The organism is Streptomyces sp. NPDC051677, from assembly GCF_044453465.1.
Classification (GTDB): domain Bacteria; phylum Actinomycetota; class Actinomycetes; order Streptomycetales; family Streptomycetaceae; genus Streptomyces.
In genome coordinates this window covers 90,723-138,208 of sequence record NZ_JBITCT010000030.1, presented here as the reverse complement: position 1 = coordinate 138,208, position 47,486 = coordinate 90,723, and the positions used below count along the sequence as shown (strand labels likewise).

At 71.7% G+C, this 47,486-nt stretch carries 40 protein-coding genes and 1 pseudogene; 17 read left to right on the top strand and 24 right to left on the bottom strand.

Translation table 11 applies throughout. The features are described from left to right. Positions 1-94: 94 nt before the first annotated feature. Positions 95-595: pseudogene (locus ACIBAF_RS30645) on the bottom strand (response regulator transcription factor); the annotation flags it as partial. 140 nt (positions 596-735) lie between these two features. On the opposite strand from ACIBAF_RS30645, the gene ACIBAF_RS30640 reads away from it, so the two are divergent. Further along, entirely contained in the window at positions 736-1,695 is a 960-nt protein-coding gene (locus tag ACIBAF_RS30640; RefSeq protein ID WP_399467358.1) for a DUF3152 domain-containing protein, read from the top strand. A 51-nt stretch (positions 1,696-1,746) separates the two neighbouring features. Here the strand turns inward: ACIBAF_RS30640 and ACIBAF_RS30635 are convergent, their stop codons facing one another. From ACIBAF_RS30635 to ACIBAF_RS30625, 3 genes are read right to left on the bottom strand one after another with little or no spacing between them, the layout of a single operon-like run. Further along, positions 1,747-3,024, bottom strand: coding sequence for an ABC transporter substrate-binding protein (locus tag ACIBAF_RS30635; RefSeq protein WP_399467356.1), 1,278 nt, complete (start codon positions 3,022-3,024; stop codon positions 1,747-1,749). Beyond that, entirely contained in the window at positions 3,024-3,857 is an 834-nt protein-coding gene (locus tag ACIBAF_RS30630) for a carbohydrate ABC transporter permease (protein WP_399467355.1), read from the bottom strand. The genes ACIBAF_RS30635 and ACIBAF_RS30630 overlap by 1 nt, the downstream gene beginning before the upstream one ends. Continuing rightward, the gene (locus tag ACIBAF_RS30625; RefSeq protein ID WP_399467365.1) at positions 3,854-4,759 is read right to left on the bottom strand and encodes a carbohydrate ABC transporter permease; all 906 of its coding nucleotides are present in this window, start codon (positions 4,757-4,759) and stop codon (positions 3,854-3,856) included. Before ACIBAF_RS30625 ends, ACIBAF_RS30630 begins: the two co-directional genes overlap by 4 nt. Before the next feature lie 215 nt (positions 4,760-4,974). Between ACIBAF_RS30625 and ACIBAF_RS30620 the strand changes: the two genes are divergently transcribed. Beyond that, entirely contained in the window at positions 4,975-5,838 is an 864-nt protein-coding gene (locus ACIBAF_RS30620; RefSeq protein ID WP_399467353.1) for a phosphotransferase enzyme family protein, read from the top strand. 36 nt (positions 5,839-5,874) lie between these two features. Here ACIBAF_RS30620 and ACIBAF_RS30615 read toward each other — a convergent pair whose 3' ends face one another. The 5 genes from ACIBAF_RS30615 to ACIBAF_RS30595 all read right to left on the bottom strand — a co-directional run bounded on the left by ACIBAF_RS30615 (position 5,875) and on the right by ACIBAF_RS30595 (position 10,447). Further along, a complete protein-coding gene (locus ACIBAF_RS30615) occupies positions 5,875-6,036 on the bottom strand; it encodes a hypothetical protein (RefSeq protein ID WP_399467352.1) in 162 nt (53 codons plus the stop codon). A gap of 24 nt (positions 6,037-6,060) precedes the next feature. Next, a complete protein-coding gene (locus tag ACIBAF_RS30610) occupies positions 6,061-6,783 on the bottom strand; it encodes a 3'-5' exonuclease (RefSeq protein ID WP_399467351.1) in 723 nt (240 codons plus the stop codon). 108 nt (positions 6,784-6,891) lie between these two features. Beyond that, positions 6,892-8,130, bottom strand: a complete 1,239-nt coding sequence (locus ACIBAF_RS30605) for an SAV2148 family HEPN domain-containing protein (RefSeq protein WP_399467349.1) — start codon at positions 8,128-8,130, stop codon at positions 6,892-6,894. Positions 8,131-8,232: 102 nt separating this feature from the next. Further along, a complete protein-coding gene (locus ACIBAF_RS30600) occupies positions 8,233-9,552 on the bottom strand; it encodes a copper amine oxidase (RefSeq protein ID WP_399467348.1) in 1,320 nt (439 codons plus the stop codon). A 73-nt stretch (positions 9,553-9,625) separates the two neighbouring features. Then, positions 9,626-10,447 (bottom strand): Tat pathway signal sequence domain protein, encoded by an 822-nt coding sequence (locus ACIBAF_RS30595; protein ID WP_399467347.1) that lies wholly within the window; start codon positions 10,445-10,447, stop codon positions 9,626-9,628. A 219-nt stretch (positions 10,448-10,666) separates the two neighbouring features. Here ACIBAF_RS30595 and glgX point away from each other — a divergent pair, with 219 nt between their 5' ends. The 3 genes from glgX (at position 10,667) to ACIBAF_RS30580 (ending at position 16,772) form a co-directional block, all read left to right on the top strand. Further along, positions 10,667-12,868, top strand: a complete 2,202-nt coding sequence (gene glgX / locus ACIBAF_RS30590) for a glycogen debranching protein GlgX (protein WP_399467345.1) — start codon at positions 10,667-10,669, stop codon at positions 12,866-12,868. Positions 12,869-12,975: 107 nt separating this feature from the next. Further along, the gene (treY, locus tag ACIBAF_RS30585) at positions 12,976-15,375 is read left to right on the top strand and encodes a malto-oligosyltrehalose synthase (RefSeq protein WP_399467344.1); all 2,400 of its coding nucleotides are present in this window, start codon (positions 12,976-12,978) and stop codon (positions 15,373-15,375) included. Positions 15,376-15,521: 146 nt separating this feature from the next. Further along, positions 15,522-16,772: a M14 family zinc carboxypeptidase gene (locus ACIBAF_RS30580; RefSeq protein WP_399467343.1), complete on the top strand. Its 1,251-nt coding sequence runs from the start codon at positions 15,522-15,524 to the stop codon at positions 16,770-16,772. 79 nt (positions 16,773-16,851) lie between these two features. Here the strand turns inward: ACIBAF_RS30580 and ACIBAF_RS30575 are convergent, their stop codons facing one another. From ACIBAF_RS30575 to ACIBAF_RS30565, 3 genes are all read right to left on the bottom strand, one after another. After that, positions 16,852-17,316, bottom strand: coding sequence for an SSI family serine proteinase inhibitor (locus ACIBAF_RS30575; RefSeq protein ID WP_399467342.1), 465 nt, complete (start codon positions 17,314-17,316; stop codon positions 16,852-16,854). Continuing rightward, positions 17,313-18,641: a M14 family zinc carboxypeptidase gene (locus ACIBAF_RS30570; protein WP_399467340.1), complete on the bottom strand. Its 1,329-nt coding sequence runs from the start codon at positions 18,639-18,641 to the stop codon at positions 17,313-17,315. The genes ACIBAF_RS30575 and ACIBAF_RS30570 overlap by 4 nt, the downstream gene beginning before the upstream one ends. 141 nt (positions 18,642-18,782) lie before the next feature. Further along, a complete protein-coding gene (locus ACIBAF_RS30565) occupies positions 18,783-19,334 on the bottom strand; it encodes an FHA domain-containing protein (protein WP_399467339.1) in 552 nt (183 codons plus the stop codon). Between the two features lie 132 nt (positions 19,335-19,466). Here ACIBAF_RS30565 and treZ point away from each other — a divergent pair, with 132 nt between their 5' ends. Then, positions 19,467-21,212 carry a malto-oligosyltrehalose trehalohydrolase gene (gene treZ / locus ACIBAF_RS30560; protein ID WP_399467337.1) on the top strand — a complete coding sequence of 582 codons (1,746 nt, stop codon included), beginning with the start codon at positions 19,467-19,469 and terminating at the stop codon, positions 21,210-21,212. Positions 21,213-21,218: 6 nt separating this feature from the next. On the opposite strand, the gene ACIBAF_RS30555 is transcribed toward treZ, so the two are convergent. The 9 genes from ACIBAF_RS30555 to ACIBAF_RS30515 form a co-directional block, all read right to left on the bottom strand. Further along, positions 21,219-22,202, bottom strand: a complete 984-nt coding sequence (locus ACIBAF_RS30555; RefSeq protein ID WP_399467336.1) for a phosphotransferase family protein — start codon at positions 22,200-22,202, stop codon at positions 21,219-21,221. A gap of 50 nt (positions 22,203-22,252) precedes the next feature. Then, positions 22,253-23,380, bottom strand: coding sequence for a M24 family metallopeptidase (locus ACIBAF_RS30550; protein ID WP_399467334.1), 1,128 nt, complete (start codon positions 23,378-23,380; stop codon positions 22,253-22,255). Positions 23,381-23,523: 143 nt separating this feature from the next. Further along, the gene (locus ACIBAF_RS30545) at positions 23,524-24,153 is read right to left on the bottom strand and encodes a LysE family translocator (protein ID WP_399467333.1); all 630 of its coding nucleotides are present in this window, start codon (positions 24,151-24,153) and stop codon (positions 23,524-23,526) included. A 57-nt stretch (positions 24,154-24,210) separates the two neighbouring features. Continuing rightward, positions 24,211-24,828: a PDZ domain-containing protein gene (locus ACIBAF_RS30540; protein ID WP_399467331.1), complete on the bottom strand. Its 618-nt coding sequence runs from the start codon at positions 24,826-24,828 to the stop codon at positions 24,211-24,213. A 91-nt stretch (positions 24,829-24,919) separates the two neighbouring features. After that, a complete protein-coding gene (cyc2, locus tag ACIBAF_RS30535; protein WP_399467329.1) occupies positions 24,920-27,094 on the bottom strand; it encodes a germacradienol/geosmin synthase Cyc2 in 2,175 nt (724 codons plus the stop codon). Positions 27,095-27,204: 110 nt separating this feature from the next. Further along, the gene (locus tag ACIBAF_RS30530) at positions 27,205-27,606 is read right to left on the bottom strand and encodes an ATP-binding cassette domain-containing protein (RefSeq protein WP_399467328.1); all 402 of its coding nucleotides are present in this window, start codon (positions 27,604-27,606) and stop codon (positions 27,205-27,207) included. Between the two features lie 124 nt (positions 27,607-27,730). Then, positions 27,731-29,029, bottom strand: coding sequence for a damage-control phosphatase ARMT1 family protein (locus ACIBAF_RS30525; protein WP_399467326.1), 1,299 nt, complete (start codon positions 29,027-29,029; stop codon positions 27,731-27,733). Between the two features lie 211 nt (positions 29,030-29,240). After that, positions 29,241-29,891, bottom strand: a complete 651-nt coding sequence (locus tag ACIBAF_RS30520; RefSeq protein ID WP_399467325.1) for a ScbR family autoregulator-binding transcription factor — start codon at positions 29,889-29,891, stop codon at positions 29,241-29,243. A gap of 479 nt (positions 29,892-30,370) precedes the next feature. Next, positions 30,371-32,179 carry a S8 family peptidase gene (locus tag ACIBAF_RS30515; RefSeq protein WP_399467324.1) on the bottom strand — a complete coding sequence of 603 codons (1,809 nt, stop codon included), beginning with the start codon at positions 32,177-32,179 and terminating at the stop codon, positions 30,371-30,373. Positions 32,180-32,581: 402 nt separating this feature from the next. Here ACIBAF_RS30515 and ACIBAF_RS30510 point away from each other — a divergent pair, with 402 nt between their 5' ends. Further along, on the top strand, positions 32,582-33,526 hold the full coding sequence (locus ACIBAF_RS30510; protein ID WP_399467323.1) for a lytic polysaccharide monooxygenase: 945 nt from the start codon (positions 32,582-32,584) through the stop codon (positions 33,524-33,526). Between the two features lie 90 nt (positions 33,527-33,616). Here ACIBAF_RS30510 and ACIBAF_RS30505 read toward each other — a convergent pair whose 3' ends face one another. Next, complete coding sequence (locus ACIBAF_RS30505) at positions 33,617-34,258, bottom strand: Tat pathway signal sequence domain protein (RefSeq protein WP_399467320.1); 642 nt, start codon at positions 34,256-34,258, stop codon at positions 33,617-33,619. A 706-nt stretch (positions 34,259-34,964) separates the two neighbouring features. Here ACIBAF_RS30505 and ACIBAF_RS30500 point away from each other — a divergent pair. The 9 genes from ACIBAF_RS30500 to ACIBAF_RS30460 all read left to right on the top strand — a co-directional run bounded on the left by ACIBAF_RS30500 (position 34,965) and on the right by ACIBAF_RS30460 (position 44,008). Continuing rightward, a complete protein-coding gene (locus ACIBAF_RS30500) occupies positions 34,965-35,630 on the top strand; it encodes a DUF6230 family protein (RefSeq protein WP_319673313.1) in 666 nt (221 codons plus the stop codon). Continuing rightward, a complete protein-coding gene (locus tag ACIBAF_RS30495) occupies positions 35,630-36,091 on the top strand; it encodes a DUF6114 domain-containing protein (protein ID WP_399467319.1) in 462 nt (153 codons plus the stop codon). Before ACIBAF_RS30500 ends, ACIBAF_RS30495 begins: the two co-directional genes overlap by 1 nt. Before the next feature lie 348 nt (positions 36,092-36,439). Next, positions 36,440-37,453: a sporulation protein gene (locus tag ACIBAF_RS30490; protein ID WP_399467318.1), complete on the top strand. Its 1,014-nt coding sequence runs from the start codon at positions 36,440-36,442 to the stop codon at positions 37,451-37,453. Between the two features lie 278 nt (positions 37,454-37,731). After that, complete coding sequence (locus ACIBAF_RS30485; RefSeq protein WP_399467317.1) at positions 37,732-38,541, top strand: SAM-dependent methyltransferase; 810 nt, start codon at positions 37,732-37,734, stop codon at positions 38,539-38,541. 252 nt (positions 38,542-38,793) lie between these two features. Further along, complete coding sequence (locus tag ACIBAF_RS30480) at positions 38,794-39,807, top strand: substrate-binding domain-containing protein (protein WP_399467316.1); 1,014 nt, start codon at positions 38,794-38,796, stop codon at positions 39,805-39,807. A gap of 81 nt (positions 39,808-39,888) precedes the next feature. Next, entirely contained in the window at positions 39,889-42,576 is a 2,688-nt protein-coding gene (locus tag ACIBAF_RS30475; protein WP_399467314.1) for a nitrate- and nitrite sensing domain-containing protein, read from the top strand. A gap of 11 nt (positions 42,577-42,587) precedes the next feature. Next, on the top strand, positions 42,588-43,022 hold the full coding sequence (locus ACIBAF_RS30470) for a roadblock/LC7 domain-containing protein (RefSeq protein ID WP_079664699.1): 435 nt from the start codon (positions 42,588-42,590) through the stop codon (positions 43,020-43,022). A 1-nt stretch (position 43,023) separates the two neighbouring features. Continuing rightward, positions 43,024-43,380, top strand: a complete 357-nt coding sequence (locus tag ACIBAF_RS30465) for a DUF742 domain-containing protein (protein WP_399467313.1) — start codon at positions 43,024-43,026, stop codon at positions 43,378-43,380. Beyond that, positions 43,367-44,008, top strand: coding sequence for a GTP-binding protein (locus ACIBAF_RS30460; RefSeq protein WP_399467311.1), 642 nt, complete (start codon positions 43,367-43,369; stop codon positions 44,006-44,008). The genes ACIBAF_RS30465 and ACIBAF_RS30460 overlap by 14 nt, the downstream gene beginning before the upstream one ends. 41 nt (positions 44,009-44,049) lie before the next feature. Here the strand turns inward: ACIBAF_RS30460 and ACIBAF_RS30455 are convergent, their stop codons facing one another. Continuing rightward, the gene (locus ACIBAF_RS30455; RefSeq protein ID WP_399467310.1) at positions 44,050-44,466 is read right to left on the bottom strand and encodes an ankyrin repeat domain-containing protein; all 417 of its coding nucleotides are present in this window, start codon (positions 44,464-44,466) and stop codon (positions 44,050-44,052) included. Positions 44,467-44,686: 220 nt separating this feature from the next. Between ACIBAF_RS30455 and ACIBAF_RS30450 the strand changes: the two genes are divergently transcribed. Beyond that, positions 44,687-46,057: a glycoside hydrolase family 43 protein gene (locus tag ACIBAF_RS30450; protein ID WP_399467308.1), complete on the top strand. Its 1,371-nt coding sequence runs from the start codon at positions 44,687-44,689 to the stop codon at positions 46,055-46,057. Positions 46,058-46,059: 2 nt separating this feature from the next. Here ACIBAF_RS30450 and ACIBAF_RS30445 read toward each other — a convergent pair whose 3' ends face one another. Next, complete coding sequence (locus tag ACIBAF_RS30445; RefSeq protein WP_399467307.1) at positions 46,060-47,013, bottom strand: aromatic amino acid lyase; 954 nt, start codon at positions 47,011-47,013, stop codon at positions 46,060-46,062. Positions 47,014-47,486: the final 473 nt, after the last annotated feature.

Here is a 47,486-nt window from a genome sequence, read left to right as displayed (position 1 = left end):
GCCGAACAGGCGACGGCCGAACCAACGAATCTGAACACCCATCAACCCCTGCTGACCAGCTGATCAGCACATCCCGCATGACGGGGGAACCTCAGGTCAGCAACAGCCGCAGTTCGGAGGGGGCGAGGGCGACCGGCGTTCCCTGCCAGGTGACGGACAGTCCGGCACGGTCGATGGCGAGGTCGCCGTAGGTGTCGATCTTCGGGATGCCGCCGTCGGCGGGCGCGCCGCCGCCCGCCCGGCGCAGTACGGCGCGGATACGGGCCTGGAGCACCTGGGCCTGCACGGGCTTGACCACGTAGTCGTCGGCGCCCGCCTCCAGACCGACAACGATGTCCTCGTCGTCGCCCCGCGCGGTCGCCATGATGATCGGCAGCGTCTGGTCCAGGCCGCGCATCCGCCGGCACACGTCCAGGCCGGTCATGCCGGGCAGCATCAGGTCCAGCACCACCACGTCCGGCCGGAAGGAGCGCAGCCGGTTCAGGCCGTCCTCCCCGGTCTCGGCGGCGGCGACCTCATGGCCCTGACGGCGCAACGCGAGGACGACGCCGTCCCGCACGGCACGGTCGTCCTCGATCAGCAGAACTCGTGGCATGAGCACAGTATCGGTAGCCGGTCGACCGCCCCGGGCCACTGTTACGGGATGATCACATAAACCCACAACGGTCGGGTCGTTACCTTTTCGTTATCGCTTGAGCCAGGTCCGATCACATACCGATCACAATCTGAACAACCATGAGCGTGCACCGAGCAGATTCCGCCCCCTCCCGTCGTCGTCGGAGCGGCCCCGCGCACTCCGCCGGGCGCGGGCGGAGAAGACCGCTGTGGGGCGGGCTGGCCGCGCTGGTCCTCCTGGGGGCGGCCGGTTTCGCGGCCGTGGGATGGACCTCCGCAGGGGCGGGCGGCACGTCGGCCGAGGGCCGGTCGACCGCGTCCGCCGGGCCCGGCGCGTCCGGCACGTCCGGTGGGGCGGCGAACTCGGGCCCGGCGGCCCCGCGGACGGGGACGCCCAGCTCGTCGGCCTCGTCCCGCACATCCGCCAGTCCGTCGGCCGGGTCGTCCGCGGGTTCGTCGACGGGTTCGTCGGCCGGCTCAGGCGGTAAGTCCGCAGGCACGTCCCAGACCGACATCCCGGCCTCGGGGCCGGGCACGTTCACGACCGCGGCCGGTTCGAGCGCCAAGGTGGGCAAGGGCACCGCCCTGCGCTACCGGGTGGACATCGAGAACGGCATCGATCTGTCCGCCGCGGACGTGGCCCGGCAGGTGGAGCAGATCCTGGCCGACCGGCGCGGCTGGACGGCGGACGGTCACTCGGCGTTCCGGCGGGTCTCCGTCGGAGCCGTCGACTTCGTCGTACGGGTCGCGACGCCCGGCACCGTGGACAAGATCTGCGGTCAGTACGGGCTGGAAACCGGCGGCGAGGTCAACTGCAACGTCGACGACAACGTCATGGTGAACCTCAAGCGCTGGCTGCTGGCCACCCCCGTCTACGCCAAGGACGTCACCGCCTACCGCGCGCTGATCATCAATCACGAGGTCGGCCACTTCCTCCATCACAACCACGTCGGCTGCCCCGGTCCCGGCCGACCGGCCCCGGCGATGATGCAGCAGATCAAGGGCATGAACGGCTGTGTCCCCAACGTCTGGCCGTACGACGGGCAGGGACGGTTCATCACCGGACCCTCCGTCCCCTGAGCGGCCACCGCCGGCCGCGGCGGCCGCTCAGCGCTGGTGGACCGTCGCCGCTCAGCGCTGGTAACGGGCCAGGACGAGGTTTCCGTCCTTCTCCAGACGGGTGCGCAGTTCGCCGAGGTCGATGGCCCCGCTGTAGTACTCCTGGAAGGCGGGGGTCGCGACCTTGTCCTTCCACTCGGGATAGCCCCGCACGGACTGGGCGGGCGCCGGGCGCAGGTACGCGGCGAGAGCGGTGCCGGTCGCCCAGTCGTCCTTCTTGGTGTGCAGGGCGGGGTCGGCGAGCGCCTGGGCGCCGGTCGGCAGCATCCAGTCGCCCAGCGCGAGGCGCACCATGTTCTTCGGCCGCAGCAGGAAGTCGAGGAAGGCGACGGCCTCCTTCTTGTAGGGGCTGTCCTCGGCGACGGACAGGGTCTGCGGGCTGACCCCCTGGGCGAGCCCGTCGGCGCCCGCAGGGGCGGGCAGCACCTGCCAGTCGAAGCCCTTCGGCGCCTGCTGCACGATCTGCTGGCGGTAGGAGAAGCCGAGCGGGACCATCGCGTACCTGCCGCCGAAGAAGCCGGGCAGGGTGTCCGAGCCGCCGCTGCCCAGGGTGGTCGGCGAGGCGCTGTGGTCGGCGGCGACCTGGTCGTGGACGGTGCGCGGGACGACCTCGTCCCCGGCCTCGAAGCGGACGGTGACACGGCCGTCCGCGCCCCGGTGGAACAGCTGCCCGCCCGCCGACAGGGAGAGGTTGAGGGTGGCGGAGACGGGTTCCTTCAGCGGCCAGGCCACGCCGTATGTGCCGGGGCCCCCGAGCCTCTTGGTGATCTGCCGGAACTCCGCCCAGCTCCAGGGGTGTTCGGGGGTCGGGATCCGCTCGCCGGACCGCTTCAGCCAGGTCGCGTTGGCGACGAGGACGCGCGGCTCCTGGAGGAAGGGCACACCGTAGACGCCGTCGCCGAAGGTCGTCGTCTCCCAACTGCGCTGCGGAATGTCCGACTTGAGGCGGGCCGGGAGCAGGTCGGTCAGGTCGGCGAGGTAGCCGCCGTAGGCGAAGTCGGCCAGGTCGTCGGAGGCGTCGTGGATGATGTCGGGGGCCTCGCCGCCCTCGAAGGAGGTGAGGAGCTGGTCGTGGACGCTCTCCCAACTCCCCTGCACATACTCGACCTTGATGTCCGCGTGGGTGGCGTTCCACTCCTTCACCAGTTCCCTGTTGGCCGTGACGGACTCCTCCTGCCAGGCCAGGGACTGGAAGCGGAGGGTGACCGGACCGTCGTCGTCCGAGCCTCCTCCCGACGAGCAGCCCGCGAGGAGCAGCAGCACCACCAGGGCCAGGAGTCTCGTCCGCATCAGCTCTTCACCGCCCCGGCGAGCATGCCGCCCGTGATCCGTCGCTGGATGAGCGCGAAGACGGCCAGCGAGGGAAGGGTGGCGAGGAACGCGGCGGCGGCCAGCGGCCCCAGGTCGGCCACGCCCTCCGCTCCGAGGAAGTGGGTCAGGACGACGGGCAGCGTCTGTTTCTCGGGCGTTTTCAGCAACACCAGCGCGAAGAAGAACTCGTTCCACGCGGTGATGAACGCGAACAGCGCCGTCGCGACGATGCCCGGCGCAAGGAGCGGCGCCGTCACCGAGACAAGCGTCCGCAGCCGCCCGGCCCCGTCGACCGCCGCCGCCTCCTCCAGTTCGACGGGGACGGCCCGGACGTAGCCGACGAGCATCCACAGCGCGAACGGCAGGGCCCACACCACGTACACCGTCACCAGCCCCGGCACCGAGTCGATCAGCCGCAGGTTCTTCAGCACCAGGAACAGCGGGATGATCACCAGGACGAACGGGAAGGCCTGGCTGACCACCACCCACCCGGACGCGGCGCGCGCGAGCCGGGTGCGCTGCCGGGCCATGACGTACGCCATCGGCGTGGCGAGGGCGACGGCGATCACGGCGGCGCCCGTCGCGGCGAGCAGGGAGTTGAACGCGGCGTGCACCAAGGGCTGTTCGTCGAAGGCCTGGCGGAAGTTGGCGAGGGTGGGGTGCTTCGGGATCCAGGTGGGGTGCAGGCTGCCCAGTTCGCGGGGCGGCTTGAACGCGACGGACAAGAGCCACAGGAAGGGGAAGGCGAGGAAGACGAGGTACGCGAGCAGGGCCGTGTACTGGCCGGCGCGGGCCGCGGGACGGGTCCTCAACGGTCGTCGCCTCCCTTGATGCGGCCCACCAGGAAGAGGGCCAGACACACGGAGATCACCGCGACCATCACACAGCCCATGGCCGCCGCGTATCCGAACTGGCCGTAGCGGAAGGCCTCTTCGTAGGCGAAGAGCATGGGCAGCCGGGTGCGGCCGCCGGGTCCGCCGTTGGTCAGCACATAGACCAGGGCGAAACTGTTGAAGTTCCAGATGAAGTTGAGGGCGGTGACGGCGAGGGCGATGGGCCTGAGGGCGGGCCAGGTGACCGTGCGGAAGCGGCGCCAGGCGCCCGCGCCGTCCACCGCGGCCGCCTCGTGCAGTTCGCGCGGGGTGTTCTGCAGGCCGGCGAGGAGGGTGACGGTCGTCTGCGGCATGCCCGCCCACACGCCCACGACGATGACCGCGGGCAGGGCGCTCGCCAGCCCGCTGAGCCAGTCCCGCCCGTCGCCCAGGCCCAGGTCGCGCAGCGTCTCGTTGAGGATGCCTGCGTCCGGGTTGTAGACGAGTCGCCACATGACGCCGACCACGACCTCGGGCATCGCCCAGGGGATGATCGCGAGTGCGCGGGCCAGCCAGCGCAGCCGCAGGTCCTCGTCGAGGAGCAGGGCGAGGCCGAGGGCGAGCAGGAACTGCGGGACGGTCACCCCGACCGCCCAGACCAGGCCGATCCGGAACGACTCCCAGAACAGGGTGTCGTGCAGCAGGTCGGAGAAGTTGAGGGCGCCGATCCACCGGGTGGGCGCGGTGCGGCCCGACTGGGCGTCGGTGAACGCGAGCAGGATCCCGTACAGCAGCGGGCCGACGCTCAGGACCAGGATGGGGATCAGGGCGGGGAGGACGAGGAACCACGCGCCACGGCCGGCGGTGGTGCGCGGCGGGCCGGTGGCGGTCGCACGGCGCACCGTCCCTGTCTTCTCGGTCGCCAACGACACCGAAGCGTCCCCCTTCCCGCGGCTGTGACGGGCCCCGCCATGGTCGTGAAGGTGCTGTACGCCGTCAAGACACCATGCGCATGCGTCGATCTGTGCGAATGCGACACTGGCCGTCGGATGGCCGGATCCCGACGCCGTCCGGTGGGGCCGGGCGGACAACGCGCAGAACGACACGGAGGCGGGCGATGGACGAGGCACGGGCGCGGGACGTACTGGCCGCGGCGGGGGCGCTGCCCGGTCCGGCGGCGGACGCGCGGCTGCTCGCCCTGGGCGAGAACGCGGTGTTCGCCGCCGGTGACCTGGTGGTGAAGGTGGGCCGGGACGCCGAGCTCCTGGATCGGGCCCGGCGTGAGCTGGACGTCGCGGCCTGGCTCGCCGACGCGGGCGTCCCGGCGGTGCGGGCGGCCGAGCCGAAGCCGCTGTTGGTCGAGGGACACCCGGTGACCGTGTGGCAGCGGCTGCCCGACCCGGTACGGCCTGCGACGCCGCGGGATCTGGCCGAACTCCTGCGCCTCGTGCACGCCCTGCCCACCCCCTCCTTCGGGCTGCCCCCGCGCGATCTGCTGTCGGGAGTGGAACGCTGGCTGCGGCTCGCGGGCGACGCGATCGACCCGGCGGACGCGGCGTTTCTGCGCGAGCGCCGCGACGGCTTCGCCGCGGCCGCCGCCGCGCTCACCCCGCACCTGCCCACCGGCCCGATCCACGGCGACGCGCTGCCCCGCAATGTGCACATAGGCCCCGACGGTCCGGTCCTGGTCGACCTGGAGACCGTCTCCGCCGATCTGCGCGAGCACGACCTGGTGGTCATGGCGCTCTCCCGCGACCGCTACGGCCTGCCCGCCGACGCGTACGACTCCTTCACCGGGGCGTACGGCTGGGACGTGCGGGAGTGGGCGGGCTGCGCGGTCCTGCGGGGCGCCCGCGAGACCGCGAGCTGTGCGTGGGTCGCCCAGCACGCCCCCACCAGTGCGCCCGCGCTGGCGGAGTTCCGGCGCCGGGTGGCGTCGCTGCGGGACGGGGACGAGGAGGTGCGGTGGTATCCGTTCTGATCCGGCTGCTGCGGGCATGGCGGTCCGAGGCCCGGCTCAGGCGAGACGCCGACGCGTCCCCCGGGCGGTGAAGCCGACGGGCGCGGCGCCCCGGCCGATGACGACGAGCGGGTGAATGCGGGGAAAGAGCGAGTCGCCCGCGGCGGCGGCGAGCCTCGTCAGGCCCAGTTCCTCAAGGCCGGGGCGGACGGGCGCCATTCCGACGTCTCACCCACAAGAACGTCAGACGGTCTCCCCCGCCACCTCTCGTACGGGCCAGGCCCCGTCGACCACCGCGTCCGTCTCTCCCTTGCGGCGCAGGAAGTTCTGGAAGTCCGCCGCCCACTCGGCGTACCACTCGATCTGGCGGCGGTGCAGCTCCGCCGGGCCGAGGGCCGCGACCTTGGGGTGGCGGGCGGCTATCGCGCAGGCCAGCCGGGCCGCGGCGAGGGCGTCGGCGGAGGCGTCGTGGGCGGCGTCGAGCGGGACGCCGTACTCGGCGCAGACCGCTTCGAGGTTGCGCTTGCCGCGCCGGTAGCGGTCGACCGAGCGGTCGATGGTGTACGGGTCGACGACCGGCGACGGCTCCGAGCCGCCCAGGCGCTCACGCAGGGACGGCAGGCCGTGGCGGCGCAGTTCGGCGGAGAGGAGAGTGAGATCGAACGCGGCGTTGTAGGCGACGACCGGGACGCCGGTGCGCCAGTACCCCACGAGGACCTCGGCGATGGCGTCCGCGACCCGGTCGGCGGGGGCGCCCTCGGCGGCCGCCCGCTCGTTGCTGATCCCGTGGACCGCCACCGCGTCCGCGGGGATCTCCACGCCCGGGTCCGCCAGCCACTCGCGGTGGCCCAGGACCTGCCCGTCCCTGACCTCGATCACGGCTCCCGTGACGATGCGCGCCTCGCGCGGGTCCGTCCCGGTCGTCTCCAGGTCGAAGCCGATCAGCAGCTCCCGGTACCAGGCCATGATGGCCCCCCTTCTTGGCGGTGCTTCCCCCAGTGGTCTCCACCCTCGCATGCGCCACTGACAATCAGAGGGCCGCGTTCCGCTTCCCGGCGGGCGCAAAGGGATCATTCAGGACACGGGACGTGAATCCGCCCAGGCCAGCTCGAACTCCTCGCGGTAGGCCGGGAAAAGTCCGCCTTCGTCCAACTCGCCCGACTTGACCACCCGGTTGCCGCCCCGCAGCACCAGCACCGGCGCCTCCATGCCGCGCATGCGCCGCAGATAGGACTGGATCACCGCGATGCCGTCGGTGCCGTCGCCGTCGACGAGGTAGGCGGTGAAGCGGGGCGTCTCGTCGTACACCTGGATCTGGAAGGCGCCGGAGTCGCGCAGCCGGGCGCGGACCCGGCGCATGTGCAGGATGTTCATCTCCACCGCCCGGCTCAACTCGCCCCGCTTCATGCCGAGTTCGCGCTCGCGGCGCTTGACGGCGCTGGAGGCCGGGTTGAGGAACAGCAGCCGGACGCGGGCCCCGGCCTCGGCGAGGCGGACCAGCCGGCGGCCGGAGAAGTTCTGCACGAGCAGGTTGAGGCCGATGCCGATGGCGTCGAGGCGGCGCGCGCCGTCGAAGATGTCCTCGGCGGGGAACTGGCGCAGCAGCCGCACCCGGTCGGTGTGGACGGCGACCACGTCCGCGTACCGGTCGCCGACGAGGTCCTCGACGGCGTCGACGGGCAGCCGGCGTGCGGAAGGGACGTCGCCGCCGGTGCCGAGCATCTCCAGCAGGCGGGCGGAGGCCCGTTCGGCCTGGTTCAGGACGGCCTCGGACAGGGCCCGGTTGCGGGAGACGACATTGCGGGTCACCTCCAGCTCGTCCAGGGCGAGTTCGACGTCCCGGCGGTCGTCGAAGTACGGCTCGAAGCAGGGCCAGTGCTGCACCATCAGCTCACGCAGCTGCGGCAGCGTGAGGAAGGAGATCACGTTGTCGTCGGCCGGGTCGAGGAGATAGCCCTTGCGGCGGCTGACCTCGCGTACGGCGACCGCGCGCTGCACCCACTCCTGTCCGGCGGGTCCGGCCGCGGCGACCGCCCACTCGTCGCCGTGGACGGGCTCGTAGATGGGCCTCAGCACGGCGGCCACCACGGCGCGCAGCCGCTGCTCGACGAGGTTCAGCCAGATGTAGGCCCGGCCGGCCCGCTGGGCACGGGTGCGCACCTCCCGCCAGGCGTCGGCGTCCCAGTCCAGCTCCGGTCCGATGGCGTTCGTCTCCATCGGCCGGGCCAGGGACACCGTGCCGGGCGGGACGTCTGCGGAGCCCCCCTCGTGACCCTCGTCACCAGGGGGCAGCTCCAGCCCTCCCGAGCCCACCCAAGCACCGCCTTCCGCTCCCCCGAGCACTCCCCGTCCCAACGATCAAGGAAGGGTACTCCGGGAGCGGCGGGCGGTGCAGCCGGATGGACAGGTCGTTTCTCAACTACCGCTGTTCGTCTGTCCGTTCTCCCCCGCGAGGGCGGGCGGAGTGAGCGGATTCATAGCGGTGACGTCCCGGGGGGCGAGGGAGAAGCCCTGCCAGTGGACCGGCATGGGCTGCTGGTCCTCGTCCCGGGCGATGTGGTGGAAGCCCACGTTCACCCAGGCCACGGGGTGCGTGAGGGTCTGACCGTTCACCCACTTGTCGACCGACGTGCCGTGCAGCGGACTGCCGCAAATGCGCACGTTGTTGCTGGCGTACTGCTCGCACTTGTTGTACTCCGTGAAGTACACGTCGTGCTGGGTGAAGGGGCGCCCCGCGTACTTGGTGGTGGCGCCGGGGACGAACTCGTAGGAGCGCGCGTGGCCGTCCTTGTTCTTGCCGGTGGCGCTGACCACCCGCCACCAGCGCATGTTCTTGGCGTCCGCCGCGAGTTCCTTGGTCACGGGAGTGCGGGTGGTCTTGGCGGTCGGGCCCTGCTCTCCGCCGGCGGGCGGGCTGACCACCGAGTCGTACTGCTCCACCTTGGTGTTCGAGGAGCCGTCGAGGCCGAAGTCGAGCCGCCAGAAGACGTTGTGGCTGTGGCTGGTGGCGTAGGACTTGGCGCCCTTGCCTATCGGCCAGCCACGGCCGTCGCCGGCGTCGTAGTCGAAGGGCGAGAGGCTGCCGGTGGCGCCGACGTTCATGTTGATCGCGCCGTCGTCGGAGAAGCGCCACTCGGTGATGTACTCGTACCAGCCGACCTTGTTGACGGTGTAGATCAGCAGGTCCTTGCCCTGGGTCTGGAAGACCTTGTCGCCGTCGGCCTGCATGCGGTAGGCGTGACCTCGCGCGCGGGTCGTGGTGCACAGGCCCTTGACGTTCGGGGACTCGGAGGTGAACGGGTCGGGGACCTTCACCGCCTTGATGGTGCCGCCGGGGCACTCGGCGGGCGCCAGGTCGACCAGGCCCGAGCCGAAGTTGTAGTCGGTGATGTCGTTGTACTCGTTCTTGCCGTCGTCGTACGGCACATGGATCTGGGCGATCTTGGCGCTGTTGAGGACCCTGATCGGCTTGGCCTCGCCGGGCGGCTGGTAGGAGACCTTCTCCAGGACGAGCCCGGACTTCGCCTCGAAACGCCAGCACATGCGCCAGGTCGTGCCCGTGGAGAGCTTCTGTTCGATGCGGTAGGCGGCGCTGCAGTCGGCGGCCGGCGCGGGGGCCGCCTCGGGCCGGGCGACGGCCGGACCGGCGCCTGCGGTCACGCCGGCGGCCAGCGCGGCCACGGAGAGACCGAGGACCGCCCCCTTGCGGGCCCGGCTGTTTCTGTTCACGCGCATGAGGACATGACTCCCTTGGCGTCCCCCCACGGGGGGTGGGTCGGAAAAACGGACTGACGGTCTGACGGACGGCTCAGCCGGCGAGCCGGGCGACCTTGCGGGTGCTGAGGTCGATGACCAGGGACCGGGCGTCGATCCATGGACCGTTCTTGGCCTTCGGCAGCAGCCGTGCGCAGCGGTGTTCGCCGCACTTGTCGAGGACGGTCGGCTCGGCGCCCGGCACCGCCCGGTAGACCATGGCGGCGAGCTGCAGCTGGTCCGGGGAGGTGAGCTCCTTGCCGGTGGCGTCCTTGAAGTCGGCCTTCAGGCCCGCGCCCAGCGGGTCGGCGATCAGTATCCGGGCCGCCTCGGTCTGCTCGGCGGCGCCGAGCGGCGGCTGGACGCCGTGCTCGGTGCCGGTGGCCTCGACCTTGCCGGTGTCGAGGTTGACGGTCTTGGTGACGAGCGAGTCGGTCTTGTAGTCGTAGAACGACACCTCCGCGCGGCGGGGCGCGTCGGGATCGTCCACCTCGTCGGCCTCCGGCTCGGCGAGGTCCACGCCGAGGCGCTGCGGGCCGCGGTCGCCGTCCACGTCCTGACCGGCGGTGAGCAGCTGCCGGTTGAGCGCGATCTTCTCGACGCGCTTGATCTCGTCGTCGGTCAGCGGGTCGCGGCCCTGGCCCTTCTCGCCCTCGGCGGGCGCCTCCTCGACGACGCCGGGCTGCACGGCCGCCGCGGTGTCGCCCTGCTGCTGTCCGGCCGCCTGCCCGGCACTCCGGCCGCCCTTGCCGCCTGACGTGTCGTCGGCCCCTGCCGTGCCCGGCAGGGTGATCCCCACCATCACGGCCGTCGCGGCCACCGCGATGGCCGTACCCGCCACCACCTTGCCCAGGTGGCGGCGCACTGTCGTGCGCACAATCTCCCCCTGCTCCCCCTGTTGACGGGAGTACGTGTCTGCCCCACCGGTTCGGCATACGACGTACTGCGACGTACTGCGAGGTACCACTGCAGATGCCGTCGTATGCGCTGGTCGAAGGGTAAGAGGGACGTAAGTCACTGGTGGTTCCCTCACTTTCCGGGAGACTCGACGCCAAGGCGCCCCCGGCAGGGCGGCACACCTGAAAGAGTCGGGTCCATGCAGGTCTGGCCTGGAGAGGCGTATCCCCTCGGTGCCACGTACGACGGCGCCGGCACGAACTTCGCGGTCTTCACGGAGGCCGCGGACCGAGTAGAGCTGTGTCTGCTGCACGACGACGGCTCGGAGACGGCGGTGGAACTGCGGGAGAGCGACGCGTTCGTGCGGCACGCGTACGTGCCGGGCATCATGCCGGGGCAGCGCTACGGCTTCCGGATGCACGGCCCGTACGATCCCGCGCGCGGGCTGCGCTGCAACTCGGCGAAGCTGCTGCTCGACCCGTACGCGAAGGCGATCAGCGGTGCGATCCGGTGGGGCGAGGAGGTGTACGGCTACCACTTCGACGCCCCCGAGCGGCGCAACGACCTCGACTCGGCGCCGCACACGATGACGTCGGTCGTGGTCAACCCCTACTTCGACTGGGGCGACGACCGCAGGCCACGCACCGAATACCACCACACGGTGATCTACGAGGCCCATGTGAAGGGCCTGACGATGCGCCACCCGGGGCTGCCGGAGGAGCTGCGCGGCACCTACGCGGCGCTGGCGCACCCGGCGCTGATCGAGCATCTGACGGAGCTCGGGGTGACGGCCCTGGAGCTGATGCCGGTGCACCAGTTCGTCAACGACCACCGGCTGGTCGACATGGGTCTGAACAACTACTGGGGCTACAACACGATCGGTTTCTTCGCCCCGCACAACGCCTACGCCTCCTGGGGCGACCGCGGTCAGCAGGTGCTGGAGTTCAAGTCGGCGGTGCGGGCGCTGCACGAGGCGGGCATCGAGGTCATCCTCGACGTCGTCTACAACCACACCGCCGAGGGCAACCACCTGGGCCCGACGCTGTCCTTCCGGGGGATCGACAACCAGTCGTACTACCGGCTGGCGAACGACCCGCGCTACTACATGGACACCACGGGGACCGGGAACTCGCTGCTGATGCGTTCCCCGCACGTCCTACAGATGATCATGGACTCGTTGCGGTACTGGGTTCTGGAGATGCACGTCGACGGGTTCCGTTTCGACCTCGCGGCGACGCTGGCCCGTCAGTTCCACGAGGTGGACCGGCTGTCGTCGTTCTTCGACCTGGTCCAGCAGGACCCGGTGGTGTCCCAGGTGAAGCTGATCGCGGAGCCGTGGGACGTCGGCGAGGGCGGCTACCAGGTGGGGAACTTCCCGCCGCTGTGGACCGAGTGGAACGGCAAGTACCGCGACACCGTGCGGGACGTGTGGCGGGGCGAGCCGCGCGCGGTCGGCGAGTTCGCCTCCCGGCTGACCGGCTCCTCCGACCTCTACCAGGACGACGGCCGTCGGCCGCTGGCCTCCATCAACTTCGTGACCTGCCACGACGGGTTCACCCTGCACGACCTGGTCTCCTACGACACCAAGCACAACCAGGCCAACGGGGAGGACAACCGGGACGGCGAGAGCCACAACCGGTCGTGGAACTGCGGCGCGGAGGGCGAGAGCGACGACCCGGAGGTGCTGCGGCTGCGGGCGCGGCAGATGCGCAATTTCATCGCCACGCTGATGCTGTCCCAGGGCGTGCCCATGATCAGCCATGGGGATGAGTTCGGACGCACCCAGAGGGGCAACAACAACGCCTACTGCCAGGACAGCGAGCTGGCCTGGGTCGAGTGGCCCGACGCGGAGGCGGCCGGAGCCGGGGAGACCGGAGCCGAGGAGACCGGATCCGAGGAGACCGGATCCGAGGGAACGGGAGCCGAGGGAACGGGATCGGAGCTGCTGGAGTTCACGCGCGCGTTGGTGTGGCTGCGCAAGGAGCACCCCGTCTTCCGGCGGCGCCGCTTCTTCCACGGCCGGCCCGTGGAGGGCACCCATGACGAGCTGTCGGACATCGCCTGGTTCACCCCCCAGGGGACGGAGATGACACCGCGGGACTGGGACCGGGCGCAGGCGTCCGCGCTGTCGGTGTTCCTCAACGGCAACGCGATCTCCGAGCCGGGCGCGCGCGGCGAGCGGATCACCGACGACTCCTTCCTGCTGATGTTCAACGCCTCGGCCAAACCGCTGGAGTTCGTGGTGCCGGTCGACCACGGCCGGCAGTGGCAGGTGGTCGTGGACACGGCGAATCCGGAGGCGGTGGCGCAGGGCGCCGGCACGAAGGTGCAGGCCGGGGCCCGGTTGACGCTGGTGGACCGCAGCATGACGGTGCTGCAACGACCGACCCGACCCCTCTGAAGGGATCTGCGGGAAGGGATCCGAAGGGAGCATTCCGAAGGGAGGCCACCCGGCCCGCCCGGAGGGGGTGTGACAGGAAACGCGGCGGGGCGGGTACGTAGGTGGTCATGACCCCTGAGCGACGCCCCGCCCCTGTTCCCGTGCCGCCCACGGCGACCTACCGGCTGCAGCTGCAGCCCGCGTTCCCGTTCCGGGCCGCCGCGGCGGCCGTGCCGTACCTGGCCTCGCTCGGCGTCTCGCATCTGCACCTGTCCCCCGTCCTGGAGGCCGTGCCCGGCTCCCTGCACGGCTACGACGTCGTCGACCCCACGCGCGTGCGTGCCGAACTGGGCGGCGAGGAGGGGCTGCGGGAGCTGGCGCGCACCGCGCGCGAGCACGGGCTCGGCCTGGTGGTGGACATCGTGCCCAACCACATGGCGATGGCCCCGCGCCACAACCACGCCCTGTGGGAGGTGCTGCGCGAGGGCCCGAACTCGCCGTACGCGCGCTGGTTCGACATCGACTGGGAGGCACAGGGCGGCCGGCTGCTGCTGCCGGTCCTGGGCGGTCCGGTGGGGGCGGAGCTGGCGCACCTGCGGGTGGACGGCGACGTCCTGCGCTACCACGACCACGTCTTCCCGCTGCGCGAGGGCACCGGCGACCTGCCGCTGCCGCGGCTGCTGGACGCCCAGTGGTACCGGCCGGCGTGGTGGCGGCTGGCCCGCACCGAGCTGAACTACCGGCGCTTCTTCAGCATCTCGGAGCTCATCGGGGTGCGGGTGGAGGACCCGGAGGTGTTCGAGGCCACCCACGGCACGATCCTGCGGCTGCTGCACGAGGGCGTGGTGGACGGGCTGCGCGTCGACCACCCCGACGGCCTCGCCGACCCCGACGGCTACCTGGAGCGGCTGCACGGAGCGAGCGGCGGCCGTTGGACGGTCGTCGAGAAGATCCTGGCCGACGGGGAGCGGCTGCCGGACTCCTGGCCGGTCGCCGGCACCACCGGCTACGACGCCCTGCGCCAGGTCGACGGCCTCTTCACCGACCCCGCGGGCGCCGGGGACCTCCTGGCCCGCTACCGGCGCTTCGCGGCCCCGCAGACGGACCGGGGCGGCGACTGGGCGGCGACGGTGCGTCGGGCGGCGTACGGGGTGCTCGGCCACGAGCTGGCGGCGGAGACCGAGCGGCTGACCCGGGTGGCGTCCCGGGTGTGCGCCACGTCGGCCGACCCCGCGCTGCGGGACCGGGCGCCCTGGGCGCTGCGCACGGCCCTGGAGGAGCTGCTCGTCCGTCTGGAGGTGTACCGGCCGTACACCTCGGGCGACCCGGCGGCCGTCGTCACCGAGGAGGCCGCAGCACAGGCCCGGCAGGCGTTCACGGTGCCGCAGGAGGCGGGCGCGGTCGACGTGGTGCGGGGCCTGGTGCTGGGCGGGGAGGGGCCCTCGGGGGCGGAGTTCCGGGCGCGGTTCGCGCAGACGTCGTCCGCGCTGCGGGCCAAGTCGGTGGAGGACACGGCGTTCTACCGGTACGTGCCGCTGCTGTCGGCGAACGAGGTGGGCGGCGACCCGGGCGCCCCGGGGGTGTCGCCGGCCGACTTCCACGCGTACTGCGCGCGCGTGCAGCGCGACTGGCCGGCCACCGGGACGGTCGTGTCGACGCACGACACCAAGCGCAGTGCCGACGTGCGCGCCGCGCTCGCCGTGCTCACCGAGTGCCCGCAGCGCTGGGCGGACGTCCTGGAGCAGGCCGTGCGCGCGCAGGAGGGCGCCACGGACGGCATGGCGGACGGCGCGACGGACGGCGTGGCGGACGGGCAGCTGGCGTGGGCGGCCTGGCAGACGGTCTTCGGGCTGGGGCCGGCGGCCCCGGAGCGCGTCCAGGAGGCGCTGCTCAAGCACGTGCGCGAGGCGGGGCTGTACACGAGCTGGACGGAACAGGAGCCGCCGTACGAGGAGGCGGTGGCCGCATTCGTCGCGGCGGGGCCGTGCGGGGCGCCGGGCGAGCGGGTGGCCGCGCTGCGCGCCGCCCTGGAGCCGTACGTCCGGGCGAACGTGCTCGGCACGGCGCTGGTGCATCTGACGATGCCGGGGGTGCCGGACCTCTACCAGGGCACGGAGAGCGAGTACCGGGCGCTGGTGGACCCGGACAACCGGCGGCCGGCGCGGTTCCCTCCGACGGATCCCGGCGTCAAGGACGCGGTCACGGCGGCCGCGCTGGGGCTGCGCCGGCGGCGGCCGGACGTCTTCGGGGAGACGGCTGCGTACGAACCGCTGCCGGCCGAGGGAGCGGCCGCGGAGCACTGTCTGGCGTTCGCGCGCTCCGGCCGGGTCGTCACGGCCGTGACGCGGCTGTCGCTGCGGCTGGCAGAGGCCGGCGGCTGGGGCGAGACCCGGCTGACGCTGCCGCCGGGGCGGTGGGTCGACGTCCTGGCCGAGGAGCGGGAGCCCGCCCGCGCGTTCACGGGGCACGCGCGCGTGGCGGACCTTTTCGAGCGGCTGCCGGTGGCGCTGCTGGAGCGGGCGGACTGAGCGGGCGGACTGAGCGGGCGGACTGAGCGGGCGCGCGCATCCGAGCGCCCCCCGGAGCCTCCCGAAGCCTCCCCCCGGGCGTTCTTGACAGTTCACAGCGACCGTGGGGTACTGCGGATGCGAAGGCCGGGCGGACGAATACGGGGGTGAGTCTCCTGCCGGAGCTGCGTTACCCCACGGTGACCGAACTGACCACTTTTGCCCGGATGTTGGCCACACACCAACCCGGCATGTGCGCGCTGCGACAGGTGGGGGTCTCCCGGGCGGGCCGGCCGCTGCACCTGTTGTCCGTGGGGCATGCCCGGCAGGCCGTGCTCGTCGTCGCGGGCGCCCACGCCAACGAGCCGACGGGCGGTTCGACACTGCTGGCGCTCGCCGAACGGGTGCTGTACGAGCGGGAGTTGCGGGATGGGACGTCCTGGCACTTTCTGCTGTGCGCGGACCCCGACGGGGCGAGTCTGCATGTGACCCCGGCGCCGCGCAGCCTGCTGGAGTACCACCTCGGCTTCTTCCGGCCCGCCGGTCCGGAACAGCCGGAGTGGTCCCCCGCCGTGCTGCCGCCGGACCGGCTGCCGCCCGAGACGCGCGCGTTGACCCGGGTCATCGACGAGCTGCGGCCCTACCTCCAGGTGACCCTGCACGGCACCGATCTGGGCGGCAGCTGGGTGCAGTTGACGAAGGACATCCCCGGACTCGCCGAGCCCTTCGCCAAGTCCGCGGCCCAACTGCACATCCCGGTGGAGACGGGCGCCTCCGACGCGGCGGGCTGGCCGGCGTCCGGGCCTGGCGTGCATGTGATGCCGGCCGCCGGGGCGGACGCGGCGTACCCGAGCATGCCGGACGACGCACGGCACAGCACCTGGTACCACGCCCACCGCTACGGCGGCCTGACCGCGGTGGTGGAGGTGCCGATGTGGGCGAGCGACATGGTGGACGACCCCGCTCCGCATCCTGCCCCGGCCGCGGCGATCCGGCGGCTGGCGCGGCGGCTGCTGCGGGACACGACGGAGGTCGAGCGGGTCCTCGTCGAGGCGCTGCCGCGGCTGGAGGGCGTCGACGGGCCCCTGCTGCGGGCGGCCAGATGGGCGCTGGAGCTGGTGCCGGGGCTGGCCGCGGACTGGACGGACACACCGCCCGCAGCCACGACGATGGCGTACGTCGGCAGCGTCGACGCCTTCGCCCGCCGACTGCCCCTGCGGGCGGCGGCGATGCTGTGGCGGGTCCTGCAGGAGAGCGACGACCGTGCGGCCCCGCGCCTGGAGCAGCTCGTCCAGACGTGGAGCGGCGCCTTCGCCGACCGTTTCCGGGCCCGCTGGGTGCCCTTGGAGCACCAGGTCGAGCATCAGTCCCGCACGGTCGTCGCGGCGGCCCTGCACGCCCGGGAGCGGGCGGCGTAGGACCGGCCCGGCGCGAGCGAGCCGGAAGGGGACGGCTGCGGGCGCGCACGGGCGCCCGCAGCCACCGGGCCGGTCCTGGTCAGACCTCGGGGACCTGCTCGTCGTCCAGGGCGAACACGGCTCCCGTCATGGCCTCCCGCTCGCAGTCGTTGCCGAAGGTGCGGCGGTAGTCGACGGGGTGGCCGTTCCACCGCCCCTGCGCGCGGACGGTCACCGGGGCGTACACGAGCGCGCAGACGCGGCTGCTGTCCGCGGCGACGGCGTTCACGTCCCCGCCCGCCCGGGCCAGGACGTCGCAGGCCTCGGTGGCGCGGGAGTGGCCCTGGGGCGGGTCGCACAGCAGCAGGGTGCCGCGGGTGTCGCTGGAGCGGGAGTCGCCCCGGGTGACGGTGAGCTCGAGCCAGTTGCCCGGCAGGGAGTCGTGGGCGTCGCGGGAGGCCGCCAGGGCGGGCGCGGCGCCGACGGCGAGGAGGAGGGCGGCCGCGGCAGGCAGGGCGCGCCGGACGGCTTTCACCGGCCGAAGAACGTTGAGGAAGTGCGTCATTCCCGGTGCATCGGCACGGCGGGCCGGCTCCCCCAGTCCGACTCACCCGAACGGGCCGGGGCGGGTTCGGCGGCGCGTCGGCCGGCCAGCTCGAACGCGGCGAGCACGACCCGCGCCTGGTACTCCGCCTGGCGCGCGACGGGAATCCAGCGGGCCCCGCAGTCCTCCCGGTAGCCGGCGCACCAGGCGTCGATGAGCCGGTCCAGCTCCGGCAGCACGCCCGCGGGGTCGCGGCCGGCGCCGCGGACGAGCTGGTGCAGCAGGCCCGCCGTCCGGACGGCGATCCGGCGGCCGGCGATGCGCAGTGCGGTCAGATGGCCGGTGCTGAGCGGCGGGAGCGGGCGGCCCGGGTCGGCGGTGTCGGGGTCCCAGGCGTCCGCGAGGCCGGGGCAGACCAGGAGGTAGTCGTCGACCGGGGCGAGCAGGCGCGCCGCGTCGGGGGCGCCGGCGAGGTGGGGCCGCACGCGCGCGAGGATGCGTTCCAGCACCTGGACGTCGTGGCGCAGGGCGCCGCTCACGGCGCGCAGCACCGCGTCCCGGCCGGCGGGCGGCGAGCCGTCCTCGACGGCGGCGACGCCCCACATGGGCGCCTCGACGACCGCGGTGAGCGTGCCGTGCCGGTGCGGGTGGTACCAGGTCGACTCGACGGCGGCCTCGGTGATGGCGGCGGCCAGATCGCGCGGGCGCGGCGGCGGGATCCGGTAGACGGCGGGACCCAGGCGCGGCCAGTACAGGGTGTCGTAGGGCCCGAGTTCGCGGGGGATGCCGAGGCGGGCGGCGGCGTGGGCGACCCGCTGGGCGAGTCCGGGCAGGTCACGGGTGAGTTCCACGAAGGCGCCGCCGATGTCGACGCCGTGCAGCGAGCACTGGAAGAAAGGTTTCAGTTCGTCCTGGAGACGGAGCAGCGTACGGGTCTCCGGCAGCGTGGCCGCGGCCGCGCCGTCGGGCAGCCACTCGGGCTGTTCCAGGAAGCCGGGCCGGAAGAAGTTCCGGAAGTAGCTGCCGAGGCTGTAGGGGCCGGCCAGCCAGCCCTCGTTGCGGCGCAGACCGTCGGGGTCCAGGCAGAGCAGCAGGTTCCAGGTGGCGTCGGCGCCGACGGTGAGCCGCGGGTCGGCGAGGACGCGGTCGGCCAGCCGCAGGACGGTGGCGCCGCCGACGGGCTCGTTGGCGTGCGGTCCGGCGACGACGAGCGCCTGGCGGGCGCCCCGGCCGAGGGAGAGCAGCCACAGGGGCGTGCCCGCGCGGGAGACCCCGACGCGGCGCAGCCGGACGTCCCCCGAGCTGCGGACGACGAGCGCGGCCGCGCGGGCCGCGAGTTCGTCCACGGTCGGGTAGCGGAGGAGGGGCGGCAGGGCACACCTCCCCAAGGCGGCGCCGTCGGTTCACCTGGCGTGTCTGGAGTACGACACTGGGTCATGGGCCAGGGGTACGTCAACACCGCCACGGGTGAGGGGACTTGAGCGGGTTCAGCTCACCGAGAGACGGAACGCCATCTGCCCGAAACCGACCTGGTCGCCCTCGCGGACCACGGCCGCGCCGATGACGCGACGGCCGTTGACGGTCGTGCCGTTGGTCGAGCCGAGGTCGCGCAGCACCCACATGCCGCCCTGACGGGAGAGTTCGGCGTGCACCCGCGAGACGCTGTCGTGGGTCAGCCTGAGCCCGCTCGCCGGGTCGCGGCCGATGCGCAGCGCGTGCTCGGTGCCCGGATGCGGCAGCAGCAGCTTGGGCAGCCGCTCGGCCTGCCAGGCCCGGCGCAGCCGGACCGTGAAGCCGGAGACCGCCTCGACGGCGCCGAAGACCGCCCGGGACAAGCGGCTCTCCCCGGGCAGGTCGGCGGTGAGGACGGCGAGCTCGTCCGAGCGACGGGCGGCGAGGGCCAGCTCCATGCGCCGGATGAACGTGTCGTGCGACAGACGCCCCAGGGCGACGCCGTCACGCAACACCTTCAGCGCCCGGTCGCGCTCCGCGTCCGACAACCGCGCGGGGTACGTGTTGAACTCGAAAGACGACGTCACGTTGGTGATTGTCGGTCAGTGAACCCTGGGTGTCCAGAAAACGGGAAAGAGGGTGTCCGCGGCGCGCAGGGATCCCAGGTGGAGGACGATGGAGGCGCTACGTCACGGTGAGCAGACGAAGGGGAACCGTCCGTGCAGTTCGAGGTGTGGGCACCGCAGGCCGAACGTGTGACGCTCCAGTGCGACGGCGCCACGCGCGCGTTGGAGCGCGATCCGGGGCGGGCGGGGTGGTGGACCGGTGAGGCGCAGGCCGCGGACGGCACGCGGTACGGGTTCGCGGTGGACGACGGCCCCGTCCGCCCCGACCCGCGCTCGCGCCGCCAGCCGGACGGCCCCGAGGGGCTGAGCGCGGTCGTCGACCACGGCCGCTACGCGTGGCGTGCGCAGTGGTCCGGGCGCCCGCTGCCGGGCGCGGTCCTGTACGAGCTGCACGTGGGCACGTACACCCCCGCCGGCACCCTGGACGCGGCCGCCGAACGGCTGGAGCACCTCGCCGAACTCGGCGTCACCCACGTCGAGTTGATGCCGCTGTGCTCCTTCCCCGGTCGGCACGGCTGGGGGTACGACGGGGTGTCGCCGTGGGCGGTGCACGAGCCGTACGGCGGTCCCGAGGCGCTGAAGCGGTTCGTCGACCGGGCCCACGAGCTCGGGCTGGGCGTCGTCCTGGACGTGGTGCACAACCATCTCGGCCCGTCCGGCAACCATCTGCCCGAGTTCGGCCCGTACTTCACCGACACGCATCACACGCCGTGGGGCGCGGCCGTCAACCTGGACGCGCCCGGCTCGGACGAGGTGCGCGCCTATCTGCTGGGCAGCGCGCTGGCCTGGCTGCGCGACTACCGGCTCGACGGGCTGCGTCTGGACGCGGTGCACGCGCTCGCGGACACGCGCTCGCGCCCCTTCCTGGAGGAGCTGTCGGCGGCCGTGGACGCCCTGGGCGCGGAGACGGGCCGGCCGCTGTTCCTGATCGCCGAGTCCGACCTCAACGACCCGCGGCTGATCACGCCCCGCCGGCAGGGCGGCCTCGGCCTGCACGCGCAGTGGAACGACGACTTCCACCACGCCCTGCACACCGCGCTCACCGGCGAGTCCCAGGGCTACTACGGCGACTTCGCGCGCGACCCGTTCGCCGCCCTCGCCAAGACCCTCACCGGCGGCTACTTCCACGACGGCGCGTACTCCGGCTTCCGCGGCCGCCGCCACGGCCGCCCGCTGGACCGCTCCCGGGTGCCCGCGCACCGGCTCCTCGGGTACGCCCAGACCCACGACCAGGTCGGCAACCGCGCCCAGGGCGACCGCCTCTCGGCGTCGCTCTCGCCGGGCCTGCTGGCGTGCGCGGCCGCGCTGACGCTGACCGCCCCGTTCACGCCGATGCTGTTCATGGGCGAGGAGTGGGCGGCGGGCACCCCCTGGCAGTACTTCACCGACCACACCGACCCGGAGCTCGCCGAGGCCGTACGCCGGGGCCGACGGCGGGAGTTCGCGGCGCACGGCTGGGCCGAGGAGGACGTGCCCGACCCGCAGGACCCGGCGACGCGCGAGCGCTCCTGCCTTGACTGGTCCGAACCGCGGCGCGAGCCGCACGCGCGCGTGCTGGCCTGGTACCGCGAGCTGATCGCGCTGCGGCACGCGCAGCCCGACCTCACCGATCCCGACCTGGCCGACACCAAGGTCGCCCATGACCCGCGGGCGCGCTGGCTGGCCTTCCGGCGCGGCGACGTCCGGGTGGCCGTCAACCTAGGCAAGGGGCCGGCCGCGATCCCCCTCGGCCCCCGCCCGGCCCGCGTGCTCGCCGCATGGGAGCCGGTGGCAGCCCCGGGTCCGGACGGCCTGCTGCATGTGCCCGGGGAGGCGTGTGTGGTCCTGGAGCAGGAGTGAACGCTGCTACTCCCAATCCTCCTCGTCCGCCCCGCCCCTGCCGCGCTCCCCGTCCTCGCGGAACTCCGTGACCCGTTCCAGCAGGATCGCCTCCCAGGCGCGCCGCAGCCGCGTCCGCGGGAGGGTGAGCGCTTCGACGGCGCGTGGGCCCGTCCCGGCGGCGTCGAGGTGCTGCGCGAGGCGCACGACGGTGTCGCAGCGGGCGAGCCACAGGCCGCGCAGGCAGGGGCGGGCGCCGTATCCGGCGAGGGTGGCTGCGCGGACGGCGGCGCCGGAGCCGACGGCGAGGGCGAGACCCGCGATGTCCTCGGCGGGATCCCCGACGACCGCGTCGGTCCAGTCGAGGACGCCGCGCACCCGGCCGTCGGCGCTCACCACGAGGTGCTCGCCGCGCAGGGCGTGGTGGACGAGGACCGCGGTGGCCGGCTGGGCGGCGAGCTGGGCCGCCCCGGCCGGGGTGAGCTGGTGGAGGCGGGCGGCATCGAACTCGTCGGCGCGGGCGAGGCGTTCGGCGGCGGTCACGGCCATCCGGCGCAGCGCCTCCAGGGAGCGCGGGGCGGTCCGCGGCACGCCGAGCGCCTCGGCCTGCCGGGGCGGCGCCTCACGCAGTCCCCTGAGCAGTCCGGCGAGGTCGGCCTCGCCGACGGCCGACACGTCGTGCTCCTCGGCCGTGCCGCCGGGCAGCCTGGTGTCGAGGGTGTAGGCGAGCCCCGGGGACCACTCGCCGTGCGCGACGCTGGTCGGCACGGCGACCGGGACATGCGGACGGACGAGGTCGCGCAGCCGCAGTTCACGGCGGCGGCGCAGGGTTGCCTCGCGGTCGACGGCGAGGCGCAGCACATGGCGGGAGCCGACCCACCACGTGGTGTGCGCGCCGCCCTCGGCGACGGGCCGTACCTCCGGTCCGATGCCGCCGGCGCCGCCCTCCTCGAGGAGCGCGCGGACCAGTCGGCGGACGGTGTCCGCGGTGGGTGTCGGTGCCTGGGTCATGGTCGCGCCGCTGCCGTTCGGGTGGGTGCCGGGAACTCCTGGAGGGCGGGTCAGTCCACTATGACCAGCTCACGGGTGGTGTCGTTGAGACGGCGGCCGCCGTCCTCGGTGACGGTGACGATGTCCTCGATGCGTACCCCGAACCGGCCCGGCAGGTACACGCCGGGCTCCACGGAGAAGCACATGCCGGGCACCAGGGGCCGCTCCTCGCCCTCGATCATGTACGGCGGCTCGTGGGTGGTGACGCCGATGCCGTGTCCGGTGCGGTGGATGAAGTACTCGCCGTAACCGGCGTCGGCGATGACCGCGCGGGCGGCCCGGTCGACGTCCTGGCAGGCGACGCCGGGCCGGACCGCGCGAAAGCCCGCCTCCTGGGCCTCGCGCACGAGGTCGTGGACGCGGCGTTCCTCGTCGGTGGGCTCGCCGACGTGGACGGTGCGGGAGGTGTCGGAACCGTAGCCGTCCTTGAGGCCGCCGAAGTCGAGGACGACCATGTCGCCGCGCTCGATGACCCGGTCGCCGACCTCGTGGTGCGGGTTGGCGCCGTTCGGCCCGGAGGCGACGATGGTGAAGTCGACCTGGGAGTGCCCGAACCGGCGCAGCAGGTCGGCGAGGTCGGCGCCGACCTCCGTCTCCCGGCGTCCGGCGAAGGGAACCTTCCGGATCTCCTCATACGTTGCGTCTGCGGCCGCGCCCGCGGCCGCCATGAGCTCCAGCTCCGCCGCGTCCTTGACGGCGCGCAGCATGGGCAGGGCCTCGGTGAGGGAGGCGTAGGAGGTGGCGGGCAGGGTCTTCTGCAGGCCCAGCAGGTGCATCGCCCAGGCGTTGTCGCTGATCCCGAACCGACCGCCCTGGTCGAGGAGGCCCGAGGTGAGGGCGTAGGGATCCTTGCCGTCGGTCCAGTCCCGCAGGGTGAGCGCCGGGGCGCCGGCCGCCTTCGCGGCGTCGGGGGCCTCCAGGGTCGGCACGACGAGGACGGGGTCCCGGCCGGCGGCGAGGACGAGCAGGGTGAGCCGTTCGGTGGCGGCGGTGGGCGCGTAGCCGGTGAGCCAGACGAGATCGGGTCCGGGCGCCACGAGCAGTCCGGCGAGTCCGGCGTCGGCGGCCTCGCGCGCGGCCCGCTCCATGCGGGCCCGGTAGTCGTCGGCGGTGAAGGGCGCGGGGACGGTGCCGGTCATCCGGGCCTCCCAGTGAAGAGCGTGGCGACTGACGTGTGAGGAACGTGGTGACACCGGTGTGGTGACCACGGGCAGCATCCTGCCCGTACGACGGGGGTCGCGCGAGCCGGTTGCGGGGGTTTCGGGCGGGTGAGCGGCCCGGATCAGGCGTCCAGGGCCATGCGCAGGCCGAGGAGCAGCAGCACACCGCCGGACACCTGCTCCAGGCGACGGCGCACCCCGGCCCGGGACAGGACGGTCTTCAGCCGGCCCACGCACCACACGTACAGGCTGTAGTAGCCGACCTCGTAGAGCGCCCAGAGCGCGGCGAGTCCCACCATGGTCGGCAGGTGCGGGGCGTCCTGCGGTACGAACTGCGGCAGGAAGGACAGGGCGAACACGGCGGCCTTGGGGTTGGCGAGGTTCAGCAGCAGTCCGCCCCGGTAGGAGGCCCAGCCGCTCTGTTCGACGCCCGCCCAGTCGCCGTCGCCCCGCTCGCCGCCCTGCGCCGTCCGACGGGCCTGCCACAGCGCCCGGGCGCCGAGCCAGACGAGCACGACGGCGCCGACGACGCGCAGCACGTCGTACGCCACCTGGGAGGCCGTCAGCAGGGCGCTCAGGCCGAACGCGGCGACCACGCCCCAGACGAACACCCCGGTCTCGTTGCCGAGGACGGTCAGGAAGCCGGAGCGGCGGCTGCGCAGGGACTGCTTGACGATCAGCACGGTGCTGGGTCCGGGCGAGGCGGCGACGAGGGTGCAGGCGCCCAGGAACGCCAGGAGTGAGGTCAGCATGGCGTTCATGGTGGCGCGGAGTAGCTGCGGGGGCCAGTGGTTTGCTTCCGAGCCGTCTCAGGTGACTACGCCGGGGACCGCCGTCAGCTGCTGGTAGCCGCCGCTGCCGTGGCGCACGGTCAGTTTCACCGCCCGGCCCGGCCGGGCCTCGTCGACCGCCCGGGCGAGGTCGGTCGCCGAGTCGATCCTGGTGCTGCCGAAGGTCAGCAGGACGTCGCCGCGGACCAGGCCCGCCGTGTAGCCGGGGCCGGGAATGTGGACGGCGACGACCTTGGCGCCCGCTTTCTCGGCGTCCACGACCTCCAGCCCCAGCGTGGCCTCGGCGGGGCGCGGTGACGCGGTGGCCGCCCCGGACGCCCCTGACGCCCCTGACGCCCCTGACGCCCCTGGCGGTACGGGAGGGCCGCCGCGGCCAGGGGCGGACCCGGCGCCCGGCATGCCCTGCCCTTGCAGTTCGGCCAGTCTGCTCATGCCGATCACGGTCGCCCCCACGGTGCCGAGTCCGACGCCGGACAGGACCAGGACGGTGCCGACGGACAGGCCGAGGAGCAGGGTCGTCAGCCGTCGGCCGCGGCGGCGCGCGGCGTGCGGACGCCGGCCCTTGTCGCCCTGGTCGGCACCGCCGCCTGGCTCCTGCCCCGGCATCGGCTTGGGACGCAACGCTGTCTGTTCCATGGATCGCCTCCGGCTGGTGCTCTACCCGGCGCACCGGCGCACCACGAGCCACGAACGAGTGAGACTGACCCACGCCGCGGCCGCAACGGGGTCAGGAGATCAACAGGCGTGGAGCGGGTGGTGTGGTCGGCGCGAGGTCCGGCAGGAAGCCGTGGGTGCGGCGGGCCAGGTACGCGGGCTTGTAGCGGTCGACCTCGCGGTGCCAGTGCAGGATCCCCGACAGCCAGTTCTGCAGGTCGGCGACGTACTCCCCCATGGCCTCGCGGGCCTTGGGCGAGAGGTCGAAGTCGTCGCAGAGGACGGGCAGGTCGTGCGCGATGATGTGCTCGAACTGCTGCATGCGCTGGGTCATCAGGTCGTGGACGATGCCCAGTGCGGTCGGGTAGTCGCAGCCGAAGAAGTTCTGCACGACGAGGATCGCGTTGTGCATCTCGCCCTCGTACTCGATCTCCTTCTGGTACGAGAAGACGTCGTTGGTGAGGCATGCGTAGTCCGCGGCGGCGTTCTCCAGCGCGCGCACGACGCCGCTGCGGTAGACCTCCGGCGGGACGGCGGGGCTCTGGCCCATGCGGCACAGGCTCAGGGTGAGGTCGGAGCCGAAGGTGGCGCGGCGCATCTCCAGGTAGTCGACCGGGTCGGGGACGCGGTTCTGGAGCTGGTTGGACAGCTCCCACACCCAGCTCTCGGTCATGGCGTCGACCGCGTCGCGCAGGGTGCGCCGCTGGTCGGGGGTCATGTCGGCGGCGGTGCGCGCCCACAGGTCGATCAGGCCGCGTTCCATGCCGTTGCCGGGGACGACGGGCGTCTCCTCGCCGTCGACGGGCATGCAGGCCGACAGCCGGGCCGTGGTGAGACGGGCGGCGGCCAGGTCGCGGCGGCCGCCGAAGACCAGCGGGTAGTAGTCGTCGCCGTAGGTGCCCCAGGCGAGCCACTGGGCGCTGAGGTCGAGGGCCTCGGGCGTGGCGTCGGGGTCGAGGCCGGCCGAGCAGAGGGGGAGGTCGTAGGCGGCGAGCTTGTCCTCGTCCCAGACGCCCTCCCGCAGCATGCCCATGCGGTGCATCCAGGCGGTCAGGCGTGGACGGCACGCCTGAAGGTGCGGGCTGAGCCCGACCTGGAACGGCATGTGGAAGTCGGGCAGCAGGGACGGGCCGACCTTCTGGAACGGCACGTGCGCGTACGCGCGCAGGCGTTCGGCGGCGGCCGAGGCGAGCAGCGCGCCGACGTCGGCGGCGGAGGTGCCGGGGCCCGTCAGCTTCTGCCAGGGCGCCTCGGGCGTGGCGCCCTTGTTCATGTAGCGGCTGGAGCGCATGTGCCATTCATGGCCGCCGGACTGCCAGTCCTGCAGGCCCTTGGCGTAGGCGGCGACCGCGAGGACCTCCTGGGGCGTGAGGCCCTTGTCCAGGGCGAGCGCCGGCACTTCGGTGAAGGCGGTGTGCTCGAACTGGTGGAGGCGGGAGGTGAGGATGTCGTTGACGGTGTCGGCGGCCTCCTGGGCAGTGCAGCCGAAGAACCTCTCCAGGACGAGCACCCCGTTGCTGTTCTCGCCCTCGTCCTCGACCTCGCGCTGGTAGGAGAACAGGTCGTTGCGCAGGTGCACGGCGTCGGAGAAGGTCTCCATCAGCACCCTCAGCGGCCTCGACCCGGCGACGGCGGCGGGCACTTCGGCGGTCGCGTACTCCACGAGCCCCGCCGACCAGGGCGCACCGCCCACCTTGCGGCGCATCTCGATGTACTCGACGGGATTGGCGATCCGCCCCTCGTCGATGTTGGACAGCTCCCACATCGACTCGTTGAGCAGATGCTCCGTCGCCACGGCGAACCGGCGGCGCCAGTCCTCGGACATGGCCGGCACGGTGCGCGCCCACAGGTCCTTCAGCCCCGCCTCGACCGGGTTCTGCGGCTCGGGCACGGGCGTCGCCAGGTCCAGTGGCATGAACAGCGGCAGCCGGTCCAGGTGGGCCTTGCCGGCGGCGCGGTCGGGGGTGCGCTTGAACATGTCGAGGAAGTGGTCGTCGAAGAAGAACACCCACACGTACCAGTCGGTGATCAGCGACAGCGCGGGTCCGTCGCAGTCGGGGTGGGTGTAGGCGCAGAGCAGGCCGTAGTCGTGCGCCTCCAGGTCGGCCTGCTCCCAGATCCCGGACCCCTCCAGCATGCCCATGTCGCGCGCCCACTGCGTCGAGTGGGCCCGCGCCTGGTCGACGTGCGGGTTCAGGCGCGCGGGATGCGGCATGTAGAAGTGCGGGAGTTCGAACGGTTGCGTCATGGCCGGGCCCTACCCGGGGGTCCGAACGGCCATCCGCCGGGCAGCACATGATCACACCATCGCGTGAATCGGGCGGGAAGCGGTGAACCGTACGGGAGTCGGCGGTCCCGTCAGCGGGTCCCCCGCACCACCTGCCCGATCCTGGTGCGCAGCGCCGTGAACTCGGGCAGGCTCCGGGTGGTGATCTGATCGCGTTCGTCCCGGAGTTCGACCGGCAGGTCGAGGGCGACGCGGGCGCCGGGCCCCGGGGTCAGCACGACGACGCGGTCGCCGGCGTAGACGCTCTCGTCGATGTCGTGGGCGACGAAGACGATGGTGGCGCCGTCGGTGCGACGCACCTCCAGGAGAAGGTCCTCCAGGTCCTCGCGGGTCTGTGCGTCGAGGGAGCCGAAGGGTTCGTCCATGAGGAGCAGGGAGGGCCGGCAGACCAGCGCGCGGGCGATGGCGACGCGTTGCCGCATGCCGCCGGAGAGCTGCCAGGGGTGCCGGCGGGCGGTGCCGTCGAGAACCACGCGCGCGAGGATGCGGGTCGCCTCGGCGCGGCGGGCGGCCCGGTCGAGCCCTGTCGGCGCAGCGGCAGGGCGACGTGACTTGACGCGGCCTCCCGGCATCATCCTCGGGCAACGCCCCCGCGCCTCAGCCGCGCAGCTGGATCAGCGCATGTGTCCCGCCGGTGCGCCAGCGTTGCCCCTCGGCGGCGACCAAGGCGGCCTCGGTGTCGGCGTCCAGGCCCGTGATGACCTCGGACTTGAGTGTGCGCAAGGCCGCGACCGGGCCGGGGAAACAGGCCGTGGCATCGGCGAAGGGGGTGGTCGGGGCCCAGCGGCTGTCGCCCACCAGACGGCGGTAGTTGAGGTCGCCCTTCACGATCGTCAGGGTGGCGGTCGCGAACTCGGCCCGCAGGTCGTCCGGCATGTCGGCGTACGGCAGCGGGGCCGCGGAGAACGGGTGGGCGCGGACCGCCAGACTGCCGTCCGCCATGGCCGCCCACAGACGTCGTCCGTGGTCGGCGGCCGCTCCCCGCGCGCCCGTCAGCTTCCGCAGCGCGTCGACGACATCGGCCGTCGTGGCGTCGGAGACGTAGTACGGGTACGGCTTGACGTGCAGGACCACCCGGTCGCAGCGCCGTTGGGCGAGCAAGTGCGCGGCCAGGAGAAGATCGGGGATCAGCTCACGGCCCGCGTTGTCGGCGACCAGACACAGGGTGCGGGCGGGGGCAGGCGTAGGGGTGGGGGCGCGGGTCGGACTGGGCGTGGGAGTGCCCGTACGGGTACCGGTCCCCGCTTCCGCTTCCGCTTCCGCTTCCGCTTCCGCTTCCGCTTCCGCTTCCGCTTCCGCTTCCGGCAGCAGGGACCACAACTTCTCGCTGTCGTCGGCGACCAGCCCCGGTACGGCGTCCCGTTCCTCGGCCTCGGCGTCGGAGAGCCGGAAGCCGAGGTCGGCGCGGTTGCCCCAGAGGGAGCCGTGCAGGAGAGCCCGGGACCGCTCCTCGACCGGGCGGTCCTCAAGGGTGTCGAGCACGTCCAGTTCCTCGTCGGTCTCGGGCGCGTCGAGCTCGGCGAGCTTGAAGGGACGGAAGGGGTCGATGCCCTGCCAGGGGCCGGGGCCGAAGTAGCCCACCGCGTCGAGGAGTTGACGGTAGAAGTAGCTCTCCGACCACAGCCAGGGCACGTCGAACCAGGATCGGCCGGCGTACGCGTCGAGACCCCAGGTCCGCCATCGGTCCCGGTCGTGCGCGTCGTCGCGGAGCGGTTCGATCACACCCTTGGTACAGCTGGCCAGCAATGCGTCCAGGCCTTGGTGGACTTCAGGACCGTATGGGAACGCGTCCCGCACCTGCCGGATGATCGCCGGATGCCGTTCGGCCAGGACGCTGTGCGGGAACGAGCCGGGCTCGTTGGCGAGGATCACGGGCGGGGCGGGGATGTCGGGCATGCCGATCACCGTATCGCGGGGGTGCCGGACGAAGGCCGCACGCGGCACCCGCACGCACTGCGCGGCCACCGGACCACAGGCAGCCGCCAAGCAACCACCGAGCAGCCACCGAGCAGCCACCGAGCAGCCACCGAGCAGCCACCGGGGCGACCCTCTCGGTCGCCCCCCGGTTGCGTGCCCCTGCGCGGTGCGTTGCCTGCCCTCACACCCCTCACACCACGGCCATGATCTCCCGTTCCAGTCGCGCCGCGAGGCTCAGATAGCGGGGTCGGCGCGGTACCGGTACCAGGCCCCGGATGAGGACGTGCCACATCTCGGCCATCCGGCGGGGGAGTCGGCCCGCGGGTTCGCGGGAGCGGCCGACCACTCGGGTGCCCACGAAGAAGCAGACCAGGGAGTGGGCCACGGCGTCGACGTCGACGTCCGGGTGGATGTCGGACTCCTTGACCGCCCCGCCGAGCCGTCGGGAGATCAGATCCAGCAACTCCGCGAAGGGATGCGGCAGGGGCGGCCGTACCGCCACTCCCCCGGTGGCGAGTCGCAGGCCGGCCCGGGCGATCGGACCCTCGACCGACAGCCGCGTCAGACCGAACGTCAGACGTATCAGCGCTTCGAGGGAGCAGTAGCCGCGGTCGTCGATCTCGCCGGCGAGCCGGCGTGCGGCCTGGGACTGCAACTCCATGATGGCGTGGGCCAGATCCTCCTTCGCCGCGAAGTGGAAGTAGAGGGCGCCCTTGGTGACATGGGCGTGCTCGACGATGTCACTGAGGCTTGTCGACTCGTAGCCGTGCCGGTCGAACAGGTCGGCGGCGGCCGTGATGATCGTCGTGCGGGTCTGTTCGGCGCGTAACTGCCTCGCCATCGACTGGTACTCTCCCGGGCCGGTAAAGAACGGGTCATGCCGTTTTTTCTTACCCCGCGTACACAATAGCTCACGGTACGGGGGTACTGACCATGCATGCGAAGACCGCCGACTCCCCCTGCAGTCCCCCGACTTGCCCGTAGATCACGGGCCCGCCGAGCGGCAGCCTCCCATGACAAACGTACCTCGGGCATAGTCGAGGTGACCACAGAAAAAGACGGGGTGCGCGGTTTCTGCACGCAACCGTCGAAGGGTGAGGCCTTGGAGAGATCTGGTGACACGTGCCATCGCACCCCGAGTGCCCCTCACCCGGCAGAAACACAGGGCGAACACGGCCCGTCTCGGAAAGCGGTCCCGGAAACCGCCTTAAGCCGCGCCCGGTAAACGGTCCCGGAAACAGACGTAGGGCGGGCCGGCCGGTGTCCATCCACACCGGCCGGCCCGCCCGTTCATCGCACGCGGCGACTGCAGGAGTCCGCTCAGAAGGTCAGCTTCCAGCTGTTGAGGGTGCCCGTGTCCTGCGCGGCCGTGTCCTGGACGCGCAGCTTCCAGGTGCCGTTGGCGGCTTCGCTGGACGCGTTCACCGAGTAGGTGGTGCTGACGTTGTCGGCGGAGTCCGAGGTGCTGGCCGCCTTCAGCCGGTAAGCGGTTCCGTCGGGGGCCACCAGGTCGATCACCAGGTCGCCTCGGTAGGTGTGGGTGATGTCGACGCCGACCTGCAAGGCGCTCGGCGCGTTGCCGGTGCGGCCGCTGACGGCGATGGAGGACTCGATCGCGGAACCGTTGTCCGGGATGGCGACCGCGGTGGTGTTGGAGAAGGTGGTGCCCCCCGTGGAGCCGCCGGAGCCGCTCACCGCCTGCACCGTCTTGGCCGCGTCCGCCAGGCCCGCGCCGCAGCCGCCGGAGCAGGAGCCGGGCAGGGCACGGGCGTTGTTCTTGATGGCCGTCTCGATCTGCGCCGGGGTCAGCGAGGAGTTCGCCGACTTCACCAGCGCGACCAGGCCCGCGATGTGCGGGGTGGCCATGCTGGTGCCCTGGTAGTAGGCGTACGACTCGGTCGACGGCGTCTTCGTGCCGGAGTTCAGCGTGGACAGGATGCCGTTCGCGGTGCCGGTGCTGGTCTGGCCGCCGGGCGCCGAGATGTCCACGAGGGAACCGTAGTTGGAGTAGGAGGCCTTGGCGCCGGTGCGGTTGGTCGCCGCGACCGAGATGACGTTGTTGCAGTTGCCCGGCGAGTGGTTCGCGACGTTGTCGTTCTCGTTTCCGGCGGCGACGACGACGGTCGTGCCGCGGTTCACGGCGGCGGTGATCGCGCTCTGGGTCGCCGAGGTGCACGCCCCGTCGCCACCCAGGCTCATGTTGATGACCTTGGCGACGTTGGAGTTGGCGGGGACACCGGAAACGGATCCGCCGGACGCCCAGGTGATGGCGTCGATGATGTCGGAGTCGTAACCGCCGCACTTGCCGAGCACGCGGACCGGCGAGATCTTCGCGCCATACGCGATGCCCGCGACGCCCTTGTTGTTGTTCGTGACGGCGGCGATGGTGCCGGCGACGTGGGTGCCGTGCCAGGAGGAGTTGCTGGCCGGGATGCCGGAGCCGCACTCGTTGGCGGCGTAGTAGTCGCCGGGGTCGGCCGGGTTGCTGTCGCGGCCGTCGCCGTCGACGGAGACCGCGGTGTCGGCGATGAAGTCGTAACCGCCGACGATGTTCGCGGCGAGGTCGGTGTGCGCGACGTAACCGGTGTCGATGACGGCGACCGTGACGCCGGTGCCGGTCGAGGTGGCCCAGGCGCCCGGCACGTTCATGCCGGCGGTGGACTCGAAGAGGTCCCACTGCTTGGCGTACTCGGTGTCGTTGGGGTCGGCCTTCGGCTTGTTCAGCCGGTCCGGGACGACGTAGGCGACCTGCGGGTCGGCCTGGTACCGGGCGACGACGTCAGCGACGTCCGCCTTCGTCAGATCGTCGCCCAGGTCGACCAGGGCGGCGCCGGTGCCGAGCCGGCGCTGGAAGTCGACGTCCTCGCCGGTCTCCTTGCCCTTGGCGGCGGCGTCGGCCTCGGCGGCCGGGTTGGACTTGGCCTCGGCGGCGCCCGACTTGTAGCCGACGATGAGGCGCTCGGCCGGGGTGCCGGGCGCGGCCTCGGTCTGGGCGGCGGGAACGGCGGAAGCCGGGGAAACGGTTTCCTGGGCGGCGACGGCCGAGGCGGTGGAGGCGGCGGTGAGCAGGGCCGCGGAGAGCGCGGCGGCGGATATCAGTTTCCGTCTCAGGGCAGGTGACGTGCGCAAGGGCGTGCCTTTCGTGGCCGGCTCCGGGCAGCGCGGAGCGGCGGGCGATTCGCTTCGGTGTCGAAGCGGCGGGGGGTGCATCGAAGAGCAGCGCGGAAGGCCGGCCAGGCGCGGGCGCCGATCCCGTCGGGGTTACCTGTGGGTCGGCTGTGGTGGAACGATAGGCAAAGGATCAGTCATGCCGATACAGGGGAAACCCTCGATCCGGCCGGGAACCCACCCTCGACGGACCCGCCCGGTCAGACATCGCCCGTTTTGGTCCATCGCTCAGTCCGTCGTTTCATCCACCGCTCAGTCCGCCGTTTCATCCACCGGGGACGGACGGGTGTGCGCTGAACGCGCAGGGCCGGTTTCCCGTACTGACGACAGACCGTTCCCGCGCCGGCCGAGGAGACGTCCCCGATGCCCCGCACCACCGCACACCGCACCGCAGCACTGGCGGTCGCCACCGTGAGCCCGCTCTTGTTGGGCCTGTGGAGCGCCGCACCGGCCCAGGCGCACGGCGCCCCCACGGATCCGGTCAGCCGGGTGTACGCCTGCTCCCCCGACGGCGGCGCCGACGCGAGGACCGCGGCCTGCCGGGCGGCCGTCGACGCGAACGGCACCTCGTTCGCCGCCTGGGACAACCTGCGGGTCGCGAACGTGAACGGTCGCGACCGGCAGACCATCCCCGACGGGCAGTTGTGCAGCGGCGGTCTGGCCGCGTACAAGGGGCTGGACCTCGCCCGCGCCGACTGGCCCTCGACCCGACTGACGCCGGGCGGGACGCTGCGGATGACGTACGCCTCGACGATCCCGCACACCGGCACGTTCAAGCTGTATCTGACGAAACCTGGATACGACCCGTCGAAACCGCTTACCTGGTCCGATCTTCCGGAGCGCCCGTTCGCCGAGGTCAAGGATCCGGCGCTGACGAACGGCGCCTATCACCTCACGGCGAAGCTGCCCGCTGATCGAACCGGACGTCAGATGCTCTACACGATCTGGCAGAACACCAGCACGCCCGACACGTACTACTCGTGCTCGGACGTGGTGTTCTCGGAAGCGGTTTCACAGAACAAGCCGGAGAGCGGCACGACGACCGAAGCGCCCGCTGCAGCCACGCCGAAGCCCTCCGCGAGCCCGACGCCGACCCAGGCGTCCACGGTGTCCGGCGGTCCGTCGGCGCCCGCGGCGCCCGACGCCGCGGGCGCGCAGGCCGCCGTGGCCAGTCCGCAGAGCACCCCGGTGGCAGCCGACAGCACGCCGGGCTCCGGGCCGTCCGCGCCCATGCTGGCGGGCGGCGCCGCGGCGGTGTTGGTGCTCACCGGCGGCGCCGCCCTGGTGGTACGTGTGCGTCGGCGCTGACCGGCGTCCGGACGGCGTCAGGTCGTCCGTCCGTACGCCGGTCGCCCATGTGCGCAGACGCTGCCGCCCCATCGCTGGGGCGCTGATGGGTCAGTTGACGATGACGGCCGCGGATCCGTCGGTCACCGGGGCGTACTTCGCGGTGAAGTAGCCGTTGGCGAAGCAGAGCGACGAGCCGGACGTCTTGGTGAACTGCTGGCTGGTGAAGTTGATGCTGTTGTCGGTGTTGCTCGTCGTGCCGGTCAGGCTGGGCGCCTGGTAGACGCAGTTGATGCTGCCCAGCAGGGTGCGCAGCACGACCGTGGTCTGGATGGTGGAGCCGCTGGCCGGGGTCACGGTGAGGGTGCCGCCCGACCCCACGCTGGCGGTGTACGGCAGGTTGTTGACCGTGATGCTGGTGACGCCGAGCACGCCGACCACGTTCGCGGTGCAGTTGCTGAAGGAGTGCGCGGTCAGCGACTCGGAGGCGGTACCGGGCGCGGTCGGGTTGTCGGTGACGGTGGCGCTGAACGCGGACGTGCCACAGGAGACGCCGCTGGTGCCGGTCGCGCTGGAGTACAGCGTGGCGGCGGTGCCGCTGGCGAGCGACGCGTTGAGGACGTCACCGACGGCGACGTCGCCGCCCGCGGTCGTCAGCACCGCACCGGCCGCGGAGGCCGGGGTGACTGCCGTCAGGGAGAGGGCGGCGACAGTTCCGGCGAGGGCGAGGAGGGAGCGGGAGCGGGTGCGCATGCGAGTGCCTCTTTCTCAAGTGGGGCTTTTTGCGGGGGAGTTGGGTGGTTCAAGGGGGTAGGGGGTGGGGGGGTGAGGTGAACCGGCGCGTTGCGCTTTCGAGCAACATGGGAGGACGCGGGTCGGCGTCCGCCGCTGCCGGCCCGTGACGCCTTCTCCGTACGTGACGGACCGGCAACGGCAGCCGGCCGGTGACCGGCCGGAGGCACTGGCGAGTGCTCCGGCCGGGCCGGGCGGAAGGGGCGACCGGTCGCGGCCCGCAGGGGGAAGCGGCCGTGCCGGTGCCGTGAAGGGACAAGCTCGGGACCAAGGGTCCGTACTGGCTGAAAAGAGTCCGGGAGTGCGGACGATGTCCGCCGCACTGCGGATCCGGCGCCACGGATCCGGGCTCAGCCAGGGAGAGTTGTAGACCTGAGGATCAGTCAACGTCAAGGCTCGACACGGAAGTTGATGACCCAACAGATAAATGCGACGGCCCGAGACAACGAGTGATCCACAGGCGGTACATAATGAACACTCTTTTTCCACATCTCCCTTGACCCGTAGATGTAACCATCGGTAACTTCCAGGGTGGCTACTGCCGCGTAACCAGAAAGCCCTTGCGATTTCCGGGAGTTGCGAGGACGTGTGCACGGCAGCCGCTGTCCGCGCCAGGGCAACGTGCCACTGAAGCCCGACCCGCATGACTTAGCGCATGGGAGCAGACATGGCCTCGTCCCCGGACGTCACGTCGTCCGCAGACAACACCCCCGAGAACCCCGAAAGCGGTTCCGCAGAGAGACGTGGCCGGGTCCGGCTGCGCCGGGCCGCCGTGATGGCGGTGCCCGCCACCTTCGTCGCCGCAGGGCTCGCGGTCCTCACCGCGCAGGGCGCTCTGGGTGTGCAGTTCGCAATCTCCGGCATGCCGTTCGTGGTCACCGCCGACAGGCTCGACGGCGAAGGGTTCGCGCAGTTCGGCGGACTGGACAACATGATCGAGAACAGCCCCAACCAGGGGGACACCGGCGGCCAGGTCCTGGTCGTCACCTCGGTCGTGAAGAACGGCAAGATCACCAATATGTGCCAGAGCGTCGACCTCGGCGGCATCCAGCTCGTCCTCAGGGCCGGCGGCGGGTCCAACCCGGTGAGCGTGAAGAACCTGGCGATCGACTCCGACCAGATCACGGGCGACGCCGAGTTCAACAACATCGAGATCGGCCGTGACTCCAGCACCTTCGACAAGGTCCCGATCCAGGGCCCCGCGGGTGTCTACGGACAGCAGGCCGACACGGTCGTCATCAAGAACCTGTACCAGCACAACTACGCGGCCACCGCCGCCGTCTTCAAGCTTCCCGGTCTGAAGATGAGCTTCTCGAGCGAGGGCTGCAAGTAATGACCTTCACCCAGTGGCGGGACCGCTTCCGCGGGTGGAGAGGCCACCGGCCCTTCGCAGGCGGCGTGCTGCTCGTCCTGGGCGGCGCCGAGATCCTGGTGACCATGAAGGCACCGCTTCCGGTCATCCTGCATGTCGGCATGCAGGGCCTGGCGGGTTACCTCCTGCCGACCCTCATGATCCTCTGCGGCCTGCTGATCCTCTTCAACCCGGCCCAGCGGCTGTTCTACTCGATCATCGCCATCATGCTCTCCCTGGGCACCTGGCTCACCTCCAACATCGGCGGCTTCGTCGTCGGCCTGCTGTTCGGCGCTGTGGGCAGTTGCCTGGCCTTCGGGTGGCTGCCCGACCAGGAGCCGCGCCAGAGCCGCCGCAAGCAGCGCAAGGAGGACCAGGCCGACCGGGCGGCCGAGACCATCCGTCAGAGCGGCGCCCTGCCCGGGGCGGGGAAGCCCGCCTGACCCACGGCGCCACTCACGGACCCGACTCGGCTCACGGACCCGACTCGCGGACCGAGAGCCACCTCACGGACCCGGCCGACTCACGTCCGGACAGGACACACGTCGTACGGTCCGTACGTCGCTTCACCACTCACCACCTCACCGGCGGGGCCGGGACGACCTGCGCACAGCGGGCCGCTCCCGGCCCCGCCGGTCTCGTTCTCGTCGTCCCCCTCGCTCCCGCACGCCTCTCCCCCGCGCCCTCCACCGTGCGTCATCCGAACAGGTGACTTGGGAACTTCTTTGCCGTCGCGGGGAGTTCTGCGGACGATCACTGCAATGGGTTCGAGGTGAAGGAGCGACACCGGCATGGTGTTCAAACGGCTGCTCGGGGCGATCGGCGTAGGCGGCCCCTCGGTGGACACGGTGCTCGACGGCGGGGCGGTGCTGCCCGGCGGGGCGCTGTCGGGGCAGGTCCGCCTGCGGGGCGGCGGTGCGGCCGTGGAGATCGAGGAGATCGGCCTGGAGCTGATCGCGCGCGTCGAGGCGGAGCACGAGGAAGGAGAGAGCGAGGGCGCCGTCGTCTTCGAGCGGTATGTCGTCGGTGGCGGCTTCCGGCTCGGCGAGGACGAGGAGCGCAGTGTGCCGTTCACGGTCATGGCGCCCTGGGAGACACCGGTCACCGAGCTGTACGGACAGCCGCTCGGCGTCGTCCTGGGAGTGCGCACCGAACTCGCCGTGGCCGACGCCCGTGACCGGGGCGACCTCGACCAGCTCGCCGTCCGCCCGCTGCCCGTGCAGGAGGCGGTCCTCGAAGCACTCGGACAGCTCGGGTTCGGGTTCCGCTCCGCCGACCTGGAGTACGGCCGCATCGGCGGCACCGGGCAACGGCTGCCGTTCTACCAGGAGATCGAGCTCACCCCTCCCCCGCAGTACGCGCACGCGGTGACCGAGATCGAGCTGACCTTCCTCGCCACTCCGTCCGACGTGGAGGTCGTGCTGGAGGCCGACAAGCGCGGCGGCCCGCTCACCCCCGGCCACGACGCGCTGAGCCGCTTCACGGTGCGCCACGAGGACGTCCCCGTCCTCGACTGGAACAGCGAGGTCGACGGCTGGATCCGCCGGCTGACCGAACACCGCGAGGCGTACGGCGCACAGGCATACGTCCACTCCGCACCGCACACCGACCACCACACGGAGCACGGCCCCGGCCCCGGCCCCGGCCCCGGCGTGGGTACGGCGGTCGCCGCAGGCGCGGCCGGCCTGGCCGTCGGGGTCGTCGGCGGGATGGTCGCGGCCGAAGTGGTCGACGAGATCGGTGACTTCTTCGAGGGAGAGGAGGAGGACGAAGCGGACGCGGACGAGGAGAGCGGCGAGGACTGAGGCGGACGGCTGCTCCAGCGCCCACCTGAGGTGCAGCGGGGCGAAGAGGCCGGCAGCCCGAAGGCCTCGGCCGCGCCGCTACCGGCGGCTGCGGACCGAGGCGTCGTTGCGCGTAGTCGGGCTGACGTACCCCCACCAGGCAGGCACCGCACAGTGGTTGGTCAGGCTCACGGCACGGTCACGGCTGCGGATGCAGGGATTTCCTCCGTCGAGCCGCCGAGGGTGAAGAATTCGTACATCGCCTTTCACCGCACTGCCGCCAGTGGGAGGTTGATCGCATGGACAGCGACGAGAACGACGCCATCGACACCGGGACGGCGCACTCCGCGCGAATCTACGACTACATCATCGGCGGTAAGGACCACTTCCCGGCGGACCGCGAGGCCGGGGACGCGATGGTCCGGGAGTGGCCCGCGCTCCCCGTTCACATGCGCGCCAACCGCGACTTCATGAACCGCGCGGTGCGTCACCTCGCACGGGAGGCGGGGATACGCCAGTTCCTCGACATCGGCAGCGGCATCCCCACCTCGCCCAACCTCCACGAGATCGTCCAGGCGGCGGCCCCGGACGCCCGGGTGGTGTACGTCGACAACGACCCGCTCGTTCTCGACCTGTCCCGCAACCTGATGGGCGGCACGCCCGAGGGACGCACGGCCTACCTGGAAGCCGACATGCGCGATCCGGCGAGCATTCTGGACGCACCGGAGTTCCGTACGGCACTGGACCTGAGCCGGCCCGTCGCCCTCACGGTGATCGCGATCGTCCACTTTCTGCTCGACGAGGACGACGCCGTCGGCATCGTCCGCCGCCTTCTCGACCCGCTGCCGCCCGGCAGCCATCTGGCGATGTCCATCGGCACCGCGGACTTCGCGCCCGCGGAGGTCGGCCGGGTCGCCCGCGAGTACGCGTCCCGTGGCATGCCGATGCGGCTGCGCACCCGCGCGGAGGCGGCGGGGTTCTTCACGGGCCTCGACCTCGTCGACCCCGGCATCGTCCAGGTCCATCGGTGGCGCCCCGACGGCACTGGCACCGAGGTGGTGCGTGACGAGGACATCGCGATGTACGGGGCGGTGGCACGCAAACCCTGAGTCCGGGACGGCCGCGCGGGATTGACGAACAGTCAACTCACCTGCGGACATGCTTCTCTCAGCTCTGCCGTCCGCGTCGTAGATCACAATGCGGCAGCGGCATCTCACCCCATGTGGTTGCTCACTTGACTACCACCGGTCACACACGGTTGGCTCCGAGCCAACGAAAGTCTTCCGCCGGGGCACACCCCCTCGCTCCGGCGCCGCTCGCCCCGTCCTCCTGCTCTGCCGCACAGCGAGGTGCAGCCCCCCATGAACACTCCCCTCCCGGCTCCCCCGTCTTCGGGGTCCCCCAGATCCGTGTCCTTCGCCGTCCTGGCCGCGGCCTGTTGCCTCCTCCTGGTCGGCTGCTCCGCCGTCACCTCGTCCGGCTCGGACGCGGACGCCGCGGACCGCTCGGGCAACCGGATCAAGCTCGCCCTGGTCACCCATGGCGCCAAGGGTGACGCCTTCTGGGAACTGGTGCGCAAGGGCGCCGAGGCTGCGGCCGCCAAGGACGGCGTCGACCTCACCTACGCCAGCGACTCCGACGGCGCCGGACAGGCCGAGCTGATGCGGGGCGCGATCGCCGACCGCGTCGACGGAATCGCGGTGACGCTGGCCAAGCCGCAGGCCATGAAGAGCCCGGTGGCCGCGGCCAAGGCGGCCGGCATACCCGTGGTCGGCCTCAACTCAGGTATCGACGCGTGGCGTTCGGCGGGACTGCTGGAGTACTTCGGCCAGGACGAGAGCGTCGCCGGGCGTGCCGTCGGAAGCAAGCTCGACGACCTCGGTGCGAAACACGCCCTCTGCGTCATCCACGAGCGGGGCAACGTCGCCTTGGAGGCGCGCTGTGCGGGCGTGAAGAAATCGTTCACTGGCCAGACGGAGATGCTCTACGTCGACGGAACGGACATGGACGCGGTGACCGCCGCCGTGACGACACGTCTCCAGCAGGACCCCGACATCGACGAAGTCATCGCCAACGGCGCGCAGTTCGCGCTCGCCGCGGTGCAGGCGGCCGGGAAGGCGGGCAGCAGGGCGAAGGTCGCCACGTTCGACCTCAGCAAGGACCTGGTCTCGGCCGTCCGTGACGGCAGTGTGCAGTTCGCGGTGGACCAACAGCCCTATCTCCAGGGATACCTGGCCGTGGACGCGCTCTGGCTCTACAAGACCAACGGCAACGTCAGCGGCGGCGGTGTGGCCCCCGTGCTGACGGGCCCGACCTTCGTCACGAAGACCAACGTCGCCGACGTCACCCGCTTCGCCGCCGCCGGAACCCGCTGACCTGGCAGGTCTCGCGTTTCCCCGCCGCTTCCTCCGTTTCCTCTTCGTCCCCCTCCCCCCGTTGATCGCCCTAGGACGACTATGTCTCCACGGACAGGCGCCCGGCGCCGCCGTCTCGGCTCCATACGTCTCTCCCTGATTCTCCTGGCGCTGGTGCCCAGCGTGACCCTCGCAGCCATGTGGGGTGTGACGACGACCCAGATGTTCACGGAGGGGCTGCGGCTGCGCGCGCAGACCGAACTGAGCCGGGCGACCGGCGCCATGGGCACCGAGGCAACGCTCTCACTGCAGCGGGAACGCAGTCTGTCGGCCGTGTGGCTGGCCTCGCCGGCCGGTTCCCGGGCCGCGCTGGACGCCCAGCGCAAGCAGACGGACGCGGCGGCCGCCAAGCTGACCGCCCGCAGGGACGACATCCAGCGGGCGCCCGCTCGTGTCAGGGACCGGTTGTACTCGGTCGTCGCCTCCGTCAGCAGCCTGGAGTACTACCGCGGCCAGGTGGACGATCCCACCGACATCACCGCCGCGCAGGCGCTGGACCAGTACACCTCGATCATCGACGACCAGATCCACGCCTTCCAGGAGCTGTCCCAGGTCGACGACGGCGACCTCACCTCGCAGGCGGGCCCGCTCGTCGCCCTGGAACACGCGGCGGAGCTGGTCTCCGAGGAGGACCTCCAGCTCACCCTGGCCGGGCCGAAGAAGCGGATGGACGAGAAGACGTGGGCCGGGTTCGCGCAGCTGGTGAACACACGGCGCTGGCTCGTGCAGGACCAGATCGTCCCCTCGCTCACCGGCGCCGCGAAGGAGCAGACCGAGAAGATCCTCACGAGCTTCCAGTGGCAGACCCTGCAAGCCGTCGAGGACAAGGTGCTCGCGGCCCGGGCGAAACAGAGCGAAAACGGTGACGTCGCGTTGCCGGACGTGCAGAAGGAGTGGCGCGCCGCACTCATCGACGTCTCCGACCAGTACCAGGCACTCATCCAGCGACAGACCGCCACGCTGCTGCGGAACAGCGCGGAGGAATCGCGCGGGCTGCTCATCAAGGCCGGCTCGCTGAGCGCCGGCGGTCTCGTCGCCCTGCTGCTGTGCGTCGGCATGTCCTGGCGGATCACCCGCTCGCTGTCCAGGCGGCTGCGCGGGCTGCGAGAGGCCACGCTCAGCCTGGCGCACGAACGGCTCCCGGACGTGGTGACCCGGCTCGACCGGGGGGAGACCGTCGACGTGGACTCGGCGACCCCGCCGCTGGACTACGGCAGCGACGAACTCGGCGAGGTGGCCAAGGCGTTCAACACGGCGCAGCGCACCGCCGTGCACACCGCGGTCGAACTCGCCGACACCCGGCGCGGTTTCCAGAAGGTCATCCTCGGCATCGCCCGGCAGAGCCAGAACCTGGTGAACCTCCAGCTCAGCAAGCTCGACGCGCTGGAACGGCGCCACCAGGACCCCGACATCCTGAGCGGCCTGTACGAACTGGACTCCACGGCAAGTCAGTTGCGCCGCTACGAGGAGAACCTCGTCATCATCAGCGGCGGTCGGCCAGGACGCAGCTGGTCGGAGCCGGTGGCGCTGATCGACATCCTGCGCAGCGCCGTCGGGGAGGTGGCCGAGTACCAGCGGGTGGAAGTGCACACCGAGGAGGAGGTGTGCACCGAGGAGGTGTGCATCGCGCCGCCCGCCGTGGCCGACGTGATCCATCTCCTTGCCGAGCTCATCGACAACGCGACGTCCTACTCGCCGGCGCCCAGTCCGGTCGGGGTACGGGCCGTACTGGTGGCCAAGGGCCTGGCGATCGAGGTCGAGGACCGCGGCCTCGGCATGTCCGAGGAGGACTACGCCTCGTTCAACGCCCAGTTGGCGGTCCCTCCGCAGTTCGACGTGGTGGCGCTCGCCGACGATCTGCGGCTGGGCATGTTCGTGATCGCCCGGCTCGCGACCCGGCACGGCATCACCGTGACCCTGCGCTCCTCGCCGTACGGCGGCACCAACGCCATCGTCCTGGTCCCGCACGACATCGTGGTCCGCGAGACCCCTGACTCCGAAACGCCGGCAACAGGCGGTGCGGTGCGGGAGACCGTCGACGAAATTCCGGAGACACCTCAAGAAACACGGGAACCGTCCGAATCGGCAGGGGAAACACCAGAAGCGACACAGGAGACATCCGCACCGGTACGGCAGAGGGCCGCCCGGGGCCGCGCCACGTCCACCCGGGAGCAGGAGCCCAGCGGGTCCGGCCCCGTACGGGATCGGGACCGGTCGCCCTTCCCGGCACAAGACACCCCCGACCGGACGCCCGACGCCCCGTCCCCGTCCCCGTCGCCGTCCCCGGCGGACGGTGCGTCGCCGGTGGGCCACTCGCCGCTTCCGAGGCGCACGACGTCGAAGTCGGCACACCACTCCGGCGGGGTGGCGGCGGCGACCGGCCGGGCCTCGCAGGCGGTCGCCCGCCCCGCCGACCTCGCCCCGCTGCCCCGCCGGGTGCCGCAGACCAGCCTCGCCAACGAGTTGCGCGAGGACTCCGCGGACTCCTCCTGGGGGTCCGTCGAGGAAGACGGTTTCCCGGACGACTTCACAGCGGAGCGCGCCGCCTCGTCGCTCGCCGCTTTCCAGCGCGGCACGCTGCGGGCACAGGCCGACACGGACAATGATGCCGACACCGACGTCTCGCTGTCGGGCCCGCAGGAAACGTCCTCCGAGGAGGCCACCCCTGGACCGCCGGTCGCCGCCGCAGGCACCGTCCAGACCCCGACACCGCCCACCGACCGCTCATGAAGGACACAGCGATGACACACTCCGTCCCCGCCACGAACACCCAACTCGACCAGCTGCTCACCGGGCTCGTGGACCGGGTCGCCGATGTGAACCAGGCCGTCGTGCTCTCCGAGGACGGGCTGGTGGTCAGCAAGTCCACCGGTTTCCTGCGGGAGGACGCCGAGCGGCTGGCGGCGACCGCGTCCGGTCTGATGAGCCTCAGCAAGGGCGTCAGCATGGACTTCCGCGGTGGCCCGGTGCGTCAGGCACTCATCGAGATGGCCCACACCTACCTGATCCTCACCTCGGCCGGCCCGGGGGCCCATCTCGTCGTGCTGGCCGGGAAGAACGCGGACGTCGGTGTCGTCGCGTACCAGATGAACATGCTGGTGAAGAAGATCGGCGAGCACCTCAGCGCGGCGCCGCGGGCCCATGTCGGTCCCGCCGTCCGCACCAACGGCGGGTGAGGTGAGCGTAGGCGACGAAGCAGGCCGGCTCGTCAGACCGTTCACCCTCACCGGCGGACGGACCCGGCCCAGCCGCGCCGACTTCACGCTCATCACGACGGTGACCGCGGTCGACCCGCCGCCCGAGCCGGCCGCCCGCCCGCAGCCGGAACACGCCCGGATTCTGCGGCTGTGCGCCCGGCCGGTCGCCGTGGCGGAGCTCGCGGCCCACCTCGACCTGCCGGTGAGCGTGGTCGTCATCATGCTCTGCGACCTGCTGGAGGCGGGCCTGATCACGGCCCGGCCGCCCCGTCCCGTCACCGGCGCCCGGGACATGGACCTGCTGCAGAAAGTGAGGGACGGCCTTGGCCGGATCTGATCCCACCGCTCGCACCACTCCCTCCACGCCCTCCGCTCCCTCCGCCGAGTCGGCGGCGCCCGACACGGTGAAGATCCTCATCGCGGGCGGTTTCGGCGTCGGCAAGACCACCATGGTCGGGGCGGTCAGTGAGATCGCGCCGCTGCGCACGGAGGAGCCGCTGACCGTCGCCGGTCTGGAGGTCGACGACCTGAAGGGCATCGAGGAGAAACGGTCCACCACCGTGGCTCTCGACTTCGGACGGATCACCATCGGCGCCGACCTGGTGCTGTATCTCTTCGGCACGCCCGGCCAGCAGCGGTTCTGGTTCATGTGGAACGACCTGGCGATCGGGGCCCTGGGGGCGGTGGTCCTCATCGACGTGCGCAGGCCGGAGTCGAGCTTCGCCGCGATCGACTTCTTCGAGCGCCGGAGCATCCCCTTCGTCGTCGGGGTGAACGGTTTCCACGGGTTGCATCCCTATGCGACGGAGGAGATCAGGGAGTCGCTGGCGCTGCCGCAACACGTTCCGGTGCTGTTGTGCGACGCACGGGAACGGGAGTCGTGCCGAGACGTCCTGATCGCCCTGATCGACCGCCTGATCGACGACGCCGAGGAGGCCGGACTCCGACCGAGCCCGACCCGCTGATTCCGGGCCGCGGGCAGGTCACCGCACCCCCGGAAACCTCGTCAGTGGGCTCCCGCGGCGCGCAATACGTCAACCGTCTCCGGGTGGGGTCCGGCGCTCGCCCACTCCAGGGGCGTCCACCCGGCGCCGTGGTCCTCGCGGAGGTTGGGGTCGGCGCCATGGGCCAGGAGGATGCGGACCGTGCCGGTGTGCCCCCAACAGGCCGCCGCGCACAGGGGTGTTCCCTCGGCACCGAGTCCATCGCTCTCGGCGTCGGCCGGCGCACCGGCTTCGAGCAGCCTACGAGCGGTGTCGGCGGCACCCTGAACGCAGGCCGCGTACAACGGCGTTGTTCCGTCGGCGTCGGCCATCGCCGGGTCGGCGCCGGCCCGGAGCAGTCGGTCGACCTGAGTCCCCATCTCGAACATCGCCGCCGCAACCAGACGCCTCGTCAGTTTCTTCTGCCGTCTCCTGTTCACGGTCGCCGAGACTAGCCCGGCCCGTCGGCGGGATCGTCCGGATTTTCCATGGGCCGCACACAGAAACAAGGCGGGAAACCGCTAAACGTGTCCCAGTGATTGACCTGCTCCTCTCACACCCCTACCTTCTGACCGACTCACCGAACTCTGTTCGACATTTCGGATGAAGGATCGGTGGCAGTCGGCAGCAAAGGGCACCCCCGCACCCCCTGGAGCGCACATGACCCCCAACCCGTCCCGCCGCCTCTTCCTCGGCGCGGCCGCCTCCGTCCCCCTGGCCCTCACCCTGGGCGTCCCGGCCGCCCACGCGGCCGACTCGGCGTACGTGATGGGCTACTTCACCGAGGCGAACGACCTCGGGGCCGGCACCGACTACGGTCTCCATCTCGCCGTCAGCACCGACGGGTTGCGCTGGATGCCGCTGAACCAGAACAACCCCGTGGTCACACCCACCGAGGGCGCCGGCGGGCTGCGCGACCCGTTCATCCTGCGCAAGCAGGACGGCACCTTCGTGGTCCTCGCCACCGACCTCAAGGGCACCGACTGGAGTTACGTCAGCCAGTACGTCCACGTGTGGAACTCGACCGACCTGCGTACCTTCACCGGCTACCACCGGCTGAAGCTGCACGACATGAACACCCACAGCTGGGCGCCGGAGGCGTTCTGGGACGCGAGCCGGGGGCAGTACGCGCTCATCTACTCCGCGGTCAACTCCAGCGGCCACAACGTGATCATGGTGAACTACACGACCGACTTCGTCACGGCCTCAGCTCCCCAGGTCTTCTTCGACCCCGGCTACGACGTGATCGACGGCGACATGGCCGTCGGCGTGAACGGCGTGAACTACCTCTACTTCAAGAAGGACCAGACGCTGGTGGGCGCGCGGTCCAGCTCACTCAATCCGGGGAGCTTCACGGTCTTCAACACGGGGGTCGCGCACGGCGGCACCGAGGCGCCGACCCTGGTCAAGTCCCTCACGTCCAACACCTGGTGGCTCTGGGGCGACACGTACACCCCCAACGGCGTCTTCTACGCCTGGCAGTCCACCGACCTTTCGGCGGGCACCTGGACCGCGCTCGACCAGAGAACGTACACGCAGCCGCTCAACTCCAAGCACTGCGGCATCACGACGATCACCAGCACCCAGTACACCGACCTGGTCGCCAAGTGGGGCGCGCCCACGTGGAACCGGCTCAAGTCCTACAACTTCCCGGACCGTTACGTCCGCCACTCCAACTACGTCGGCCGCATCGACACGTACCCGTTGGTTCCGTACACCGACTCGCAGTGGAAGCTCGTCCCCGGCCTGGCCGACAGCTCCGGGGTCTCCTTCCAGTCGGTGAACTACCCGACCCGCTACCTGCGGCACTACAACTACCAGCTCCAACTCGACGTGAACGACGGCACGTCGACGTTCGCCGGGGACGCGACGTTCTACCGTACGGCGGGCCTCGCGGACGCCGGCTGGTCGTCGTTCCGCTCGTACAACAACCCGACCCGCTACATCCGGCACTCGAACTACGTGCTGCGCATCGACCCGATCTCGACGTCCACGGAGCAGCAGGACGCAACGTTCTACGTGGGGTACTGAGCTCACAACTGGCAAAGGGTCGGCAGCAGTTGGGCCGCCGCTGTCACATCGTCGGTCAGTGGGCGGTCCTCCGTGCCGGCGGGCAGGGCGGCCGCAGCCACGGTGAAGACCTCCGTCGGCGACAGCACCGAGTGCGGGTGAGGGTGAGGGTGAGGGTGCATCCTCAACGCCCGTACGGCGGCGACGAGTTCGCAGGCCAGGACGGTGGTGTAGGCGTCCGTGGCGCGCAGGGTCTGGCGGGCGGCCTGTCCGGCGAAGCTGGCGGCCTCCTCCAGGCCCCGCGAGAGTACGGCGTGGCCCGCCGACGCGGGGGTGGTGCATGAACGCAGCTCCGCCAGCGCGGAGTTGGCGGTGTACTCCAGGATCATCGTGCCCGAGCTGCTCGCGGGCCCCGCCCCGAGGAACGCGGGCAGGCCGGTCAGCCCGGGGTCGCCGAGCGCGGCCAGACGGGCGGCGGAGAGCTGCGCGGTCTGCAACAGGGCGAGGTTGGCAGCGTCCAGGGCGAGGCCCAGGGGCGCTGCGAAGAAGCCGCCGTGGTGGTAGGCGGCGATGCCGTCGGGATCCATCAGGGGGTTCTCCGAGGGGCAGTTGACCTCCACCTCCAGGATCTCGCGCAGCCGCTCGCAGGCGTCCAGAGCGCAACCGTGCGCCTGGGGGAAGGCGCGGAACCCGAACGGGTCCTGGACCCGGCCGCCCGGGTGGTGGGTCGGCCGGTCGGGCAGTCCGAGCAGCCGCCGCACCTCACCGGCCGCGCGGGCGGCGCCGGCGTAGGGCCGCAGAGCGTGCACGGGTGCGGCGTACGCCTCCGGCGATCCCGACACCGCGGCGAGGGACAGGGCGGCGACGGCATGCGTGGCCCGCAACAGCATGTCCAACGCGCTCTGGGCGAGCGCGGCCTGCCCCAGCGCGAGGGCATTGCTGCTGAGCAGCGCCAGGGCATCACCGGGCTGGAGCATGACGGGCGCGGGGGTACCGGTGGAGGTGGGGGCGAGGGCGGACGCAGGACCGGGCGGGACAGCGAAGGTCAGGCCGGACGCTGGAGTCGGAGCAGAGCCGGCAACAGGGGCAGCGACGGCAACCGGAGCGGCCCCGGGGTCGAGGGCAGAGGCAGGATTCGGACCGCAGACGAAGACAGCAGCAGGTACGGATTCCACACCCGAGAGGGAAACGGGAGTCACAGGACCCGGGACGGAAACAGGAGCAGAAACAGACGCCGGGCCCAAAACAGAAACAGGCCCCGGGACGGAAACAGGGTCCGGGCCAGGACCAGGGCCCGGAACAGGACCAGGGCCCGGAACAGAAACAGGATCCGGGACAGGACCAGAACCCGGGACGGAACCAGGAACAGGCACCGGAGCGGACGCGGGAACCGGAACGGACACGGGAACCGGAACGGACACGGGAACCGGAACGGACGCGGGAACCGGAA

What these genes read in the sequence shown, in the direction of transcription:
- treY (WP_399467344.1), top strand. Translation starts at nt 12,976, where the DNA reads ATGACCCCTGAGCGACGCCCCGCCCCTGTTCCCGTGCCGCCCACGGCG.
- ACIBAF_RS30635 (WP_399467356.1), bottom strand. Translation starts at nt 3,024, where the DNA reads ATGCGGACGAGACTCCTGGCCCTGGTGGTGCTGCTGCTCCTCGCGGGC.
- ACIBAF_RS30480 (WP_399467316.1), top strand. Translation starts at nt 38,794, where the DNA reads ATGAACACTCCCCTCCCGGCTCCCCCGTCTTCGGGGTCCCCCAGATCC.
- ACIBAF_RS30505 (WP_399467320.1), bottom strand. Translation starts at nt 34,258, where the DNA reads ATGCGCACCCGCTCCCGCTCCCTCCTCGCCCTCGCCGGAACTGTCGCC.
- ACIBAF_RS30445 (WP_399467307.1), bottom strand. Translation starts at nt 47,013, where the DNA reads ATGCTCCAGCCCGGTGATGCCCTGGCGCTGCTCAGCAGCAATGCCCTC.
- ACIBAF_RS30615 (WP_399467352.1), bottom strand. Translation starts at nt 6,036, where the DNA reads ATGGCGCCCGTCCGCCCCGGCCTTGAGGAACTGGGCCTGACGAGGCTC.
- ACIBAF_RS30470 (WP_079664699.1), top strand. Translation starts at nt 42,588, where the DNA reads ATGACACACTCCGTCCCCGCCACGAACACCCAACTCGACCAGCTGCTC.
- ACIBAF_RS30575 (WP_399467342.1), bottom strand. Translation starts at nt 17,316, where the DNA reads ATGACGCACTTCCTCAACGTTCTTCGGCCGGTGAAAGCCGTCCGGCGC.
- ACIBAF_RS30520 (WP_399467325.1), bottom strand. Translation starts at nt 29,891, where the DNA reads ATGGCGAGGCAGTTACGCGCCGAACAGACCCGCACGACGATCATCACG.
- cyc2 (WP_399467329.1), bottom strand. Translation starts at nt 27,094, where the DNA reads ATGACGCAACCGTTCGAACTCCCGCACTTCTACATGCCGCATCCCGCG.
- ACIBAF_RS30450 (WP_399467308.1), top strand. Translation starts at nt 44,687, where the DNA reads ATGACCCCCAACCCGTCCCGCCGCCTCTTCCTCGGCGCGGCCGCCTCC.
- ACIBAF_RS30545 (WP_399467333.1), bottom strand. Translation starts at nt 24,153, where the DNA reads ATGCTGACCTCACTCCTGGCGTTCCTGGGCGCCTGCACCCTCGTCGCC.
- ACIBAF_RS30610 (WP_399467351.1), bottom strand. Translation starts at nt 6,783, where the DNA reads ATGGCCTGGTACCGGGAGCTGCTGATCGGCTTCGACCTGGAGACGACC.
- ACIBAF_RS30600 (WP_399467348.1), bottom strand. Translation starts at nt 9,552, where the DNA reads ATGCGCGTGAACAGAAACAGCCGGGCCCGCAAGGGGGCGGTCCTCGGT.
- ACIBAF_RS30500 (WP_319673313.1), top strand. Translation starts at nt 34,965, where the DNA reads ATGGCCTCGTCCCCGGACGTCACGTCGTCCGCAGACAACACCCCCGAG.
- ACIBAF_RS30485 (WP_399467317.1), top strand. Translation starts at nt 37,732, where the DNA reads ATGGACAGCGACGAGAACGACGCCATCGACACCGGGACGGCGCACTCC.
- glgX (WP_399467345.1), top strand. Translation starts at nt 10,667, where the DNA reads ATGCAGGTCTGGCCTGGAGAGGCGTATCCCCTCGGTGCCACGTACGAC.
- ACIBAF_RS30640 (WP_399467358.1), top strand. Translation starts at nt 736, where the DNA reads ATGAGCGTGCACCGAGCAGATTCCGCCCCCTCCCGTCGTCGTCGGAGC.
- ACIBAF_RS30475 (WP_399467314.1), top strand. Translation starts at nt 39,889, where the DNA reads ATGTCTCCACGGACAGGCGCCCGGCGCCGCCGTCTCGGCTCCATACGT.
- ACIBAF_RS30525 (WP_399467326.1), bottom strand. Translation starts at nt 29,029, where the DNA reads ATGCCCGACATCCCCGCCCCGCCCGTGATCCTCGCCAACGAGCCCGGC.
- ACIBAF_RS30495 (WP_399467319.1), top strand. Translation starts at nt 35,630, where the DNA reads ATGACCTTCACCCAGTGGCGGGACCGCTTCCGCGGGTGGAGAGGCCAC.
- ACIBAF_RS30510 (WP_399467323.1), top strand. Translation starts at nt 32,582, where the DNA reads ATGCCCCGCACCACCGCACACCGCACCGCAGCACTGGCGGTCGCCACC.
- ACIBAF_RS30550 (WP_399467334.1), bottom strand. Translation starts at nt 23,380, where the DNA reads ATGACCGGCACCGTCCCCGCGCCCTTCACCGCCGACGACTACCGGGCC.
- ACIBAF_RS30490 (WP_399467318.1), top strand. Translation starts at nt 36,440, where the DNA reads ATGGTGTTCAAACGGCTGCTCGGGGCGATCGGCGTAGGCGGCCCCTCG.
- ACIBAF_RS30555 (WP_399467336.1), bottom strand. Translation starts at nt 22,202, where the DNA reads ATGACCCAGGCACCGACACCCACCGCGGACACCGTCCGCCGACTGGTC.
- ACIBAF_RS30540 (WP_399467331.1), bottom strand. Translation starts at nt 24,828, where the DNA reads ATGGAACAGACAGCGTTGCGTCCCAAGCCGATGCCGGGGCAGGAGCCA.
- ACIBAF_RS30620 (WP_399467353.1), top strand. Translation starts at nt 4,975, where the DNA reads ATGGACGAGGCACGGGCGCGGGACGTACTGGCCGCGGCGGGGGCGCTG.